Annotated in this window: 46 protein-coding genes and 1 pseudogene (1 of these 47 running past the window's edge); 25 read left to right on the plus strand and 22 right to left on the minus strand. The window is 64.7% G+C overall.

The annotated features are described in order from the left end of the window. Positions 1–22: the beginning of a DUF47 domain-containing protein gene (locus tag FJ423_RS19015; RefSeq protein WP_140843888.1), read on the minus strand. Its footprint begins 620 nt before the window's first position; only the first 22 of its 642 coding nucleotides appear in the window; the start codon lies at positions 20–22; the stop codon falls past the left edge of the window. Between the two features lie 157 nt (positions 23–179). On the opposite strand from FJ423_RS19015, the gene FJ423_RS19020 reads away from it, so the two are divergent. From FJ423_RS19020 to FJ423_RS19065, 10 genes are all read left to right on the plus strand, one after another. Then, positions 180–1,079: a LysR family transcriptional regulator gene (locus tag FJ423_RS19020; RefSeq protein WP_140843890.1), complete on the plus strand. Its 900-nt coding sequence runs from the start codon at positions 180–182 to the stop codon at positions 1,077–1,079. A gap of 193 nt (positions 1,080–1,272) precedes the next feature. Continuing rightward, on the plus strand, positions 1,273–1,752 hold the full coding sequence (locus FJ423_RS19025; RefSeq protein ID WP_095766057.1) for a formate dehydrogenase subunit gamma: 480 nt from the start codon (positions 1,273–1,275) through the stop codon (positions 1,750–1,752). Next, positions 1,749–3,305 carry an NADH-quinone oxidoreductase subunit NuoF gene (locus tag FJ423_RS19030; RefSeq protein WP_140843892.1) on the plus strand — a complete coding sequence of 519 codons (1,557 nt, stop codon included), beginning with the start codon at positions 1,749–1,751 and terminating at the stop codon, positions 3,303–3,305. Before FJ423_RS19025 ends, FJ423_RS19030 begins: the two co-directional genes overlap by 4 nt. A 10-nt stretch (positions 3,306–3,315) precedes the next feature. After that, complete coding sequence (gene fdhF, locus FJ423_RS19035) at positions 3,316–6,228, plus strand: formate dehydrogenase subunit alpha (protein WP_140843894.1); 2,913 nt, start codon at positions 3,316–3,318, stop codon at positions 6,226–6,228. Positions 6,229–6,372: 144 nt separating this feature from the next. Next, a complete protein-coding gene (gene fdhD / locus FJ423_RS19040) occupies positions 6,373–7,203 on the plus strand; it encodes a formate dehydrogenase accessory sulfurtransferase FdhD (RefSeq protein WP_140843896.1) in 831 nt (276 codons plus the stop codon). Beyond that, a complete protein-coding gene (locus tag FJ423_RS19045; RefSeq protein WP_140843898.1) occupies positions 7,193–7,504 on the plus strand; it encodes a formate dehydrogenase subunit delta in 312 nt (103 codons plus the stop codon). The genes fdhD and FJ423_RS19045 overlap by 11 nt, the downstream gene beginning before the upstream one ends. 113 nt (positions 7,505–7,617) lie before the next feature. Further along, complete coding sequence (locus tag FJ423_RS19050; protein ID WP_140843900.1) at positions 7,618–9,171, plus strand: alpha/beta fold hydrolase; 1,554 nt, start codon at positions 7,618–7,620, stop codon at positions 9,169–9,171. 109 nt (positions 9,172–9,280) lie between these two features. Then, positions 9,281–9,754: a carboxymuconolactone decarboxylase family protein gene (locus tag FJ423_RS19055; protein WP_095766213.1), complete on the plus strand. Its 474-nt coding sequence runs from the start codon at positions 9,281–9,283 to the stop codon at positions 9,752–9,754. 85 nt (positions 9,755–9,839) lie between these two features. Continuing rightward, complete coding sequence (locus FJ423_RS19060) at positions 9,840–10,202, plus strand: nuclear transport factor 2 family protein (protein WP_027166011.1); 363 nt, start codon at positions 9,840–9,842, stop codon at positions 10,200–10,202. A gap of 42 nt (positions 10,203–10,244) precedes the next feature. Continuing rightward, complete coding sequence (locus FJ423_RS19065) at positions 10,245–10,559, plus strand: hypothetical protein (protein WP_095766062.1); 315 nt, start codon at positions 10,245–10,247, stop codon at positions 10,557–10,559. Positions 10,560–10,744: 185 nt separating this feature from the next. Here FJ423_RS19065 and FJ423_RS19070 read toward each other — a convergent pair whose 3' ends face one another. The 6 genes from FJ423_RS19070 to FJ423_RS19100 form a co-directional block, all read right to left on the minus strand. Then, positions 10,745–12,172 carry a gamma-aminobutyraldehyde dehydrogenase gene (locus FJ423_RS19070; protein ID WP_140843902.1) on the minus strand — a complete coding sequence of 476 codons (1,428 nt, stop codon included), beginning with the start codon at positions 12,170–12,172 and terminating at the stop codon, positions 10,745–10,747. A gap of 111 nt (positions 12,173–12,283) precedes the next feature. Next, entirely contained in the window at positions 12,284–13,099 is an 816-nt protein-coding gene (locus FJ423_RS19075) for an ABC transporter permease (RefSeq protein WP_140629170.1), read from the minus strand. Next, entirely contained in the window at positions 13,089–14,054 is a 966-nt protein-coding gene (locus FJ423_RS19080) for an ABC transporter permease (RefSeq protein ID WP_140843904.1), read from the minus strand. Before FJ423_RS19080 ends, FJ423_RS19075 begins: the two co-directional genes overlap by 11 nt. A gap of 223 nt (positions 14,055–14,277) precedes the next feature. Further along, on the minus strand, positions 14,278–15,276 hold the full coding sequence (locus tag FJ423_RS19090) for an ABC transporter ATP-binding protein (RefSeq protein WP_140843906.1): 999 nt from the start codon (positions 15,274–15,276) through the stop codon (positions 14,278–14,280). Between the two features lie 178 nt (positions 15,277–15,454). Beyond that, the gene (locus FJ423_RS19095) at positions 15,455–16,609 is read right to left on the minus strand and encodes an ABC transporter substrate-binding protein (RefSeq protein WP_140843908.1); all 1,155 of its coding nucleotides are present in this window, start codon (positions 16,607–16,609) and stop codon (positions 15,455–15,457) included. Between the two features lie 267 nt (positions 16,610–16,876). Continuing rightward, a complete protein-coding gene (locus FJ423_RS19100) occupies positions 16,877–17,788 on the minus strand; it encodes a LysR substrate-binding domain-containing protein (RefSeq protein ID WP_140629159.1) in 912 nt (303 codons plus the stop codon). Between the two features lie 90 nt (positions 17,789–17,878). On the opposite strand from FJ423_RS19100, the gene FJ423_RS19105 reads away from it, so the two are divergent. Together FJ423_RS19105 and FJ423_RS19110 are read left to right on the plus strand one after the other, a co-directional pair. Continuing rightward, complete coding sequence (locus tag FJ423_RS19105) at positions 17,879–18,328, plus strand: Rrf2 family transcriptional regulator (protein ID WP_140843910.1); 450 nt, start codon at positions 17,879–17,881, stop codon at positions 18,326–18,328. Further along, positions 18,318–19,214 (plus strand): NAD(P)/FAD-dependent oxidoreductase, encoded by an 897-nt coding sequence (locus FJ423_RS19110; protein WP_140843912.1) that lies wholly within the window; start codon positions 18,318–18,320, stop codon positions 19,212–19,214. The genes FJ423_RS19105 and FJ423_RS19110 overlap by 11 nt, the downstream gene beginning before the upstream one ends. 20 nt (positions 19,215–19,234) lie before the next feature. Here the strand turns inward: FJ423_RS19110 and FJ423_RS19115 are convergent, their stop codons facing one another. After that, positions 19,235–19,999: a DeoR/GlpR family DNA-binding transcription regulator gene (locus FJ423_RS19115; RefSeq protein WP_140843914.1), complete on the minus strand. Its 765-nt coding sequence runs from the start codon at positions 19,997–19,999 to the stop codon at positions 19,235–19,237. Between the two features lie 387 nt (positions 20,000–20,386). Between FJ423_RS19115 and FJ423_RS19120 the strand changes: the two genes are divergently transcribed. Both FJ423_RS19120 and FJ423_RS19125 read left to right on the plus strand, forming a co-directional pair. After that, entirely contained in the window at positions 20,387–21,271 is an 885-nt protein-coding gene (locus tag FJ423_RS19120; protein WP_140843916.1) for a phosphotransferase family protein, read from the plus strand. Next, the gene (locus tag FJ423_RS19125; RefSeq protein ID WP_140843918.1) at positions 21,268–23,721 is read left to right on the plus strand and encodes an FAD-dependent oxidoreductase; all 2,454 of its coding nucleotides are present in this window, start codon (positions 21,268–21,270) and stop codon (positions 23,719–23,721) included. The genes FJ423_RS19120 and FJ423_RS19125 overlap by 4 nt, the downstream gene beginning before the upstream one ends. A gap of 12 nt (positions 23,722–23,733) precedes the next feature. On the opposite strand, the gene FJ423_RS19130 is transcribed toward FJ423_RS19125, so the two are convergent. Further along, positions 23,734–24,366: a class I SAM-dependent methyltransferase gene (locus FJ423_RS19130; protein ID WP_140843920.1), complete on the minus strand. Its 633-nt coding sequence runs from the start codon at positions 24,364–24,366 to the stop codon at positions 23,734–23,736. Positions 24,367–24,462: 96 nt separating this feature from the next. On the opposite strand from FJ423_RS19130, the gene FJ423_RS19135 reads away from it, so the two are divergent. Further along, complete coding sequence (locus FJ423_RS19135) at positions 24,463–25,365, plus strand: phosphotransferase family protein (protein ID WP_140843922.1); 903 nt, start codon at positions 24,463–24,465, stop codon at positions 25,363–25,365. Positions 25,366–25,448: 83 nt separating this feature from the next. On the opposite strand, the gene FJ423_RS19140 is transcribed toward FJ423_RS19135, so the two are convergent. Together FJ423_RS19140 and FJ423_RS19145 are read right to left on the minus strand one after the other, a co-directional pair. After that, a complete protein-coding gene (locus tag FJ423_RS19140; protein ID WP_140843924.1) occupies positions 25,449–26,369 on the minus strand; it encodes a DMT family transporter in 921 nt (306 codons plus the stop codon). 395 nt (positions 26,370–26,764) lie between these two features. After that, entirely contained in the window at positions 26,765–28,045 is a 1,281-nt protein-coding gene (locus FJ423_RS19145; protein ID WP_140843926.1) for an amidohydrolase family protein, read from the minus strand. A 176-nt stretch (positions 28,046–28,221) separates the two neighbouring features. On the opposite strand from FJ423_RS19145, the gene FJ423_RS19150 reads away from it, so the two are divergent. After that, positions 28,222–29,976, plus strand: coding sequence for an ABC transporter ATP-binding protein (locus FJ423_RS19150; protein WP_140843928.1), 1,755 nt, complete (start codon positions 28,222–28,224; stop codon positions 29,974–29,976). Positions 29,977–30,169: 193 nt separating this feature from the next. Here FJ423_RS19150 and ilvD read toward each other — a convergent pair whose 3' ends face one another. Then, entirely contained in the window at positions 30,170–32,014 is a 1,845-nt protein-coding gene (ilvD, locus tag FJ423_RS19155) for a dihydroxy-acid dehydratase (protein WP_140843930.1), read from the minus strand. Positions 32,015–32,285: 271 nt separating this feature from the next. Here ilvD and FJ423_RS19160 point away from each other — a divergent pair, with 271 nt between their 5' ends. Next, positions 32,286–32,753, plus strand: a complete 468-nt coding sequence (locus FJ423_RS19160) for a VOC family protein (protein WP_140843932.1) — start codon at positions 32,286–32,288, stop codon at positions 32,751–32,753. Between the two features lie 163 nt (positions 32,754–32,916). Here FJ423_RS19160 and FJ423_RS19165 read toward each other — a convergent pair whose 3' ends face one another. The 4 genes from FJ423_RS19165 to FJ423_RS19180 all read right to left on the minus strand — a co-directional run bounded on the left by FJ423_RS19165 (position 32,917) and on the right by FJ423_RS19180 (position 35,768). Then, entirely contained in the window at positions 32,917–34,509 is a 1,593-nt protein-coding gene (locus FJ423_RS19165) for a peptide chain release factor 3 (RefSeq protein WP_140843934.1), read from the minus strand. Between the two features lie 123 nt (positions 34,510–34,632). Then, entirely contained in the window at positions 34,633–34,884 is a 252-nt protein-coding gene (locus FJ423_RS19170) for a DUF1127 domain-containing protein (protein WP_181174834.1), read from the minus strand. A 71-nt stretch (positions 34,885–34,955) separates the two neighbouring features. Continuing rightward, positions 34,956–35,471: a hypothetical protein gene (locus FJ423_RS19175; RefSeq protein ID WP_140843938.1), complete on the minus strand. Its 516-nt coding sequence runs from the start codon at positions 35,469–35,471 to the stop codon at positions 34,956–34,958. A gap of 15 nt (positions 35,472–35,486) precedes the next feature. Continuing rightward, the gene (locus tag FJ423_RS19180) at positions 35,487–35,768 is read right to left on the minus strand and encodes a DUF4242 domain-containing protein (protein WP_140843940.1); all 282 of its coding nucleotides are present in this window, start codon (positions 35,766–35,768) and stop codon (positions 35,487–35,489) included. 203 nt (positions 35,769–35,971) lie between these two features. On the opposite strand from FJ423_RS19180, the gene FJ423_RS19185 reads away from it, so the two are divergent. Beyond that, a complete protein-coding gene (locus FJ423_RS19185; protein WP_140843942.1) occupies positions 35,972–37,786 on the plus strand; it encodes a winged helix-turn-helix domain-containing protein in 1,815 nt (604 codons plus the stop codon). A gap of 62 nt (positions 37,787–37,848) precedes the next feature. Then, the gene (locus tag FJ423_RS19190; RefSeq protein ID WP_140843944.1) at positions 37,849–38,922 is read left to right on the plus strand and encodes an FAD-binding oxidoreductase; all 1,074 of its coding nucleotides are present in this window, start codon (positions 37,849–37,851) and stop codon (positions 38,920–38,922) included. Here FJ423_RS19190 and FJ423_RS19195 read toward each other — a convergent pair. From FJ423_RS19195 to FJ423_RS19210, 4 genes are all read right to left on the minus strand, one after another. Then, on the minus strand, positions 38,916–40,289 hold the full coding sequence (locus FJ423_RS19195) for an amidase (RefSeq protein WP_140843946.1): 1,374 nt from the start codon (positions 40,287–40,289) through the stop codon (positions 38,916–38,918). The two genes, FJ423_RS19190 and FJ423_RS19195, sit on opposite strands and share 7 nt — an antisense overlap. 126 nt (positions 40,290–40,415) lie before the next feature. Further along, positions 40,416–41,216 carry a class II glutamine amidotransferase gene (locus tag FJ423_RS19200; RefSeq protein WP_140843948.1) on the minus strand — a complete coding sequence of 267 codons (801 nt, stop codon included), beginning with the start codon at positions 41,214–41,216 and terminating at the stop codon, positions 40,416–40,418. Between the two features lie 148 nt (positions 41,217–41,364). Beyond that, positions 41,365–42,165, minus strand: a complete 801-nt coding sequence (locus tag FJ423_RS19205; RefSeq protein ID WP_095766089.1) for a class II glutamine amidotransferase — start codon at positions 42,163–42,165, stop codon at positions 41,365–41,367. 16 nt (positions 42,166–42,181) lie between these two features. Beyond that, positions 42,182–42,436 carry a DUF6356 family protein gene (locus FJ423_RS19210; RefSeq protein WP_040994452.1) on the minus strand — a complete coding sequence of 85 codons (255 nt, stop codon included), beginning with the start codon at positions 42,434–42,436 and terminating at the stop codon, positions 42,182–42,184. A gap of 115 nt (positions 42,437–42,551) precedes the next feature. Between FJ423_RS19210 and FJ423_RS19215 the strand changes: the two genes are divergently transcribed. The 5 genes from FJ423_RS19215 (at position 42,552) to FJ423_RS19235 (ending at position 46,302) form a co-directional block, all read left to right on the plus strand. Next, the gene (locus FJ423_RS19215) at positions 42,552–43,022 is read left to right on the plus strand and encodes an Lrp/AsnC family transcriptional regulator (RefSeq protein ID WP_095766090.1); all 471 of its coding nucleotides are present in this window, start codon (positions 42,552–42,554) and stop codon (positions 43,020–43,022) included. Positions 43,023–43,351: 329 nt separating this feature from the next. Next, positions 43,352–43,837, plus strand: coding sequence for a dUTP diphosphatase (gene dut / locus FJ423_RS19220; protein ID WP_140843950.1), 486 nt, complete (start codon positions 43,352–43,354; stop codon positions 43,835–43,837). After that, positions 43,838–44,497 (plus strand): HAD family phosphatase, encoded by a 660-nt coding sequence (locus FJ423_RS19225; RefSeq protein ID WP_140843952.1) that lies wholly within the window; start codon positions 43,838–43,840, stop codon positions 44,495–44,497. Positions 44,498–44,627: 130 nt separating this feature from the next. Further along, complete coding sequence (locus tag FJ423_RS19230) at positions 44,628–45,416, plus strand: hypothetical protein (RefSeq protein ID WP_246680198.1); 789 nt, start codon at positions 44,628–44,630, stop codon at positions 45,414–45,416. 79 nt (positions 45,417–45,495) lie between these two features. Next, positions 45,496–46,302 carry an oxaloacetate decarboxylase gene (locus FJ423_RS19235; RefSeq protein ID WP_140843954.1) on the plus strand — a complete coding sequence of 269 codons (807 nt, stop codon included), beginning with the start codon at positions 45,496–45,498 and terminating at the stop codon, positions 46,300–46,302. Here FJ423_RS19235 and FJ423_RS19240 read toward each other — a convergent pair. Both FJ423_RS19240 and FJ423_RS19245 read right to left on the minus strand, forming a co-directional pair. Then, positions 46,299–46,994 carry a sulfate transporter family protein gene (locus FJ423_RS19240; RefSeq protein WP_140843956.1) on the minus strand — a complete coding sequence of 232 codons (696 nt, stop codon included), beginning with the start codon at positions 46,992–46,994 and terminating at the stop codon, positions 46,299–46,301. The genes FJ423_RS19235 and FJ423_RS19240 overlap by 4 nt on opposite strands. Positions 46,995–47,058: 64 nt before the next feature. Beyond that, complete coding sequence (locus FJ423_RS19245; RefSeq protein ID WP_181174835.1) at positions 47,059–47,961, minus strand: EamA family transporter; 903 nt, start codon at positions 47,959–47,961, stop codon at positions 47,059–47,061. 299 nt (positions 47,962–48,260) lie between these two features. Here FJ423_RS19245 and FJ423_RS19250 point away from each other — a divergent pair. Continuing rightward, positions 48,261–48,527: pseudogene (locus FJ423_RS19250) on the plus strand (adenosine kinase); the annotation flags it as partial.

The following is a 48,527-nucleotide window of genomic DNA, read 5'->3' on the forward strand; positions in this document are numbered from 1 at the left end:
GCTTGCGAAACCAACCCAGCATGTCGTCCTCCCTGCTTCCACCTATCTCACAAAACGCCACGCGCGGCGCGGGAAAACAGATAGCCGGCTCAAAATGTGGACGAGGCCGATTGCGCATGCGTCTTGCGAAGCAGGGCGATTTCCCCGACCCTTGGGCAAACCGCGGCGGATCGGACGGCATGATCGACAAACTGGAATTCTTCATCGCTCTCGCCAAGGAGGAGCATTTCGGCCGGGCCGCGGAGGTGTGCGGCGTCACCCAACCGACCTTGTCGGCCGGCATCAAGCAGCTCGAGGAACAGCTCGGCGTCATGCTGGTGCTGCGCGGCTCGCGCTTCCAGGGGCTGACGCCGGAGGGCACGCAGGTGCTGGGCTGGGCGCGCCGCATCGTCGGCGACTCCCGCACGATGCGCGAGGAGATGCGGGCGGCGCGCCACGGCCTGTCCGGGCGCATCCGCATCGCCGCGATCCCGACGGCCCTCGCCATGGTGGCGCGGCTGACGACGCCATTCCGCGAAAAGCATCCGGGCGTCACCTTCTCGGTGCTGTCGCGTACATCCATCGAAGTGCTGTCGCTGCTCGGTAATTTCGACGTCGATGCCGGCATCACCTATCTCGACAACGAGCCGCTCGGCCGCGTGACCAGCGTGCCGCTCTATGACGAGCGCTACCAGTTGATCACCGCGGTCGGAAACCCCTATTCCGACCGCGACAAAGTGACATGGGCGGAGATCAGCCAGTTGCCGCTCTGCCTGCTGACGCCGGATATGCAGAACCGCCGCATCATTGACCAGCATCTGGCGGAAGCCGGCGTGCAGGTGCGGCCGACGCTGGAATCGAATTCGATGATCGTGCTGTTCTCGCATATCCGCACCGGCAAATGGTCGTCGATCATGCCGCTCAACCTTGCGGAAACGTTCGGCTTTTCCGAGCCCATCCGGGCCATCCCGATCGTCGAGCCGGACGCCAGCCACACGGTCGGGCTGGTGGCGGCGCCGCGCGAGCCGCACACGCCGCTGGTGCAGGCGCTTCTGGGAGAGGCGATGGCGCTGGCGGACGATTTCCGCGCCCACCGCTAGGTTAGACAATGCGAGCCGATGGAGCTTGATAGAAAATTTCTATCAAGCGACGAAAGCGCTTTATTGATTTCGGAGGTTTCCTCTGATTTCGTAAGGACTTAGCGATATTGCGCCCTATGCATGTCGTTGCCCCGAAACCGCTCTATATGCTGGGGTGACATACATTGGCCGCCACGACCAGGGAGGGCGCTGCGTGAGCATGCAGGCCGCAAGTACCGAGATCGCGTCGCGCACGGCGGCGATCATTGACGAGATGAAGGGCCTCGAAGGCCCGTTGCTGCCGATCCTGCACAGCATACAGGAAGAGTTCGGGCATGTTCCGAAAGACGCGCTGCCGGTGATCGCCGACGGGCTGAACCTGTCGCGGGCCGAGGTGCACGGCGTGGTCAGCTTCTATCACGATTTCCGCGCCAAGCCCGCCGGGCGGCACGTGCTGAAGCTCTGCCAGGCGGAAGCCTGCCAATCGATGGGCTCGGACGCCGTCGCGGCCAAGATCAAGCAGTTGCTGGGCATCGATTTCCACGAGACCACGCGCGACGGATCGGTTACACTGGAGCCGGTCTATTGCCTCGGGCTTTGCGCCTGCTCGCCGTCGGCGATGCTCGACGGCGAAGTCATCGGTCGGCTCGATGACGAGAAGATCGAAGAGATCGTCGCGGAGGTACGTTCATGATCCCGCGCATCTATGTCCCGGCAGATTCCGGCGCGCTGGCGCTTGGTGCCGAAAAGGTCGCCAAGGCGATCGAGAAGGAGCTCAAGGAGCGCGGCGTCGAAGCCAAGATCGTGCGCAACGGCTCGCGCGGCGCCTATTTCCTGGAGCCGATGGTCGAGGTGGCGACGGCTGAGGGCCGCGTCGCCTACGGGCCGGTCAAGCCGTCCGACGTCAAGAGCCTGTTCGACAGCGGCTTCCTCAAGGGCGGCCATCACAAGCGCTGGTTGGGCTCCCCCGACAAGATCCCCTTCTTCGCCAAGCAGACGCGGCTGACCTTCGCGCGCTGCGGCATCATCGATCCGCTGTCACTCGACAGCTACAAATCGCATGGCGGCCTGAACGGCCTGCAGAATGCAGTGGCGATGGCGCCCGCGGACATCGTGAAACAGGTGACCGAATCCGGCCTGCGCGGCCGCGGCGGCGCCGGCTTCCCGACCGGCATCAAGTGGAAGACGGTGCTGGATACGGCGGGCGAGCAGAAATACATCGTCTGCAACGCCGACGAAGGCGACAGCGCCACTTTCGCCGACCGCATGATCATGGAAGGCGATCCCTTCGTGCTGATCGAAGGCATGGCGATCGCCGGCATCGCCACAGGCGCGACCAAGGGTTTCGTCTATATCCGCTCGGAATATCCGCATGCGGTGGCGACGATGAACAAGGCAGTCGCGATCGCCCGCAAGGCAGGCGTGCTCGGCCTCAATGTGCTGGGCTCGCCCAACGCCTTCGACATGGAAATCCGCGTCGGCGCCGGCGCCTATGTCTGCGGCGAGGAAACGTCGTTGCTCAACAGCCTCGAGGGCAAGCGTGGCGTGGTGCGCGCCAAGCCGCCGCTGCCCGCGATCCAAGGCTTGTTCGGCAAGCCGACGGTGATCAACAACGTCATCTCGCTGGCTTCCGTGCCGATCATCATGGACAGGGGCGCTGCCTACTACAAGGATTTCGGCATGGGCCGCTCGCGCGGCACGATCCCGATCCAGATCGCCGGCAACGTCAAACATGGCGGCCTGTTCGAGACGGCTTTCGGTCTGACGCTGGGCGAGATCGTCGACGACATCGGCGGCGGCACGTCCACTGGGCGTCCGGTGAAGGCGGTGCAGGTCGGCGGCCCGCTCGGCGCCTATTTCCCGCGGGCGCTGTTCGACACGCCGTTCGACTACGAGGAATTCGCCAAGCGCGACGGGCTGATCGGCCATGCCGGCATCACCGTGTTCGACGACACCGCCGACATGCTGAAGCAGGCGCGCTTCGCCATGGAGTTCTGCGCCATCGAAAGCTGCGGCAAGTGCACGCCCTGCCGCATCGGCTCGACGCGCGGCGTGGAGGTTCTGGACAAGGTCGCCGCCGGAATCGAGGCGGAAAAGAACCTCGCTCTGGTCACTGACCTCTGCAACACGATGAAGTTCGGATCGCTCTGCGCGCTGGGCGGCTTCACGCCCTACCCGGTGATGAGCTCGATCACGCATTTCCCCGAGGATTTCAAGCCCGCGCCGGCGCGCGTGGCGGCTGAATAGGAGCTGGCAGATGAACATCAAGGCCGACTTCCCGACACTCATCGAAGAGATCGACTACGGCACGCCGGAGTCGAAAGCGACGAAGCAGGTGACCCTGACAGTCGACGGGCAAAGCATCACCGTGCCGGAAGGTACCTCGATCATGCGCGCGGCCATGGAAGGCGGCGTCGAGATCCCGAAGCTCTGCGCCACCGACATGCTGGACTCTTTCGGTTCCTGCCGCGTCTGCCTGGTCGAGATCGAAGGGCGCGGCGGCACGCCGGCCTCCTGCACGACGCCAGTCGGCGAAGGCATGGTGGTGCGCACGCAGTCCGACCGGCTCGACGCCATCCGCCGCGGCGTCATGGAACTCTATGTCTCCGACCACCCGATGGGCTGGAACGAAAAGGCCGGAACCGGCGCCAGCGAGTTCGACGCGGTGGCGAAGTCGGTCGGCCTCACCGAGAACCGCTATGGTGTCGAGGGCCGCAACCACGTCAAGCAAGAAGGCGGCGTCGCGCCCGGCCATGGCTCGTTGGCGGTCGATTACATCGCCCGCGACGAATCCAATCCTTATTTCACCTATGATCCGGCACAGTGCATCGTCTGCTCGCGCTGCGTGCGCGCCTGCGAGGAGGTGCAGGGCACCTTCGCGCTGACCATCGAGGGTCGCGGCTTCGAATCGCGCATGGTCGCCGGCATGCATGAGGACTTCATCGCTTCCGAATGCGTGTCCTGCGGCGCCTGCGTGCAGGCCTGTCCAACCGACGCGCTGCGCGAGAAGACCGTGCTCGAGAAGGGCATGCCGGAGCGCTCGGCCGTCACCACCTGCGCCTATTGCGGCGTCGGCTGCTCGTTCAAGGCCGAGGTCAAGGGTGACGAGGTCATCCGCATGATGCCCTACAAGGACGGCAAGGCCAACCACGGCCATAGCTGCGTCAAGGGCCGTTTCGCCTATGGCTATGCCACGCATAAGGATCGCATCCTGTCGCCAATGGTCCGCGAGAAGATCACCGATCCATGGCGCGAAGTGACCTGGGAAGAGGCGATCGCCCATACGGCGAAGGAATTCCGCCGCATCCAGTATCAGTATGGACGCACGGCGATCGGCGGCATCACCTCCTCGCGCTGCACGAATGAGGAGACCTATCTCGTCCAGAAGCTGGTGCGGCAGGGCTTCCGCAACAACAATGTCGACACCTGCGCGCGCGTCTGCCACTCGCCGACCGGCTACGGGCTCGGCCAGACCTACGGCACCTCGGCCGGCACGCAGGATTTCGATTCGGTCGACTTCACCGATGTCGCCGTCATCATCGGCGCCAATCCGGCTTCCGCCCACCCCGTCTTCGCCTCGCGGCTGAAGAAGCGGCTACGCCAGGGCGCCAAGCTGATCGTGCTCGATCCGCGCCGCACCGAAATGGTCAAGTCGGCGCATATCGAAGCCGACTACCACCTGCCCTTGAAGCCCGGTACCAACGTGGCGGTGTTGACGGCGCTGGCGCATGTCATCGTCACCGAAGGCCTGTTCGATGAGGCGTTCATCCGCGAGCGCTGCGACTGGGCCGAGTTCCAGGACTGGGCGTCCTTCGTCGCACTGCCGGAAAACAGTCCCGAAACCGTCGGCAAGCTCTCGGGCGTTGATCCGGAGCTGATCCGGGGTGCCGCGCGCATGTATGCCAAGGGCGGCAATGGCGCGATCTATTACGGCCTCGGCGTGACGGAGCACAGCCAGGGCTCGACCACGGTGATCGCCATCGCCAACCTCGCCATGGCCACGGGCAATATCGGCCGTCCGGGCGTCGGCGTTAACCCGCTGCGCGGCCAGAACAACGTGCAGGGCTCCTGCGACATGGGCTCGTTCCCGCATGAGTTGCCGGGCTACCGCCACATCTCGGGCGAAGCGGTGCGCGACATCTATGAAAGCCTGTGGGGCGTGAAGCTGGACGATGAGCCGGGCCTGCGCATCCCCAACATGCTGGACGCCGCCGTCGACGGTTCGTTCAAGGGCATCTACATCCAGGGCGAGGACATCCTGCAGTCCGATCCGGACACCAAGCATGTCGCCGGCGGCCTCGCCGCGATGGAATGCGTGGTCGTGCACGACCTCTTCCTCAACGAGACGGCGAACTACGCGCATGTCTTCCTGCCGGGCTCGACCTTCCTCGAGAAGGACGGAACCTTCACCAATGCCGAGCGCCGCATCAACATGGTGCGCAAGGTCATTGAACCGAAGGCGCGCTATGCCGACTGGGAAGCGACGCAGGAGCTTGCCCGCGCCATCGGGCTCGACTGGAACTATACCCATCCCTCGCAGATCATGGACGAGATTGCCAAGACGACGCCGAGCTTCGCCGGCGTCTCGTTCGAGCTGCTCGACCGCGTCGGCTCGGTGCAGTGGCCATGCAACGAGAAGGCGCCGCTCGGCACGCCGATCATGCATGTCGACGGCTTCGTGCGCGGTAAGGGCAAGTTCATCCGCACCGAATATGTGGCGACGGACGAGCGGACCGGTCCGCGCTATCCGCTGCTGCTCACCACCGGACGGATCCTGTCGCAATACAATGTCGGCGCGCAGACCAGGCGCACCGAAAACGTCACGTGGCATGCCGAGGACCGGCTGGAGATCCATCCGCACGACGCCGAGGTCCGCGGCCTCCGCGACGGCGACTGGGTACGGCTGGCGAGCCGTTCCGGCGAAACCACGCTGCGCGCGCTGATCACCGACCGCGTCTCGCCCGGTGTCGTCTACACAACCTTCCACCACCCGGACACGCAGGCCAACGTCATCACGACCGACTTCTCGGACTGGGCGACCAACTGTCCGGAATACAAGGTCACCGCCGTGCAGGTGGCGCCGTCCAACGGTCCGACCGATTGGCAGAAGGACTATAACGAGCAGGCCAAGCAGAGCCGGCGCATCGCCCCGCTGCAGGCGGCGGAGTAGGTGTGTCGAGGCAAGAGCTTCAATCTTGACGGCTGATCGACCCTCACTCCATCGAGCTTCGCTCGACACCTCTCCCCCGATCGACGGGGGAGAGGAAAGGCGCGAGTTGCTGCGAAGGGTGGGCAGTGCAGGGAGGCGCGCCTCGTGACGAAAGAACGTCCCGCCATTTCCCAGATCTCTCGCCTCGCGCATCGCGCCGGCGGCACCGCGGCCGCGAATCGCATGGTGCCGGAAGAGACGCCGGTGGCGTTCTCCTATGCCGGCACGACGCATGCGGTGATGATGGCGAGCCCCGCCGATTTCGAGGATTTCGCGCTCGGCTTCTCGCTGACCGAAGGCATCATTGCCGGCCCGGCAGAGATCGAGGCGATCGAGGTCGAGGATCTCGGCGCCGGCATCGACATCCAGATACGGCTCAAGGACAAGGCCAACACGCGCTTCCAGGCGCGGCGGCGCAGGCTCGCCGGACCGGTCGGCTGCGGGCTGTGCGGCATCGAATCCATTGAGGAGGCGATGCGCTCGGTCGACGCCGTTGGTGCGTCGCGACTTACACTTCAATCTGAGGATATAACAAGCGCCGTCCGCCTGCTGTCGAAGCAGCAGCCGCTGCACAAAGAGACCGGCGCAGTGCATGCCGCCGGCTTCTACGTTCCAGGCAAGGGCATCGTCATGGCGCGCGAGGATGTCGGCCGTCACAACGCGCTGGACAAGCTGGCCGGCGCGCTGGCCAGGGCCGGCATCGACGGCGCGAGCGGCGCCGTCGTGGTGACCTCGCGCGTCTCGGTGGAGATGGTGCAGAAGACGGCCGCCATCGGCGCCGCGATCATCATGGCGGTCTCGGCGCCGACCGCGCTCGCCATCCGCACGGCCGACGCCGCCGGCATGACGCTGGTGGCGCTGGTTCGCGGCGACGATTTCGATATTTTCACCCACCCTGAACGAGTGGCTTCCGGAGTTGCCAAGCATGTCGCATGACGAAGACCACATCACCAGCACCAGGGAGAAGCTGGTGCGCATGGCCAACCAGATCGCCGCCTTCTTTCATTCGAAACCGCGCGAGGAAGGCATTGCCGGCGTTGCCGAGCACATCAACAAGTTCTGGGAGCCGCGGATGCGGCGCCAGTTCTTCGAGATGCTCGACGCCGGCACCGAGAATTTCGACGAGCTCGTGGTCGCCGCCTCGGCCAAGATCAAGCGGCCGATCAGCCCCGCGGAGGCCGACATGAAGCTTGGTCTTACGGCCTTCCCGGCAGATGTCGCCGCTTCGCAAAAATAGCGTAGCGACCGGGCGGTCTTATATTTCTTTCTGCTAAAATTTAAGCTGCCGCTATCCGCGCGGCTCTGCTATGTTTGACGATCGGAAAATCGTCGGGCCGGGCGGAAGAACTCGTGAGGCCGATCGAGACGCGATATGCCCGCAGCGGGGACGTGCGGATCGCCTATCAGGTGGTCGGCCAAGGCGCGTTCGATCTTGTGTTCGTGCCGGGCTTCATCTCCAATCTCGACCTGCACTGGGAAGACGAAGGCTACAGCCGCCTGTTGAAACGGCTTTCGGCTTTCTCGCGGCTCATCCTGTTCGACAAGCGCGGCACCGGGCTCTCCGACCGTGTCGATGCCCGTCATCTGCCGAGCTTAGAGGCCCGCATGGACGACGTGCGCGCGGTGATGGACGCGGCCGGCAGCGGTCGGGCGGCGATCCTCGGCGCCTCGGAAGGCGCGCCTATGGCGATGCTGTTCGCCGCCACCTATCCCGAGCGGACGCGCGCGCTGGTGCTTTATGGCGGCTATGCGCATTTCCACAAATGGGTGATGCCGCCGGAGCGGCTGGAGGCCTTCATCGAGACGGCGGAGACGTCGTGGGGCACCGGGGCCACCTTGCCCAATTTCGCGCCTGGCCGGGTCGACGATGCGCATTTTGCCCCGTGGTGGGCCCGGTTCGAGCGGCTTTCTGCCAGCCCGACCGCCGCGGCGGCGCTTGCCCGCATGAACGCCGATATCGATGTGCGTGGCATCTTGGCGATGATCAGCGCGCCGACGCTGATCATCCATCGCCGCAACGACGTCCGTGTCGATCCTGACGCCAGCCGCTTCCTGGCGAAGAAGATCCCGCATGCCCGGCTGGTCGAGATAGCCGGGCGCGATCATCCGATCTGGACCGGCGATGTCGATCGCGTGGCCGACCTGATCGAGGAATGCCTCACCGGCGAGCCCGCGGTGGCCGACACCGAGCGCGTGTTGGCAGCGCTGCTGGTGACGCGCATCTACGACACGGCCAGGCTCGGCGATCGCATGTGGAGCGAGCGCAGCCAGCGCTTCCAGGAAACCTGGCGGCTTCTTGTCGGCCGCCATGGCGGCCGCACGGCCGGCACGCATGGCGAATTGATGATGTCGCGCTTCGATGGGCCGGCGCGCGCCGTGCGCTGCGCCGCGGCATTGCGCGAGGCGGCGCAGCAGATCGGCGTGGCAAGCGCGCAAGGCGTGCATGTCGGCGAGATCGAAATACGCGGCCAGCCGGTCGGGCTGACGGCGCGGGTGACGATGCAGCTCGCCACGCATGCCGGACGCGGCGACATCCTCGCCTCGCGGCTGGTCGCCGATCTCGCAACAGGGTCCGGCCTGCATTTCGTCGATGCCGGCCGCGTCAGCCTCGACGAGCTGGACGAGCCCATGCCGGCGGTTCTGGCGACGTCGGAGCAGCATCTGGAGCCCGCCTGCCGGCCCAGGGCCAGGCCGGCCGAGCCGCCCGCGCTGACGGCGCGCGAGAGCGAGGTGGTGAACCTGATCGCCAATGGCAAGAGCAATGCGGCGATCGCCGCCGAGCTCAGCCTCAGCGAGCACACGGTCAAGCGGCACGTCGCCAACATTCTATTGAAGCTCGATCTGCCGTCGCGGGCGGCGGCGGCGGCATTTTCGGCGAGGCACACTGGCCCGGACGGGCCATGAGAGCCATGGCGCTTTCGGGGGAAGCGCCGGGGCCGCCACAAGCGATATCAATTCTCCCCATGCAGGCCGGGCGATGTCGCCGAAAGGGCGCTGCGAAATGGAGGATGAAATGCTGAAACTCAGTCGCAAGATCGGATTGCTGGCATTCGCCGCGGGCGCATTGCTGGCCATCACCCCGGCGCATGCCGAAGACGCTTCGGCCAGCGCCGCCTACAAGGACATCCAGGCCACCCTCGGCTCGGTGCCCGACATGTTCAAGACCTTGCCGGACGTCGCGGTCGCCGGCGCCTGGGCCGAGATCAAGGGCGTGCAGCTCAACCCCAAGACCGCGCTCGACGGCAAGACCAAAGAGCTGATGGGCCTTGCGGTCGCCGCGCAGATTCCCTGCCAGTACTGCATCTATTTCCACACCGAGGCCGCCAAGCTCAACGGCGCGAGCGACGAGGAAATCAAGGAGGCGGTGGCCATGGCGGCGATCGTGCGCCACTGGTCGACGATGCTCAACGGCAGCCAGGTCGACCTGGCGACCTTCAAGAAACAGACAGACGACGTGTTCGCGGCCGTCAAGGCCAAGTCGCAGTGAACGAAATCCCTGCCCGACGATGATCGCCGGGCAGTCCTTCCCTCGTCAACAGCCCGATCGAGAAGACGGGCACATGGAGGATGACATGCTGACCAAGACACAGACAGTGGACGGCGCGGCGATCAAGAAGGCGATCGAAGGCCGTGACGGCAAGCTCCTGTCGAGCTTTTACAATGACGACGCGCTGGTGCGGGTGATCGACCGCAACAATCCGCCGAGCAAGCCGCGCGAGATCCGCGGCCGGGCGGCGATCAGCACCTTCTGGGACGACATCTGCAGCCGGGCGATGACCCACAAGGTCGACACCACGATCGCCGAGGGCGACAGCCTCGCCTTCACCCAGGCCTGCGCCTATCCGGACGGCACGAAGGTGTTCTGCGCGGCGATGCTGGAATTGAAGAACGGCCGTATCGCACGCCAGACCGTCGTGCAGGCTTGGGACGAATAGATCAACCGCGGGCTCAACCGCAAATCAGGGAGGAGAACCAAAATGTTCAGCGCAAGATGGCAGATCGACGCCAAGTTCGGTCACAAGCAGACCGCGCTCGAGCTGATGCGCAAATGGGAGCGTGAGATCGGCTCGCAGGTCGGGCTCGCCGACATGAAGTTCCAGCTCATGACCGGTTCCGTGGGCGCGCGCGAAGCGACGATCGAGGCGCACCACCAGGTCGAAAGCCTGGCCCAGTTGGAGGAGTTCTTCGCCAAGATCGCCAAGATCGACGCGCATGCCAAATGGGGCAAGGAGCTGGAACCCTATGTGGTGTCGGGCACCAGCAAATGGACGATCTTCCGGATCGTGGAGTAGTGGCCTGAGCGCCGCCCCGGCCTTCTCCCCTTGTGGGAGAAGGTGGCTCGGCGCGCCGCGCCGAGACGGATGAGGGGTGCTCCAGCTTGGCGCCAAGCTACCCCTCACCCGGATTGCCATCCGATTTGCGAAGAGCAAATCGGGGCAATCCGACCTCTCCCACAAGGGGAGAGGTAAAAAGGAGCCTACCCATGCGCCACCATCACATGCCGCACGGCGGTGTAATCCTCCAGTGCGTAGAGCGACATGTCCTTGCCGTAGCCGGATTGCTTCAGGCCGCCATGCGGCATCTCGTTGGTCAGCATGAAGTGGGTGTTGATCCAGGTGCAGCCATATTGCAGGCGGGCGGCGGTCGCCATGGCGCGCGAGACGTCCTTGGTCCACACCGACGAGGCCAGGCCGTAGTCGCTGTCGTTCGCCCAGCTCACCGCCTCGTCGACATCCGCGAAGCGAGTGACCGAAACGACCGGGCCAAATACTTCGCGGCGCACGATCTCATCTTCCTGCAGCGCGCCGGCAACGACGGTCGGCTGGTAATAAAAACCGGAGCCCTCGCCCGGCTTGCCGCCGGTGGTGATCTCGATGTGCTTCAGTTCCGAAGCACGCTCGACGAAGCTCGACACACGGTCGCGCTGGCGACGCGAGATCAGCGGTCCGATCTCATTGTCCGTATCGTCCGGCTGATTGTATTTGATGGTCGAGACAGCGGAGGAGAGGTCGGCGACGAGCTTGTCGTAGATCTTCTTGCCGGCATAGATGCGACAGGCGGCGGTGCAATCCTGGCCGGCATTGTAGTAGCCGAAGGCGCGCAGGCCGTTGACCACGGCGCCGAGGTCGGCGTCGTCGAAGACGATGACCGGCGCCTTGCCGCCGAGCTCCAGATGCGTGCGCTTGACCGACTTGGCGGCCGCCTGCAGCACCTTCTTGCCGGTAGCGACATCGCCGGTGATCGAGATCATGTTGACCCTGGCATGGTTGATCAGCGTGTTGCCGACACTGTCGCCGCGGCCGAGCACGACATTGACGACGCCTTCGGGCAGGATCTCGGAAAGGATCCTCGCCAGTTTCAGCGTCGTCAGCGGCGTCTGCTCCGACGGCTTGAAAACCACCGTGTTGCCGCCGCCGATGGCCGGCGCCAGCTTCCAGGCCATCATCATCAGCGGATAATTCCAGGGCGCGATGGAGGCGACGATGCCGATCGGATCGCGCCGCACCATCGAGGTGTGGCCAGGCAGGTATTCGCCCGCGACCTGGCCGGGCATCGAGCGTATCGCGCCGGCAAAGAAGCGGTAGCAGTCGACGATCGCCGGAATCTCGTCATTGAGCACGGCATTGATCGGCTTGCCGCAGTTCAGCGCCTCGAGCGCGGCGAACTCCTTCGCTTCGGCCTCGATGCGGTCGGCAATCTTGAGCAGGTAGCCGGAGCGCTGCGCCGGCGTGGTGCGCGACCAACTGACGAACGCTCGTTCGGCGGCACTAACGGCAGCCTCGATCTGCGCGGGGCTCGCCTCCGGCAGGTTGAGGATCGTCGCCCCGGTTTTCGGATTGAGGATCGGCTCCTCGGCCTCGGTGCCCTTCTCGAATTTCGAGCCGATCAGCATTTGGGTGTCCATTGGATTTCTCCCTTAACAGGAGCGAATAGGGAGTAGCGAATAGCGAGTAGGGTTTGGCCATCGATTTCCCTATTCGCTATTTGCTATTCGCTACTCCCTATTCGCTGTTTTTCATTTTCCACTGCCCGCAATCTGATCGCCGTCGCGGGTCAGGTAATAGGCAAAGAGGATCGGCAGCAGCGTCACCAGCACGACGACCATGGCCACGACATTGGTGACCGGGCGCTGGCGCGGGCGGATCAGTTCCTCCAGCATCCAGATCGGCACGGTCTGCTGTTGGCCGGCGGTGAAGGTGGTGACGATGACCTCGTCGAAGGACAGCGCGAAAGCGAGCATGCCGCCGGCAAGCAGCGCGGTTGCGATGTTCGGCAACACGACATGCCGGAAGGTCTGAAAACCGTCGGCGCCGAGATCCATCGAAGCCTCGATCATAGAGCCCGACGTGCGGCGGAAGCGGGCGACGGCGTTGTTGTAGACGACGACCACGCAGAAGGTTGCGTGGCCGAGCACGATCGTCCAGAACGAGAACGGGATGTCGGCGAGCGCGAAGGCCGAGCGCAGCGCAATGCCGGTGATGATGCCGGGCAGCGCGATTGGCAGGATGACCAGCAAAGAGATGGCCTCGCGGCCGAAGAAGCGCGTCTGCGAGACGGCCGCGGCGCAGAGCGTGCCGAGCACCAGCGCGATCGCCGTGGAGATGGCGGCGACACGGACCGACAGCGACAGCGCCTCCCAGACATCCGGCCGGTTCCAGGTGACGGCGAACCATTGCGTGGTGAGCCCCGGCGGGGGCCAGACGAAACTCTTCTCTTCCGTCGTGAAGGCGTAGACGAAGATCAGCAAGATCGGCAAATGCAGGAAGAGCAGGCCGCAGGCGGCGGCGATCTTCAGGCCGAGCGGAGCAGATTGACCACGGTCAGAGCGCATCGAAAGCCCCCATGCGCTTGGCGCCCCAGAGATAGAAGCCCATGATGACGATGGGCACCACGGTGAAGGCGGCGGCCAAAGGAATGTTGCCGGCGGTGCCCTGCTGCGAATAGACGGCCTGGCCGATGAAGAGGCGCGAGGTGCCGATGATCTGCGGGATGATGTAGTCGCCGAGCGTCAGCGAGAAGGTGAAGATCGACCCGGCGACGATGCCGGGCAGCGCCAGCGGGAACAGCACGTTGCGGAAGGTCTGTCCCGGCGAGGCGCCCAGATCGGACGAAGCCTCGACCAGATTGCCGGGCACGCGCTCGAGCGCGGCCTGAACGGGGAGGATCATGAAGGGCAGCCAGACATAGACGAAGACGATGAACGTGCCGGTGAAGGAGACCGACAGCGAGTTGCCGCCGACAACGGGGAGCGACAGCCAGCCGTCGAGCAGCCAAAGCAGGTTGAGCTTGGCGAGCAGCCAGGTGAGGATGCCTTCCTTGGCGAGGATCAGCTTCCAGGCATAGATCTTGACCAGGTAGCTCGACCACAGCGGCAGCATGACGCCGAGATAGAACAGCGCCTTCCAGCGGCCGCGCGCATAGCGCGCCGCATAATAGGCGATGGGGAAAGCAATGATTGCCGAAGCAAGCGTGACCAGCGCCGCCATCGTCACCGTGCGCAGGATGATGTCGAGATTGGCGGCCTGGAACAGGTCGCCATAGGTCTTCAGCGTGAACTCGCGGTTGATGAGGCCGGAAAACTCGTCGATCGAGAAGAAGCTCTGCAGGAGCAGCGCGAACAGCGAACCGATATAGACAATGCCCAACCAGAGAAGCGGCGGCAGCAACATAAGCAGCAGCAGGAGTTTTGGGCGGCGCCAGAAGAGGTCGGAGAACGCGCCGCGCATGCCGCCGCTGCCGGGCAAGATGGCGGGTGTGGGGTTGGATTGAACAGCGGCGATGGTCATAGCGTCGCCGCGTGTTGAACGAGATCAGGGGAGAGGCCGCGATCCTTCGCCCCCCTCTCTGTCCTGCCGGACATCTCCCCCTCAATTGGGGAGATTGGATGTCGCGGCCGCTTTCGCCAATCGCCAACGTGGCAGAATTGGCGAGGCCGAGAAACTGCTGATCTCCCCCCTAGAGGGGGAGATGGCCGGCAGGCCAGAGGGGGGCGCCTCGCGCAAACCTTGCTCATGCCGGCTCGTCCATCAGATGCAGGCTGTCGCGGTTGAACGTCAGCATCACCGCCTCGCCCTCGGCCGGCAGCGCCATTCCCGCCGGCACCACCGCATGCAGCCTCAACCCGTCGGCATCGAGCGCGAGCCTGGTCGTGGCGCCGAGATAATTCGTGCCGACAAGGCGGGCGGCGACACCGTCGCCGCTTGCCGCGCCTGAAACGCGGATCGACTCCGGGCGCAAGCTCCCCCAACGGTGCTGGCCGGAATAGCGCTGGACGAAATCCGGCGGCAGCACATTGGACGAGCCGACGAAATCGGCGACGAAGCGCGTGTTCGGCCGCTGGTAGATATCCTCCGGCGTGCCGACCTGCATGATCTTGCCGTCGTTGAAGACGGCGATACGATCGGCCATGGACAGCGCCTCGCCCTGGTCGTGGGTGACGAAGACGAAGGTGATGCCGAGCACTTTCTGCAGCGACTTCAACTCCTCCTGCATGTTCTCGCGCAGCTTGAGGTCGAGCGCGCCGAGCGGCTCGTCGAGCAAAAGCACCTTGGGCTGGTTGACCAGCGCTCGGGCGAGCGCCACGCGCTGGCGCTGGCCGCCGGAGAGCTGGCCGGGACGGCGCGCGCCGTAGCCCGGCAGGCGCACCAGCGAAAGCGCTTCCTCAGCCGCCTTCAGCCGCTCGGCCTTGCCGACACCCTTGACCATCAGGCCGTAGGCGACGTTGTCGAGCACATTCAAATGCGGAAACAGCGCATAATCCTGGAAGACGGTGTTGACGTTGCGGCGATAGGGCGGAACGCCTTCGGCGCGCTCGCCGAAGATGGAGATCGAGCCCGTCGTCGGCTGCTCGAAGCCGGCGATCAGCCTGAGGCACGTCGTCTTACCGGAACCGGACGGACCCAACATGGCGAAGAACTCGCCGGGCACGATGTCGAGATCGACAGCGTCGACGGCGCGCACGCTGCCGAAATGGCGCGAGACTTGTTTGAAGGAAACGGCAGAGGTCATGGGTCCAGTCAGTTCAGTTGCCGGTTAAACGAAGGCGAGTTCGCACGGCGCCCTGCCTCCCCTCGATGGGGGAGGTCGCGGCGAAGCCGCGGGTGGGGGTGGTTGGCGCCAACGTCCATGCTGACCCCACCCTGACGCTACGCGTCGACCCTCCCCACAAGGAGGAGGGTAAGGGAACTCACCGGCCGCCGATGACGCCGATATAGTCAGACACCCAGCGGTAATAGGGCACGCACTGGTCGTTCTGGCTGGCGCATTTCGACACCGGCGTCTTCCAGAACTTGATCTTGTCGAAATTATCGTAGCCGTTGGTCTTGCAGCCCTCGTCGCCGAGCAGCTCGTTGCCCTTGCAGGCGGCGGGCACGACCGGGAGCGAGCCGAACCAGGCCGAAACGTCGCCCTGGACCTTCGGCGACAGCGAATGCTCGAGCCACATATAGGCGCAGTTCGGATGGGCGGCGTCGGCTTCCATCATGGTGGTGTCGGCCCAGCCGGTGACGCCCTCTTCCGGCACCGTCGAGGCGACCGGCTTCTTGGCGGCGACCAGCGTATTGACCTGATAGGGCCAGGAGCCGGAAGCGACCACGCCCTCGTTCTGGAAGTCGTCGACCTGGATCGCGGCATCATGCCAGTAGCGGCCGACCAGCGTGCGCTGCGTGCGCAAGAGTTCGAGCGCCGCCTTGTACTGGTCTTCGTTGAGCTCGTAAGGGTCCTTGATGCCGAGTTCCGGCTTGTGGAACATCAAATAGTTGGCGGCGTCGGCGATATGGATCGGCCCGTCATAGGCCTGGACGCGGCCCTTGTTCGACTTGCCGTCGGGCAGCTTCATTTCCTCGAAGACGACGTTCCAGCTCTTGGGCGCTTCCTTGAAGACTTCGGTGTTGTACATCAGGATGTTCGGACCCCACTGGTAGGGAACGCCGTAATGGACCTTGTCGACGGTGAACCAGGGCGCGTCCTTCAGCCGGTCGTCGACGGTCTTCCAGCTCGGGATGAGATCGGTGTTGATCGGCTGCACGCGCTTGCCGGCAACGAGGCGCAGTGAAGCATCGCCCGAAGCGGTGACCAGGTCGAAGCCGCCCTCGTTCATCAGGGAGACCATCTCGTCCGAGGTGTTGGCGGTCTTGACGTTGACCTTGCACCCGCTTTCCTTCTCGAAAGCCGTCACCCAATCGTAATTCTTGTCGGTCTCGCCGCGCTCGATATAGCCCGGCCAGGCAACGATGTTGACCTCGCCCTCGCCCTTGCCGAGTTCCTTGACCTGGGCCATGGCCTGACCGGAAAAAGTCAGCGCGACAGTCAGCGCCGTGCACGACTTCAGGAATGCATTCATCGTCGATCTCCCATTTTGGCGCATGACCCCGAAAACCGGCTCGGTTTTCGGAAAGGATCATGCGCAAACTACAAAGGGTCGGAGCTTCATGCTCCGACGGCAGCGCTCTCGGGGCGCAGCTTTGTTCCCTGAGCGAAGGTGCGGTGAAAAAGCCGGTTTCGCAAATTCATTTATCAGAAAGCCGATATCGGTTTTACCGATACTTTGTTGACGCAATTCCGGGCGGAAGGCTACGGCGAAGTCGCCGAACCCAACCGCTCCACATGATCATGGCCGCTGGCGCACCATGCGCTGCGACTGCGCGAGGCCAATGAAATCGCGAGCCGCCTGCGGCAGGGCGGAGCCGCGACGCCACACCGTGCCGACCTGGACCACCGGCAGCGAGCCGGAAACGTCGCGCGATTCGATGCGGTCGCCTTCCAGCGACCAGGGCCTGTAGACGAGGTCGGGCAGCAGCGCCACGCCGGCGCCGGTGGCGACCAGGCTGCGCACCGCCTCGACCGAGCGGGTGCGGAAGGCGACATGCGGCCTGGCGCCGATCGCCGACAGCAGCTTGCCGGTGTTCTCCTCGATCTCGTCGACGGTGAGCATGATCAGCGGCTCGGAGACGATGTCATTGACCCCGATAATGTCGGCACTGGCGAGCCTGTGGCTGAGCGGAATCCACAGCCTGTAGGCCGAGACTTCCAGGATTTCCGACTGCAGCGCCGTGCGGTCGCGCAGGTTGGACGTCACCATGACGGCGATGTCGAGCTTGCCGCCGACCAGAAGGTGCTCGAGATAATCGCCATTGTCCTCGATTGCCGAGACCTCGACGCCGGGATAGGCGCGCCGGTAGCGGGCGAGCAGGTCGGACAGCACATAGCCGGCAACCAGCGAGGTGACGCCGAGCTGCAGACGGCCGCCAGCGGCGGCCTGCTCGCTGGAGAAAGAGCGGCGCGCGTCGGAAACGTCGGCCAGGATCTTGGTCGCGTGGCGCAGGAACTGGTGGCCCTTGTGGGTGATGTTGAGGCCACGTGGATGGCGCTCGAAGAGCTCGACGCCGAGATCGCTCTCCAGTTCCTTGATCGCCTCGGTGACCGAGGACTGGGAAATCGACAGGTTCTGCGCGGCGCCCGAGACGGTGCCCTGCTCGGCGACGGCGACGAAGAACTGCAATTGGCGGATGGTGAAAGCCATGGCCGGACTAAACACCGGCCAACGTGGCGTTGGGAAGTGGGGCAAGGTCCGAAACTTGACGACCTTCCGATTCGTAACTAACTAAGTTACATGAAACGCAACAGCCGCCTGTCCTCAACCCTGCATATCCTCGTCCATATGGCCGACGCCCCCGAGCGGGCACTGACCTCCGAACAGCTTGCCGGCTTCATCCACACCAACCCGGTGGTGGTGCGCCGCACCATTGCCGGGCTGCGGGAGGCCGGCATCGTCACCTCGTCGCGCGGCCATGGCGGCGGCTGGCAGCTCGGCCGCGCGCCGGACAAGATCTCGCTGGCCGAGATCAGCGGCGCGCTCGGCGAGACGCTGTTGCCGTTCAGCACCGAACCGGAAAGTCCCGGATGCCTAGTCGAGCAGGCGGTGATCGCCGTGCTCGACGATTTTCGCCTGGAGGCGGAAAGGCTGCTCACTGAGCGGCTCGGCCATATCACGCTGGCCGACCTGACGGCCGATTTCCGCCGCCGTTATGACCTCATTGGAGTATCCAGCCATGCAGTATGATGTGATCGTCGTCGGCGGCAGCTTTGCCGGCCTGTCCGCCGCCATGTATGCGGCGCGCGGGCGGCGCAAGGTGCTGGTGATCGATGCCGGCGAGCCGCGGAATCGATTTGCCGAGCATTCGCACGGCTTCTTCGGCCAGGACGGACGGGCGCCGGCGGACATTCTCGGCGAGGCCAAGGCACAGCTGCTCGCCTATCCCGTCGTCACGGTGATCGAGGGCCGCGCCGAGCGGGCCGCCATTGCCGGCACTGGATTCGAGGTTCGGATGGACGATGGCGAGCGTTTCGGTGCGACGCGGCTGGTGCTGGCCACCGGCGTCCGGGACATCCTGCCGGACGTTCCAGGACTTGCCGCGCATTGGGGCAAGACGGTGCTGCATTGCCCTTATTGCCACGGCTACGAGGTGGCCGGCGGGCCGCTCGGCGTGCTGGCGACCGGACCGATGTCGCTGCACCAGGCCGAGCTGATCTCCGACTGGGGCGACGTCACGCTGTTCGCCGACGGTTTGTTCGAACCGGACGCTGACCAGGCGCGGATATTGGAGAAGCGCAACATCCGGTTCGAGCCGGGCAAGGTGAGCGAAGTGCAGAACGACGGGTCCGGCGGTCTGGTCGTCAGGCTCGACGGCAATCGCACCGCGAGCCTGCGGGCGCTGTTCACCGCGCCGCGCAACGTGATGGCAAGCCCGCTCGCCGAGCAGCTGGGCTGCGCCTTCAACGAAGGCCCGTTCGGCAAGGCGATCGTCGTGGACGACAAGCAGCAGACATCGGTGCCTGGCGTCTTCGCGGCAGGAGACGCCGCGCGCCTGATGCACAACATCGCCTTCGCGGTGTCGGGCGGCGCGATGGCCGGGGTTGCGGCGCACCAGTCGCTGGTGTTCGGCTAGCTCTTATTCCTTGGGCGACGTCAGGCCGCGGCGATACTGACCCGGGCCCCGGCCTGGCTCAGCGCTGCGGCTATATCGCGCGGCGGCGGCTGGTCGGTGGCAAGCTCGGAAAAGCCGTCGAAGCCGCAGACCCGGACCAGGCCTTGCCGGCCGAACTTGGAATGGTCGGTGACGACCAGCGAGCGATGGCCGCGCGACAGCACCATGCGGGCGAACTCCGCCTCGTCCAGATCATAGTCGGTCAGGCCGGCGGCCGCATCGACGGCTCCGATCGAGATCACGGCATGATCGACCGAAAAGCGGCTGACGAACTCGATCGCCGAAATGCCGAAAGCCGCGCCCGAATCGCTGCGCAGCTCGCCGCCCGCCATATAGACCTTGTTGCCGTTCACCGTCGCCAGCGTACGGGCAATGTCGGAGGAATTGGTGACCACCGTCAGCCGGCGATGGCCGAGCAGCTCGCGCGCAAGGAAGGATGTGGTCGTGCCGGTATCGAGCATGATCGCCTCGCCATCGCGGATCGTAGCCGCGACCATCCTGGCGATCAGGCGCTTGGCTTCGGCATTTTCGCGCATGCGCCGCTCGAACGGCGCCTCGCCCAGCATCGAGGAAAGGCCAACGGCACCATGCATCTTCAGCACCGAGCCGTCATCGGCGAGCGGCTTGACGTCGCGCCGCACGGTTTCCAGCGAGACGCCGAGCCGCTCGGCAAGGCTGGCTATGGTGATCGTGCCCTCCTCGCTGAGGAGCCGCAGGATTTCGCCATGCCGTTTCGAATGGATCATCGGGGCGTCCGGGAATTTTGACCGAATTTAAGGCTTTGCCCACGCTTTGAAAGGAGTCCCTTATATTTTCGGGCAAAACACCCAAAAAAGGTCACAGCTTTTGGATTGACAGCGCTGCCACGCTGGCGTGACATTGACCTTGTGACAGGCTCGGAACTGCCGCGGGAGGGTGATGGCAGAGCCGCAACCTAGTGACCAGATCGCCTGGAACCAGCCAGGCGCGAGCTTTTATCGAATCCGCGGGGGCGGATGCCGGGATATCATACCTGGCCAAGGGGCTCGTCGGTGCGGTGCGGGATACCGATCCTGGCGTCTCGCACCGACGAGGCTTTTTCATGTTCTCCCAGCCTTGTTTTCCGCGGGACCGGTTGGGGCCGGAGCGAAGCCGTGAGTGCCGAAGACCGCATCCGCGCCTTGCCGTGCTGGAACGGCGGCATTGAGATCGAGCCGCTGCCGGGCGGCCTCAGCAACGCCAATTTTGTCGTCACCGACGCGGCCGGGCGGCATGTCGTGCGCTTCGGCCAGGACTTCCCTTTCCACCATGTCTTTCGCGAGCGCGAGGTGATGACGGCACGGGCGGCGCATGCGGCAGGCTTCGCGCCGGCCGTGCATTATGCCGAGCCCGGCATCCTGGTGACGGAATTTCTCGGCGCCAAGACCTTCCTGGGAGAGGATGTGCGGGCCAATCTCGGCCGCGTGGCCGCGCTGCTGCGCGGCTTTCACCGTGAGATGCCGAAGCATGTCTCCGGCGCCGGCTTCATGTTCTGGGTGTTCCACGTCATTCGCGACTATGCGCGCACGCTGGACGAGGGCGGCAGCCGCAAGAGGGCTGAGCTGCCACGTTATCTGGCCCTGGCGGACGAGCTCGAGCGGGCGCAAAAACTGCTGCCCATCGTCTTCGGCCATAACGATCTTTTGCCGGCAAACATCCTCGACGACGGCAAGCGACTGTGGCTGATCGACTTCGAGTATGCCGGCTTCAACACGGCAATGTTCGACCTCGCCGGCGCCGCCTCGAACGCCGGCCTGAGCGATGACGAATCCTTCGCCTTCATGACCGCCTACTTCATGAAGGAGCCGGACGGCGAAATCCGCCGCTCGCATGCCGCCATGCAATGCGCCTCGCTGCTGCGCGAAGCGATGTGGAGCATGGTGTCCGAGCTTTATCTCGATGCGCCCGGCATCGACTATGTCGCCTATAGCGAGGAAAACCTCGTCCGGCTCGACGCGGCGCTGGACAACTACCGGACGAAATACGGAACCAGATCATGACCTTGCCCGGCCATGCCGAAATCGTCGTCGTCGGCGGCGGCATCATCGGCTGTTCCACTGCCTACCACCTGGCGCGCGACCATAGGACGGACGTGGTGCTGCTCGAACAGGGCAAGCTGACCTCGGGCTCGACCTGGCACGCCGCCGGCCTGGTCGGGCAGCTGCGCTCCTCGGCCTCGATCACGCGCGTGCTCAAATATTCGGTCGAGCTTTACAAGGGGCTGGAGGCCGAGACGGGCCTGGCGACCGGCTGGAAGATGACCGGCTGCCTGCGGCTGGCGACGAACGCCGACCGCTGGACCGAGTTCAAGCGGCTGGCGACCACGGCCAAAAGCTTCGGCATGGATATGCAGCTGCTGTCGCCGGCGGAAGTGAAGCGCATGTGGCCGCTGATGGAGACAAGCGACCTTGTCGGCGCTTCCTGGCTGCCGACCGACGGACAGGCAAGCCCCTCAGACATCGCCCAGTCGCTCGCCAAGGGCGCGCGCATGCATGGCGCGAAACTGTTCGAGGGCGTGCGCGTCACCGGCTTTATGATGAAGGACGGCCGCGTCACAGCGGTGAAAACTTCACAAGGCGACATCGCCTGCGACAAGGTGGTGAACTGCGCTGGACAATGGGCAAGGCAGGTCGGCGCGATGGCCGGCATCAACGTGCCGCTGCAGCCGGTCAAGCACCAGTACATCATCACCGAGAAGATCGCGGGCCTTGCGACCGACGCGCCGACAATCCGCGACCCCGACCGCCGCACCTATTTCAAGGAAGAGGTCGGCGGGCTGGTGATGGGCGGCTATGAGCCCAACCCGCAGGCCTGGGCAACCGGACTTCCCGGCGGCGATGTCCCGAACGACTGGGAGTTCCGCCTGTTCGACGACGACTACGATCATTTCGAGCAGCACATGGCCCAGGCGATCGTGCGCGTTCCGGCGCTGCAAACCGCCGGCGTCAAGCAGATGATCAACGGTTCGGAGAGTTTCACGCCGGACGGCAACTTCATCCTCGGCGCAGCGCCCGAATGCGCCAACATGTTCGTCGGCGCCGGCTTCAACGCCTTCGGCATAGCGTCCGGCGGCGGCGCCGGCTGGGTGCTGGCGCAATGGGTGGCCGACGGCGAGGCGCCGCTCGACCTGTGGGTGGTCGACATCCGCCGCTTCTCCGGCCTGCACCGCGACCGCGACTGGGTCCGCGACCGCACGCTGGAAGCCTATGGCAAGCACTACACGATCGGCTTCCCGCACGAGGAATATCTGTCCGGGCGGCCGCGCATCGTCTCGCCGCTCTACGAGCGGCTGAAGACGTATCGCGCCGTGTTCGGCTCCAAGCTTGGCTGGGAGCGGCCGAACTGGTTCGCGCCGGATGGCGCGGGCGCCGAGGACGTCTATTCGATGGGCCGGCAGAACTGGTTCGGCGCGATCGGCGACGAGCACCGTCATGTGCGCGAGAAGGTCGGCATCTTCGACCAGTCCTCCTTCGCCAAATATGAGCTGACCGGCACTGACGCGCTGAAGGCGCTCGACTGGATCTGCGCCAACGACGTCGACAAGCCGGTCGGACGGCTGACCTACACGCAGCTGCTCAACACGCGCGGCGGCATCGAGGCAGACCTTACCGTGTCGCGGCTCGACGAGGACCGGTTCTACATCGTCACCGGCACCGGCTTCCGCACGCATGACCTCTCCTGGATCGGCGACCATATCGGCCCCGGCCTGGATGCCAGACTGACCGACGTCACGGAGGATTTCGGCACGCTGTCGCTGATGGGGCCGCGCGCCCGCGACGTGCTGTCGGTGGTGACGGACGCCGATGTCTCAAACGCCGCCTTCCCCTTCGGCCATGCGCGCGAGATCGCAATAGCCGGCCACAGCGTGAAGGCGCTGCGCGTCACCTATGTCGGGGAACTGGGCTGGGAGCTGCATGTGCCGATCGCCGCCACCGGCGAGGTTTTCGATGCGCTGATGGCGGCGGGCAATGCGCATGGCATTCGCCCGGTCGGCTACCGGGCGCTGGAATCGCTGCGACTGGAGAAGGGCTATCGCGCCTGGGGTTCCGACATCACGCCGAACGATATGCCGCAGGAGGCGGGGCTCGGCTGGGCCGTGAAGCTTCGCAAGAATACCGACTTCGTCGGACGCCGGGCGCTGGAGAAGGCAGCCGGCAAGCCACCGATGAAACGCTTTGCCGGCTTCACGGTGGACGACCCGGAGATCGTGCTGGTCGGACGCGAGACGATCCTGCGCAATGGCGACCCGGTCGGTTACCTGACCAGCGGCGGCTACGGCTACACGGTGGAGAAGAACATCGGCTACGGCTATGTGCGCAATGCCGACGGCGTCAGCGACGATTTTCTGGCCTCGGGCGACTATGAGCTTGTCGTGGCGATGGAGCGCACGCCGGCAAAGATCCATCTCGAGGCGATGTACGATCCGGCCGGGGCAAGGATTAAGGCCTGATCGACGAAACGGTCAGTTGACGCGCAGCACAAGCCCCCTGCTCGGCACGGTATCGGACTCGCCCGGCATCGAGGCGTAAGGCGCCGTTTCCTCGACGCGCTTCAACCTGCCCTGAGCCTCAAGTCCGGCAATGCGCTCGGCGAAGCCTGATTGCCACAGCGTGTTCTTGACGGTCAGCACGATGATCCCGCCTGGACGGCAGATGCGGATCAACTCGTCCAGCCCCTCGATCCCGACATGGCCCGAAGTGAAGACGCCCGCCGAAACAATGCCGGCATAGGCGTCGTTGGCAAAGGGCAGAGCATCGCCCATCGCCAGGCGATGCAGCGCCGTGTAGACGCCCTTGGCGCCGGCCTTGTCCAGCATGCCTTGCGAGATGTCGAGTGCCTCGACCGTCGGATAGCCGGTGATGGCCAGCCATTCGCCGATCAGGCCGGTGCCGGCGCCGGCATCGAGCAAGGGTTCGGCGCCGCGCGGCAGGTGGCGGGTAAGCAGCGCCAAGCAGATCGTCGGGTGGCGATAGCCGGCGGACGACATGTCGGCGTCATAGGTCTCGGCCCAACTGTCATAGACCGCGGCCACTTCCTCCGGCCGCTTGGCGGCGTAGGCCGCGCTTAGCGCGTTGCTGTGCTTGCCGTCCGCCATTTCTGCTCCCGCCGCCGATTCGTACCCGCAATGGTAGCCAAGCGGCAAAAACTGTGGAACCGTTCCGCTGTAAAACATCGTGTGATGGTAAAGGGGATGACGATGGACGAGGCGCGCGCCGCGTTGGCCGCCATTCCGGCGCTGGCAGGCTATGACGGGCCGCTGGAGCGTTTGGCCGGCCTGACCAACAAGGTCTACCGGGCCGGCGAAGCGTGTCTGCGCATTCCCGGCAAGGGCACGGAAGAATATATCAACCGCGCCAACGAGGCGGTGGCGGCGCGCGAGGCGGCCAAGGCCGGAGTCAGCCCCGAGGTGCTTTATGCCGATCCGGCGTCCGGCCTGATGGCGACGCGCTTTATCGCCGGCGCCGAGACGATGTCGCCGGAGAAATTCAAGGCGCGGTCGGGCAGCCCCGCGCGAGCGGGCTACGCCTTCCGCAAGCTGCATGCTTCGGGCGCGGTGTTCCCCTTCCGCTTCGAATTGTTCGCGATGATCGACGACTATCTCAAGGTCTTATCGACGAAGGACGTGGCGCTGCCCGCCGGCTATCACGACGTGGTGCGCGAGGCAGGCGCGGTGCGCGCCGCGCTCGCCGCGCACCCTATCCCGCTCGCCGCCTGCCATTGCGATCCGCTGTGCGAAAATTTCCTTGATACGGGCGAGCGGATGTGGATCGTCGACTGGGAATATTCCGGCATGAACGATCCGCTGTGGGACCTCGGCGACCTTTCGGTCGAGGGCAGGTTCGATGCGGCCCAGGACGAGGAACTGATGCGCGCCTATTTCGGCGGCGAGGCGAGGCCGGCGGCGCGCGGACGTATCGTCATCTACAAGGCGATGTGCGACCTTTTATGGACGCTCTGGGGATTGATCCAGCTCGCCAACGACAATCCGGCCGACGATTTCCGCGCCTATGCCGACGGTCGCTTTGTCCGCTGCAAGGCGCTGATGGAGACCGCGGAATTTTCGCGGCATCTCGCCGCCGTGCGCGCGGGTTAGGCACCGGAAAGCCAAGCCTTCAAGCTTTTGTTTTCATACATGTCGTTATCGCAAAACCGCTGCACACTTTTGCGCGACATGCATTAATTCACGCCCTTCGGCACGTTCTCCGGCGGCACCTCGGTCTCCACCACCTTCTGGCGATGGAAGATGAACATGCCGGCAAGCACGACGATGGCGGCGCCGACGAGGATGCGCGGGCTGGGCATGTCGCCGAAGAAGGCCAGTCCGAAGACCACCGCCCACAGAAGCAGGCTGTAGTGCAGCGGCGCCAGCGTCGAGGCCGGCGCCAGCTTCAGCGCCCTCGTGATCATCAGATGCGCGGCGCAGGAGACGACGCCGAGCAGTAGCATGGCGCCGAAATCGAGCGCCGACGGCGTGCGCCAGGCGCCGATGGTGAGCAGGCCGCCGACGATCAGCGTGCCGATCGTCTGCCAGGTGACCAAGGTCGTGTCGCTGGTGCCGCGCAGGAGGCGGCCGAGGATGATGGCGAAGCCGAAGGCGATGCTGCCCACCAGCGCAAAGGCCGACGACAGCGAGAAGGCCGCCGAGGACGGCTTGAGAATGATCAGCACGCCGCAGAAGCCGACCAGGATTGCCAGCCAGCGCCGCCAGCCGACCTTTTCGCCGAGCAAGAGGTGCGACAGCGCCGCGACGTAGATCGGCCCGGCCATGTAGAAGCTCATCACGTCGGCCAGCGGCAGGTAGACGACTGCGGCGTAGAAAAGCCCGGTATCAGTCGTGGTGGCCACGACGCGCAGGACCTGCAACAGCGGCCGGTCCATATGGAACAGCTTGCCGGTGCCCTGGTTGGCGATCATCGGGCCGAGCACGATGAAGGCGCCGATCGAGCGGATCAGCACCACTTGTCCGACCGAGAACGAGGCGACCAGCCATTTGCCCATCGCGTCGTTCAGCGCGAACATGAAGTCGCCGGCCAGCATCAACAGGATGCCGGCGAGCAACATGTTCCTGATCGTGAAATTTCGGGCGAGCAAGGCCATGCCGCTCCCTAGCCGCAAGAGGCCGGCTTGACGAGGGAAATCCGTAAGACCAGCGGAAATCGAGGCTGGCCGAAGCGCTGGAACTTCGTCATCCACGGGCGGAGCGGGAGCGAAGCGGACGCGCAGACCCGAGGATCCATTCCGTGACCTCGCGCGAAGAGCGAAACGCGGCGCAGGACGGAGGCCATTCTGGACCGCCGCAAAGCTCGTAGATCACGGAACGGGATTCTATGGTCTGCGCTGCGTCGCTTCGCTCCTTGCTTCGCCATAGAATGACGAGGTCACGAGCGTTCCGGCCAAGTGCAAACCGTGATGTTCTGCCCCAACAAAGCAGATCGCTGACCTGGATTGGCGAAAGCGCCACCAACGCGAGTGGTCGAACCGGGAGCGGAGACCTACGCTGTCTTATGCCGCCGGTTGACCTGCGCCGGCCGTCCCGCGATCGACAGCCGCGTTTCCTGCCTGGTCCGCTCAGCCACCACCTTGCCCCTGGCGATGACGCAGAGACGCTCGGGGCGCAGGCGAACGGCCTCGATCGCATTGCCGGCATCGAGCACAACGAGGCTCGCCCGCTTGCCGACGGCAAGGCCCAGATGATCGAGCCCCATGATGGCGGCGTTGACGTTGGTCACCATGTCGAAGCAGCGCGCCATGTCGGCCGGGCTCGACATCTGCGCGACATGCAGGCCCATGAAGGCGACGTCGAGCATGTCGGCGGTGCCCAGCGAATACCAGGGATCGAGCACGCAATCCTGGCCCCAGCCGACGCGGATGCCGAGCGCCTGCATCTCCTTGACACGGGTCAGGCCGCGCCGCTTCGGGAAGGTGTCGTGGCGCCCCTGCAGCATGATGTTGATCAGCGGATTGGGGATTGCCGATACACCGGCCTCGGCGATGAGCGGCAAAAGCTTCGAGACGTAATAATTGTCCATCGAATGCATCGATGTGAGGTGCGAGCCGGCCACCCTGCCCTGCAACCCAAGGCGCTGCGTTTCGTAGGCCAGCTGCTCGATATGGCGCGACAGCGGATCGTCGGTCTCGTCGCAATGCATGTCGACCATCAGGCCGCGTTTGGCCGCGATCTCGCAAAGCTCCGTCACCGAGCGGGCGCCCTCGGCCATGGTGCGCTCGAAATGCGGGATGCCGCCTACGATGTCGACGCCCATGTCGAGCGCGCGGGTGGTGTTTTCATGAGCATTCGGCGAGCGGTAGAGGCCGTCCTGCGGAAACGCGACCAGTTGCAGGTCGATATAAGGCGCGACGGTTTTCTTGACGTCGAGCAGGGCTTCCACCGCGAGCAGCCGGTCGTCGCAGACATCGACATGGCTGCGGATGGCGAGCAGGCCCATCGACACGGCCCAGTCGCAATAGGCGAGCGCGCGCTCGCGCACGGCCTCATGCGTCAAAAGCGGCTTCAGCTCGCCCCAGAGCGCGATGCCCTCGAGCAGCGTGCCCGACGCATTGATGCGCGGAATGCCGTAGGAGAGCGTGGCGTCCATATGGAAATGTGGATCAACGAAAGGCGGCGAGACGAGATTGCCGCTCGCGTCGATTTCGGCCGCCGCCGAACCCGGGAGCTTTGGTTCGATCGCGACGATGGCCTCGCCCGCAATCCCTATGTCGGCAATCCTGCCATCCGGCAGCGTGCCGCCGCGCACGATCAAGTCGAAATCCATCTGCCGTCGTCCCCAATACCAGAATCGGCTGCTATCGTGACCGAAAAGACAGCCTGCCGCAGCCTTTTCTTTCCCTCGACGGCGAAAGGTTCCATCCGGCCTCAACTCGCTCTATAAGCCGCCACGCGCCCTTGTGGCGAATCCGAATTTCTCACAGCCAGCCATAGGATCGGCCGTTGTTTCGCTTCTTCCGCTCGACGGAAAACCAACGCCTCATCGCGAGGCTGGTAAGAGAATCCTTCCATGACCATAAGTTCGGCTATGGCGCGGCCATATTGTCGATGCTGGTGGTCGCCCTCATGACGGGGGCAAGCGCCTGGATCCTGCGCGAAATCACCAACGAGTTCGTGGTCTATAAGCGGATAGACCGCGTCAACCTGATTGCCGGGGGTGTGGCGGCGATCTTTGTTCTCAAGGGCATCGCGACCTTCGTCCAGACCTATTTCATGAGCCGCGTCGGCAATGCCATCATTGCCGACCGGCAGCGCAAGATCTACGACCGTATCCTGGCGCAAGGTATCGAATTCTACCATTCGACCTCGTCTTCCGACCTGATCACCCGCATGACCAACAACGCGCAGGCGGCGCGCAGCGTGCTCGACCTCGTCGTCACGTCCTATGTGCGCGACCTGGTGACTTTGGTTGTGCTGGTGATGGTCATGGTCTGGCAACAGCCGGCGCTGTCGCTGATCTGCTTCGTCGTCGGACCGGTGGCGATCTATGGCGTCAACCGCATCCTGAGACGCGTCCGCAAGATCGCGGCGATGGAATTCATCTCGCTCGGCCAGATCGTGCATGTGATGCAGGAAACGGCCATCGGCGTGCGGGTCGTCAAATCCTTCAATCTCGAAGCCGCGATGCGCAAGCGTATGCACAAGGCGGTGTCGGACGTCGAAACCCGGGCCAACAACATCGCCACGCTGGAAGCCGCCACCAGCCCGGTGATGGAAACGCTGGCCGGGCTGGCGATTGCCGGCGCCGTGCTGGTCAGCGGCCTGCTGGTGCTGCAGGGCGGCCAGATGCCGGGCAACATCATGGCCTTCATCGCCGCGCTGCTGCTGGCTTATGAGCCGGCAAAGCGCCTGGCCCGCGTCCGCATCTCGCTGGAGACGGGCATTGTCGGCGTGCGCATGATGTTCCAGCTCGCCGACCGGCCGCTGACGCTGGCCGAGAAACCCGGCGCCACGCCGCTCCAACCCGGTCCGGGCGAAATCCGCTTCGACAATGTCAGCTTCGCCTATCCGGAAAGCCCTCCGGTGTTCGAAGGATTCAACCTGACGCTTGACGCCGGCAAGATGACGGCGCTGGTCGGACCGTCGGGCAGCGGCAAGTCGACGATCCTGAACCTGATCATGCGCATGTATGATCCGCAGACCGGCAAGGTGATGTTCGACGGCCAGGACATCTCGTTCGCGACGCTCGATTCGCTCAGAAGCAAGATCGCCTATGTCAGCCAGGACACGTTCCTGTTTGCCGGCACCGTCATGCACAACATCCGCCTCGGCCGCGAGGACGCGACCGACGAAGAGGTGGTCGCCGCCGCCAAGGCCGCCAACGCGCATGACTTCATCAGCGCCATGACCAAGGGTTACGATACGGAGGTCGGCGAGAACGGCTCGCTGTTGTCCGGAGGCCAGCGCCAGCGCATTTCGATCGCGCGCGCCATGCTGCGGAACGCCGAGATCCTGCTGCTCGACGAGGCGACCAGCGCGCTCGATGCCGAATCGGAAGCGCTGTTCCGCGACGCGCTGCAGCAGCTTACCGTCGGGCGCACGACGATCGTGATCGCGCACCGGCTGTCGACCGTGCACCAGGCCGACACGATCGTGGTGCTGGAAAAGGGCAAGGTGGTGGAAAGCGGCCCGCACAAGACGCTGCTCAAGCAGGGCGGGCTCTACCAGAAGCTTTATGAATATCAGCTGATGCCGTGACGCAGCGCCTCTCCTTCTCCCCCTGCGGGAGAAGGAGTCGCCGAAGGCGACGGATGAGAGGTGTTCCAGCTTGGTGGCGCCGTTCATCCAGTCGGAATTTGCGAGCGTCTCGCTCCGCTGGAGCACCCCTCATCCGTCTCGGCGCTGCGCGCCGATCCACCTTCTCCCACAAGGGGAGAAGGGGAAACCTGCCCTACTCCGGCACTTTGCGCACCGCGCCCTTGTCGGCGCTGGTGGCGAAAGCCGCATAGGCACGCAATGCCGTCGTCACCTTGCGCTTGCGCTTCTCGGCCGGCTTCCAGGCATCGGTGCCCTTGGCCGCCATCGCCTTGCGGCGCGTATCGAGCTCGGCCTCGCTGACGGCGAGATTGATCTTGCGGTTGGGAATGTCGATCTCGATCGTGTCGCCTTCCTGGACCAGGCCGATCGTGCCGCCTTCGGCGGCTTCCGGCGAGACGTGGCCAATGGAAAGGCCCGACGTGCCGCCGGAGAAGCGGCCGTCGGTGATCAGCGCGCAGGCTTTGCCGAGGCCCTTCGACTTCAGGTAGCTGGTCGGGTAGAGCATCTCCTGCATGCCGGGGCCGCCGCGCGGTCCCTCGTAGCGGATGACGACGATGTCGCCGGCCTTGATCTCGTTGCCGAGGATCGCCTTGACCGAGGCGTCCTGGCTTTCGAAGACGCGGGCCGGGCCGGTGAATTTCAGGATGGACTCATCCACGCCGGCAGTCTTCACGATGCAGCCGTCGAGCGCCAGATTGCCCTTCAAGACGGCAAGACCGCCATCCTTCGAGAACGGCGTCCTGGCCGAGCGGATGACGCCCTTCTCACGGTCGAGATCGAGTTCGTCCCAGCGGCGGTCCTGGCTGAAGGCGACCTGCGTCGGCACGCCGCCGGGAGCGGCGAGGAAGAAGTCGCGGACGTTTTCGGCAGAGGTGCGTGAAATATCCCAGTGGTCGAGGGCCTCGCCGAGGGTCGCCGTATGCACTGTCGGCAGGTCGCGATTGATCAGACCGGCCTCGTCGAGCTGGCCGAGGATGGCCATGATGCCGCCGGCGCGGTGGACGTCCTCCATGTGGACATCGGACTTGGCCGGCGCCACCTTGCAAAGCACCGGCACCTTGCGCGACAGCCGGTCGATGTCCCCCATGGTGAAGTCGACCTCTCCTTCATGCGCGGCGGCAAGGATATGCAGCACCGTGTTGGTCGAACCGCCCATGGCGATGTCGAGCGCCATGGCGTTCTCGAAGGCACCCTTGGAGGCGATGCTGCGCGGCAGTGCCGTTTCGTCGTCCTGCTCGTAATAGCGCTGGGCGAGATCGACGACGAGATGGCCGGCCTCCACGAACAGGCGCTTGCGGTCGGCATGGGTGGCCAAGGTCGACCCGTTGCCCGGAAGCGACAGACCCAGCGCCTCGGTCAGGCAGTTCATCGAATTGGCGGTGAACATTCCGGAGCAGGAGCCGCAGGTCGGGCAGGCCGAGCGCTCGATGACCTTGACGTCCTCATCGGAGATCTTGTCGTCGGCGGCCGCGACCATGGCGTCGACCAGATCGAGCGCCTGCGCCTTGCCGGCCAGCACCACCTTGCCGGCCTCCATCGGACCGCCGGAAACGAAGACGGTCGGGATATTGAGGCGCAGCGAGGCCATCAGCATGCCGGGGGTGATCTTGTCGCAGTTGGAGATGCAGACCATGGCATCGGCGCAATGCGCGTTGACCATATATTCGACGGAATCGGCGATCAGCTCGCGCGACGGCAGCGAATAGAGCATGCCGTCGTGACCCATCGCGATGCCGTCGTCGACGGCGATGGTATTGAACTCCTTGGCGACGCCGCCGGCCTTCTCGATCTCGCGTGCGACGAGCTGGCCGAGATCCTTCAGATGGACATGGCCCGGCACGAACTGGGTGAAGGAATTGACCACCGCGATGATCGGCTTGCCGAAATCCGAATCCTTCATGCCGGTGGCGCGCCAGAGGCCGCGAGCGCCGGCCATGTTGCGGCCATGGGTGGTGGTGCGGGAACGATAGGCGGGCATTCGATTGTCCTTGCTGGCTGGCCACACCGATGCGCGGCGGGCGGCGCTCGAATTTAGTCGGCAGCGGTTATAGCGGCCATGTTCCGGCATGACCACCATTTTGCGCTGCGCCAGCATGCTTCGGCAAGTTTGCGCTTTTCAGGAAATTTTTGCTGCCGCTGTCGGATGACGCCTCGCTGAAGCGTCCTTGAGGCAGACGGCATCGAAATGGCACGAAATCGCCACCGAACCGTTTGACAACGAAGCCAACATGAAGCCCGAGGAGCAAGGCATGCAGAAGATCACCACCTTCCTGTGGTTCGACGACCAGGCCGAGGAGGCCATGAACCACTACATCTCCATCTTCAAGAATTCGAAGGTGCTGAGCGTGACGCGCTGGCCCAAGGGCCATCCCCAGGAAGGCCAGGTGCTGGTCGCCTCGTTCGAGCTCGACGGCGTGCAGTTCCAGGCCCTCAACGGCGGGCCGCAATACAAGTTCACCGAAGCGATCTCGCTGTCGATCGACTGCAAGACGCAGGAAGAGGTGGATCATTTCTGGACCAGGCTCACCGAAGGCGGCGAACCGGGACGCTGCAGCTGGCTGAAGGACAAATTCGGCGTTTCCTGGCAGGTCGTGCCGGAGCAACTACCGCGGCTGCTTCAGGATCCGGACCGCGAGAAAGCCGGCCGCGTGATGTCCGCGATGATGCAGATGGGCAAGATCGACATCGCCAAGATCGAGGAAGCGGCGAAGGGGTGAGCACTTTTTCCTTCTCCCCTTGTTTGTGGGAGAAGGTGGATCGGCGCGCAGCGCCGAGACGGATGGGGTGTTCCAGCGGAGCGAGACGTCGGTGTTCCCTGGAACACCCCTCATCCGGCCGCTCCGCGGCCACCTTCCCCCACAAGGGGGAAGGGAGAAACACTCACGCCGCCTTATCACGCACCTGGTAATCCTTGACCGCGGTGAAGCGGATCGCTTTCCAACGCTCGGCTTCGTAGTTCAGCGAGAAGGCGTGCTGGGCGAGAAAGACCGGATCGTTGTCGAGGTCGCGGGCAATGTCGCCGCGATGCGCCTCGATGAAACGCTGGACTTCCGCCTTGTCGTCGGCCGAGATCCAGCGGCAGATCGAGAAACGCGACATCTCGAAATCAACCGGCAGCGTGTATTCGATGTTCAGCCGTTCCTTCAGAACGTCGAGCTGCAGCGCGCCGACGACGCCGACGATCGCCGGCGAGCCGTCCTCGGGCGAGAACAGCTGCACGACGCCTTCCTCGGCCATCTGGTGCAGGGCTTCCTTCAGCTTCTTGGCCTTCATGGCGTCGCCGAGGCGCACGCGGCGCAGGATTTCCGGGGCGAAGTTCGGCACGCCGCGGAACAGGATCTCCTCGCCTTCGGTCAGCGTGTCGCCGATGCGCAGCGTGCCGTGGTTGGGGATGCCGACGACGTCGCCGGCGAAAGCCTCGTCGGCGGTGACGCGGGTGCGGGCGAAGAAGAACTGCGGCGCCGACAGGCTCATCGGCTTACCGGTGCGCACCAGCTTGGCCTTCATGCCGCGCTCAAGCTTACCCGAGCAGACGCGGACGAAGGCGATGCGGTCGCGGTGGTTCGGATCCATGTTGGCCTGGATCTTGAAGACGAAGGAGGTCATCTTCTCCTCTGTCGCCTCCACAGTTCGCTCGTCGGCTTCCTGGGCGCGCGGCGGCGGGCCGTAGGCGCCGAGCGCCTCGATCAGGTCGCGCACGCCGTAATTGCGCAACGCCGAGCCGAAATAGACCGGCGTCAGGTGGCCTTCGCGAAAGGCTTCCACGTCGAGCGGACGACAAGCCTCCCGCGCGAGTTCCAGTTCCTCGATGAAGGCCTCGCGCTCGTTTTCGGGCAAAAGGCCGGCGACGCGGTTGGAATCGGGCCCGTTGACCGGCGTGCGCTCCTTTTCCGCGTCGCCCTTGCGCACCGCGTTCAGCGCCAGATGGTAGGTGCCGGAAAAGGTCCTGCCGCGGCCGATCGGCCAGGTGACCGGCGCGGTGTCCAGCGCCAGCTTCTGCTCGATCTCGTCGAGGATTTCGAACGGATCGCGGCTCTCGCGGTCCATCTTGTTGACGAAGGTTATGATCGGAATGTCGCGCAGCCGACAGACCTCGAACAATTTCAGCGTGCGCGGCTCGATGCCCTTGGCGGCGTCGATGACCATGACCGCCGAATCCACCGCCGACAGCGTGCGATAAGTGTCGTCGGCGAAATCCTCGTGGCCGGGCGTGTCGAGCAGGTTGAAGACGTTGTCGTCATATTCGAAGGTCATCACCGAGGTAACGACCGAGATGCCGCGCTCGCGCTCGATCTTCATCCAGTCGGACCGGGTCTGGATGCGGTCCTTCTTGGCCTTAACCTCGCCGGCGAGCTGGATGGCGCCGCCGAACAGCAGCAGCTTTTCGGTGAGCGTGGTCTTGCCGGCGTCAGGGTGCGCGATGATCGCGAAGGTGCGGCGGCGCGATACCGCCTGTTCGATGTCTTCTGCCAATTTCTGGAATCCTGTCTGTGGCGCGGGCTTCTAGCAGCGCTTGTCCGGCGTGTCGACGGTTTTGGAGAGACCGGTTCGACCGGCGCAGCAGAGAGACGTGCCGTCGGCAAAAGACCTTGGTCCTCAATTCCACATTCCGTCGCGATCGGTCTTGCCGCCGTATCTGGTGACCGACGATATTTCCAAGCGTTTGATACCGATGTCGCGCAACAGGTAGTCCGGCAACTCGTCCAGCCAGGCGCGATCCCTGCGAATGCGGACCATCCGCGCGAGGACGCGCAGGCCGGAACGGCATATTTCGACGGCTGTCGCGAAGAAACGCCCGTTAACGGATGAGCGGGCGACGGGCTTCATTCCCATGCGAAGGGATGGCATGATCATCTTCCTTTTGTTTGAACGAAGGGATCGGGAGGGCCGTGCAGGCCCTCCCGAAGACGCTGCGCGTGTCAGGACCGGTCGTGCTCGCAGCTCACATACGGGTTCCAGTCGGCGAACATGCCGGCCGGGTTGTGCCGCCAGTGCCAGACATGGAGCTCGTAATACGGGTCCACCGGATGGACTCCCACCGTCGTCTTGCGCTGCAGGGTGCGGCCGAGGAATTCGGGTACACCTTTGCCCTTCCAGTCCTTTTCGAAGACGATGTATTCCATGCCGACGAGCTGCATCGAGCCATCGGCCTCCGGCTCGTAGGTCAGCACATCCGGCTCGCCGAGCACGAGCCTGCCGTCGCCGGCCCGCTCGGGATGGATGAAGTGGACGCCCATCGTTCCGTGCTGGTCATGCGTCGTGCATTCGAACAGTTGCCGATAGCCGTCCGCCTTGGCGACCTCGATGTCGAAATACTTGGCCGCCATCTCCCGAGACCGGTTGAGCACCGGATCGGGCATGTCGTGGGCGACCGCGGTGCCGCAAAACAGCGCGGAGGCGCCGACGGCAAGGACAATTTCGGCAAAGCGCTTCACGATCGATCCTCCCCGTCAGGCTGCGGCGTAAGCCGTCGTCGGATCGAACAGGCGCTTGACCTGCGTGATCTTCGTTGCCGGGAAGCCGCTCATCTTGGCATGACGCTGGATGATCGCCTCGTCCTTGGCGAGATAGACGCAAAAGGTCTTGTCGTCGGCCACGAAGGATTCGACCCACTGGATGTCGGGGCCAAGCTCGGCCAGAACGGCATTTGAGGCCTTGGACGCATCGCGAAGCTGCTCGCGCTCGAAGGTGCCGACCTTGGGAATCTCGCGTTCGATGATGTATTTGTGCATATCATAATCTCCTTGATCTGGGTTCAAATGCCACCGGGCGCCCGACCGGGTCGGTGCCCGTGACATCCCGGGGGCCGCTGAGCTAAACTGCAGCTTGGCCCGCCAGGCAGACGGAGAATTACGAAAGAGGCGGCCAACAGTCCTTACGCCGCCCTTATCTTATTCTGATCCTTTGCCTATTGTCGTTACAGGGATTGCTGCCGATGGGAATTTATTGCTTCGGCGACTTCGAACTCAATGAGGAGTCCCGCGCCCTTCGCCTCGCCGGAAGCGAGATCGAGGTGCAGCCCCTGGTCTTCGATTTCTTCGCCGTCCTGCTGCGCCATCAGGAGCGCGCCTTGAGCAAGGACGAATTGCTTGAGACGCTGTGGCCCGACGTGACGGTGACCGAGGCTTCGCTGCAGCGCGTGGCGAGCCTTGCCCGCGGCATCCTTCGCCAGGGCGGCATGGAGACGGCGCTGCGCAACCTGCCCCGCTTCGGCTACCGGATTTGCCTCGATCAGCCGGCCGCCTTGCAAACCAGGCCGGCGCCGGCCGATGGGGGCAGCAGGCCCTCGATCCCCGGCCTGCCAATTCTGTCGGCGCGGGCTGCCGTTGCAGCGAGGAAATGGCATGACGCCGCGGCCTCTTTCACGCAGGCGGATGCCGCCGACGAGCTGCTGACGGCCGATCTCGAGGAATGGGCGCTGGCGCTGGAATGCATGGGCCGGCCGGCCGAAGCCATTCCGCTTCTGGCGCGCGCGGTGACGGCTTACGGCGTGGCCGGCGAGCGACTGCGCGCGGCTTCCCCCGCAATCACCCTCGCCAGGATCCATCTCGAGAGAGGCGAGCTTGCCGTCGCCAAGGGCTGGCACAAGCGCGCCGCGCAGTTGATCGATACCGCTTCCGACAGCAGGGAGCACGGTCTCTGGTGCTGGATGGGGGCGCGCATCATGGGCGCGGAAGCCGAGCCGGAACAGGCGCTTGCGCTGGCTGAGCAAGCCTTCGCGGTCGGCAGGCACCTCGACGATCCGGTGGTGGAGTCGCTCGGCCTTATCTATCGCGGCTTCTTCAAGCTGTGTCTCGGTGAAACCAAAGCCGGGCAGGAGGATCAGGACCTTGCCGCCGCGCTCGGCCTGTCCAGCGATGTCGACCCGGTCGTCGGCGGGATCCTCTATTGCAACATTCTGTGGGCTTGCCGGAATTTCGGCGACTGGTCGCGCGCCAACCAATGGACGCTCGGCTACGAAGATTGGTGCAGGGGACACGGGTTGGAAGACCTTTCGGGCTCGTGCCGGCTGCATCGCGCCGAAGTGCTCGGCGTTCATGGCACGCTGAAGGAGGCGGAAGCGCTTGTGCGCGCGGCACTCGACCAGCTCGCACTCGACGCGCCCTGGGCGACCGGCGACGCCTTGCGCGTGCTGGGCGACATTCACCTGGCGGCCGGAGAATTCACGGAAGCCGAAACGGCCTACCGCGCATCGCACGCAGCAGGCTGGGATCCGCAGCCCGGACTTGCGCTGCTGCAACTCGAGCAAGGGCAGGCGGAGGCCGCTTTCAGCGCTCTCGAGCGTTCCCTGGTGGGCAATGGCTGGCCGACCTTGCTGCGGCGAGGCATGGTCCTCGCCACACTCGCCAAGGTGGCGGCGCGGACCAATCGGCGCGAGCGGGCGAAGGAGGTGATCGCCGAATTGGAGACCCAGCCGCAGCGCTGGCCGATGGCCTCCATCCAGGCGCTGACCGCGGAAGCCAAAGCGGAGCTTTTCATGCAGGAAGAGCGCCCCGCCGAGGCTGCCCGGGAGCTGCAGATCGCATGCTCGCACTGGAACGAGATCGGCTCGCCGATCAATGTCGCTGACGCCCGGCTGTCGCTCGCGGCGCTGCTCATCAGTATGGGCGATCGTTCCGGCGCTGAGCTGGAGCTCGGCACCGCGCTCGCGATTGCGAAGAAAGTCGACTCTTCACGGCTCATGCGGCGCTGCGACGAGCTGAAGGGCCTGATTGCCGGGGCGCAGGCGGTAGCGGCGGGCAGCGTCTAGCTCTCACTTGAGGTCTGCTCGGCGCGGTGGCATGAGAGGGAAATCTCTCTCAAAGGTCCGGCATGAGCAGTGCAAAGCAAGTCATCGTCATCGGCACCGGCATCATCGGCGCCTCGATCGCCTGGCATCTTGTGAAAGCCGGCGCGCGGGTGACGGTGGTTTCGGAAAGCGGCGCCGGCGGTGTCGCCACGCCGAATTCCTTTGCCTGGATCAATGCAAGCTGGGGCAATCCGGAAACCTATTTCCGGCTGCGCATCCGCGCCATGGCCGAATGGAAACGGCTGGCGAAGGACGTGCCGGGCCTGCCGGTCGCGTGGTGCGGCGGCCTGTGCTTCGACCTGCCCGCGGACAGGCTCGAGGCCTATGCGGCCGAGCATTCGTCCTGGGGCTATGGCATCGAACGGGTCGGGCGGGAACAGGCGGCGCGCATCGAGCCCAATTTGGCGGAGCTTCCCGAGTTTGCGCTTTATGTCGCGCAGGAAGGCGTGGCCGAGCCTGTGGCGACCACGAAGGCGCTGCTGGCCGACGCCGAACGGCGCGGCACGCGGGTCGTCACGGGAACCGTCGACAGGCTGGCGCTGGTCAACGGCAAGGTCACGGGCGTCGTCGCTTCGGGCGAGATCATCGCCGCCGACGAGGTGGTGATCGCAGCGGGCGCCGGCGCTCCGGCGATCGCCGCGACGGCAGGCATCAAGCTGCCGATCGAGACTCCGCCCGGTCTGATCGTGCATTCGCGACCGCACCCAAAGCTGCTCAACGGGCTGGTGCTGGCCGACAGACTGCATATGCGCCAAACCGCCGACGGCCGTATCATCGCCGGCTCGGATTTCGGCGGCGGCGATCCGGGCGAGAATCCGGAGGCCGCCGCGCAGGCGCTGTTCGCAGCGACGAAAGCGATGCTGCGCGACGCCAACGGGCTGGAATTCGATTTCCACACGATCGGCTACCGTCCGACGCCGGTCGACGGTTTCCCGATCGTCAGCCGCGCGGAAGGCATCGGCGCGCTCTACGTCGCCGTCACCCATTCCGGCATCACGCTGGCGCCGGCTATAGGCCTGTTTGCGGCCAGCGAAATCCTCGGCGACAAGCGCGATGCGTTGCTTGAACCCTACGCGCTGTCGCGTTTCGCTCAGTAGCCAGGAGGCCGGCGAAACCCTCCAGTGAGCGACGCAATCGCGGCTGCAATGCCGAGCAGCCGCGCTTCCGACCATTTCCTGCCGACCAATTGAAGGCCGACCGGCAAGCCGTCGCGGTCCTGCCCACAAGGGAACGCGAGCGCCGGATGGCTGGAATAGTTGAACACCGCGCCATAGGCCGGCAGCATCCAGTAGCTCTCTTCCTTGCCGTCGATCTTGAGCGGACTGCCCGGCTTGCAGTGCGGGAAGGCCGTGGTCATGGCCACCGGGCAGAGCAAGGCATCGCAGCTGTCAAAGAACCGCTCCCAGGCAAAGATCGACCGGTCGCGGCGGGCAAGCGCGGCGAACCAGCGCGACACCGGCGTCGGCTGCTCCGGCGGTTCCGGCTGCGCGGCTTCCAACATCATGCCGATCAATGCACCGCCTTCGGACAAATCGTCGTGCAGGTCGAGCTTCGGCAATTTCGCGCTCTCCACAGCCGCGCCAGCCGAGGCGAGCTTCGCGGCCAGGCCTTCTACGGCGGCGCGGATTTCGGCGGCAACCGGGAAGCCCGGGAAAGATTCGGCCACGGCGATGCGCAACGACTTGAGTTCGAGTTTCGGCACCGGCTCAACCGGCACGGGCGCCAGGTCGGTGTCCGCGCGGTCCGGTCCCGCAATGATCCGATAGATCAGCGCCAGATCCTCGATGTTGCGAGCAAGCGGGCCAACACATGACATCAGCCGCACGCTGCGCGGCATGCCGCCGGGATCGGGAAAGGCGCCGGCCAGCGACACGCGATGTTCAGTTGGCTTCAGGCCATAGACGCCGCAGAAAGCAGCGGGCAAGCGTATGGAATCCTGCATGTCGGTGCCGACTTCGAACGAAGTCATGCCTGTCGCGACTGCCGCGGCCGCGCCACCGCTTGAGCCGCCGGCCGTGCGCGACGGATCCCACGGATTGCGAGTGCGCCCGAACAGCGGGTTGTCGGACTGCCAGTCGCCCAGCATAGTGGGGACATTGGACTTGCCGACCAGTATGGCGCCGGCTGCTTTAAGCCTTTCAACCACAGGGCTGTCCTGATTGGCCGCGTAGTCGGCGAAGGGTGGAAAGCCGACGGTGGTCCTGATGCCCGCCGTCTCGTGCGCATCCTTCAGCGTGAACGGCACCCCATGCAGCGGACCGAGCGTGTCGCCGCGCGCCGTTGCCGCATCGGCCAGCAGGGCACGTGCCCGCGCCTGTTCGCGATCGAAGATGACGACAGCGTTGACCGCCCCGTTGTGCCGGTCGATCTGGGCAAGCTGCGCATCGAGCGCCTCGATCGCCGAAATTTTTCGCTGGGCAATGGCTGCCGCGAGCTCGGCAGTCGACGAAAACCCGATATCCATGTGCACACTCCGGCTGCTTGCCGCGCTTCGCCTTGAACATGGCGGATGAGGGCGCGGCTTCAAGCCGAATTCAGCATCCGAAGCTCGCGAGCGCTTGATCGAAATTGCGCCAAGTGCCGATTTCCCTCACCCTGCGAGAGCCAACTGGATGGCCGCCGGCGCGAAAGACTTGATGCTGGTGCTGTCGCGGGTCATGGTGACGAAACTCGACTGTGGAATCTCGTGCCAGGTCCGGCCGTCGCGATCGAACGGCTCGGAAACGATGCAGCGACCTACTCCCTTGGCGAAGGCGCCGGTATAAAGCGTCGGAGCATGCTCGTCGGTGGCGTAGCGAACGGCGTGAAGCGCCCGACCGTCGCTGAACGCAGCCGTCAGCTTCAGCGACGGTTCGATGCCGGCACCGCGCGCAGCCTCAAGGACGCGACTGGTGGCGCGCGACACCGCACCGTAGGGATCGTCCGAAAGCCCTTCGCCCATCATAAGCTGAAAGAACAGTTCGGAATCCGTGCTGCCTTCGATCTGGTCGAACAACGTATCGGAGAGGGAATTCTCGAGCGCGCGACGGATCTTCTCGAAGCCGCCGATCTGGCCGTTATGCATGAACGACCAGCGGCCCGAAACGAAGGGATGGCAGTTCGTGCGGCTGGTGGCGCCGCCTGTCGAGGCGCGCACATGGGCCAGGAACAGGCCGGATTTTATCTGGCGTCCAAGGCTCCTGAGATTGGTATCGGACCAGGCCGGCAGGACGTCGCGGTAAAGGCCGGGTTCCGGCCGGTCACCGTACCAGGCTACGCCGAAGCCGTCGGCATTGGTCGGCGATTTCGCCTCCTTCGCGCCATGGCTCTGAACGATCAGGGAATGGGAGGGTGCGGCGATGACGTCCTCGAGGAAGATCGCATCGCCGAGATAGGCTGCCCACCTGCACATTGTTTGATCCTCTGTCGATGCGTTCTGGGCGCGCGAATGGATTCGCGATCCGTCGAGCGCCACGGATGACAGGAGGAAGCCTGGGTGTCCTTACGCCGCGCTTACGTTTTGCTGATCTCTGCCTGAATCCGGCAGCCTGGATCTTGCTTCAGCCGACCAGCGCCAGCGGGGCCGCCGCCGGCGCGAACGGACGGATGCCGGTGCCGCCCCTCGTCATGGTGACGAAGCTCGATGGCGGGATCGCCTGCCACTCGCCGCCGTTGCGGTCGAAGGGCTCGGAGACGATGCAATGGCCCTCGCGCTTCGCGAAGGCGCCGGTATAAAGCGTCGGCGCATGGCCGTCGGTGGCATAGCGGACGGCGTACAGCGCCTCGCCATCCGAAAAGGCCGCCGTCAGTTTCAAAGAGGGCTCGATGCCGGCCCGGCGGGAGGCTTCGATGACGCGACCGGTTGCCCGCGACACCGCGCCCTGCGGGTCGGTCGCCAGTCCCTGGTCGATCATCAAGAGGAAGAAGAGCTCGGAATCGGTGGTGCCCTCGCGCTGATCGAAGACCGCGTCGGAGAGCGTGTTCTCCAGCGCGCGACGGATCCTTTCGAAGCCGCCGATCTGGCCGTTATGCATGAACGACCAGCGGCCGGAGACGAAGGGGTGGCAGTTCATGCGGCTGGTGGCGCCGCCGGTCGAAGCGCGCACATGGGCGAGGAATAGGCCCGACTTGATCTGCCGGCAGAGACTCTTCAGATTGGGATCGGACCATGCCGGCAGGATGTCGCGGTAGAGTCCAGGCTCGGGCCGGTCGCCATACCAGGCCAGACCAAAGCCGTCGCCATTGGTCGGCGACTTGGCTTCCTGGGCGCAGTGGCTCTGGGCGATCAGCGAATGGCAGGGCGCGGTGATGATGTCTTCGAGGAAGACCGCTTCACCAAGATAGGCCGCCCACCGGCACATCGCATTCCACCATCTATCAGGCGCGGTCCAGGAGAGCCTTTGGCTCCTTCACCGCATGCGAGCCCCTGTTGTGCGTGCGCTCATAGAGCTCGCGAACGATTCGGCTCGCCGTAGTCTCGAATAGAAATGGCAAGAAAGCGTGAACGAGCGCGGCGCCAGCCGCCATCGACAGGCGCGAGCAGAACCAGGCGGCGAAAGCCATATGGCCGAAATAGGTCTCGCCGACCTTCTCCGGGTGAGCCGTGAACAGCGCCGTAAACCGTGTCGTCATGGTGATCCCTCCTGCCGGGATGAGTCCCGATAATGAGTATCGTGCCATACGGCTTTGGTTCATTGGTCCCAATTGGTCCTTGCTTTTCGATATTTTGTGGGACATTCATCCCAACATGGCGACGGAAATCGATGAGATTGATCGAAGATTGCTGGCTGAGCTGCAACGCGACGGCACGCTGTCGGTCGACCAGCTGTCTGAGCGGGTGGCGCTTTCGCGCAATGCCTGCTGGCGGCGTGTCAAGCGGCTGGAGGAAGATGGCGTCATCACCGGCCGCGTCGCGCTGGTCGATGCCGACAAACTTGGGCTTGGGCTGTCCGTCTTCATCCTGGTCCGCACCTCCAACCATGACCCGGACTGGTTGCAGAAATTCCGCGCGGCGGTGACCGGCTTTGCCGAGATCACCGGCGTCTACCGCATGTCGGGCGACCTCGACTATGTGCTGAGGGCCCGCGTCGCCGACGTGAAGGCCTATGACCGCCTTTACCAGCGGCTGATCGCCAAAGTGGCGCTGTCGGACGTCTCGGCCTCCTTCGTCATGGAGGAGATCAAGGAGACGACCGTGGTGCCGGTGGAACTGCGCTAGGTAGGCCGAGGCCTCCGCGACTTCGTCATCCACGGGCGGAGCGGGAGCGAAGCGGACGCGGAGACCCGAGGATCCATTCCGTTACCTCGATCAGAGACTGCGGCGGAGCAGAATTCTGCACCGTTGCGACGCTTGAGGTCACGGAATGAATCCTCGGGTCTGCGCCGCGTCGCTTCGCTCCTTGCTCCGCCCGTGGATGACGAAGTGACGAGTGTTTTCGCCAATCGCCAAAATAGACCGCGAGGCCATAGTCACGCCAGAAAGAAAGCCGTTGATAGTATGGCGGGCGAGTTGACCGAATCGCCGCACGCGCCGATAGGATCGATTTCATGCGCACGGCTGTCCATTCTTCCTCCGTCATCGGCCCCACCGTCGGTTTCGTCAGGCTTCCGCATGGCGAAGGCCTGCCTCTACCTGCCTATGAGAGCTCAGGCGCCGCCGGCATGGATTTGCGCGCCGCGGTGCCGGAGGACCGGCCGCTGCTCATCCTGCCAGGAAAACGCGCGCTGGTGCCGACCGGGCTCGTCCTGGAAATCCCGGAAGGCATGGAGGGCCAGGTGCGGCCACGCTCGGGCCTTGCCTTTAAGCATGGGCTCACCGTCCTCAATACGCCCGGCACCGTCGACAGCGACTATCGCGGCGAGGTGAAGGTGCTGCTGGTCAATCTCGGCGACGAGGATTTCTCGGTGACGCGCGGCATGCGCATTGCCCAGATCGTTTTTGCGGCCGTGACCCAGGTTGCGGTCGAGGAAAGAGCATTGGCCGGCGGCACGGCGCGCGGCGCAGGCGGCTTCGGGTCGACCGGCATCGCGTGAATGGCAGTCCCCAAGCTCGTTATCTTCGACTGCGACGGTGTCCTGGTCGACACTGAGAACCTCGCCAACAGGCGCCTCGCCGAATGGCTGACCGTCGCCGGGTTTACGACCACATTCGAATATTGTCGCAAGAACTTCTCCGGCCGCAGCATGGCCTCGGTGCAGAAGGAGATCGAAGAGACGACCGAGGTGCGGCTCGGCGCCGACTTCGTCGAGCGCTGGAATGCCGGCCTGCCGGACCTTTTTTCGCACGGGGTCGAAGCAATCCCCTATGTGCGCGACTTCATCGATAAGGTGCGGGCCGTGGGCATCGCCTATTGCGTCGCCTCCTCGGCGCGGGTCGCGAAGATGCACATCACGCTGGGCCAGACCGGGCTGTTGCCGCTGTTCGAGCATGCGATGTTCTCGTCCACTATGGTCAGCCGAGGCAAGCCGTTCCCGGATCTCTTTCTGCATGCGGCAACGACGATGGGCTTCCCGCCGGCCGACTGCATCGTCATCGAGGATAGCGTCGCCGGTACCCAAGCCGGCATTGCCGCCGGCATGCGGGTGTTCTCCTATTACGCCGATCCGCTCTCCGATCGCGATGGCCTGGCGGCGGCCGGCGGCATATTGTTCGACGATATGCGCGACCTTGCCGGGCTCGTGCCGATCCGCTGATCGCACCCGGCTGCGCATCGCAACGCGCCGTGCTAGCGTGAGCGCATCCGAGGGGGCGCGGCCGGTGATTTCCACCTTATGCCGTTTCATATTTGCATGCCTGCTGCTGCCATGCGTGTGCGCGGCCGCGATGGCGCAGGCCGTCAGCTTTCCGGAACTGAACAGCGCCGTTCCCGGGCACCAGGACGTCACCTATTTCGACCTCGCCAAAATGATCGTGCCTGATCTCAAGCCCGGCGACGACGGCTTCTACACAGGCGGCGCGCCGATCGAGATGCGCGACATCCTCGGCGGCGACGACGGCGGATCGCCGCCCGAGGCCGTCAACCTGCCGAATGCGGCGATGCTGGCCATCAAGGCCGGCGGCAAGGACCGGCTGGCGATGCTTCTCGACCTCGGCCAAGCGCAGGACAGCGCCGAAGGGTTTGCCGCGCTGGCGCTCTACGATCTCACCGGCAAGCCGAAGCTGCTCGACGCCGTCAATGTCGGAACCGACCGGAGCACCTATTTTCGCGATCCAGGAAAACTCCCGATCAGTGCGGGCGACGACGCGCTCATCACCATGAGCACACATTTCAATTCGAACCAGGGCTATGTCGGCACGATCCTGATCCTCGTCCGCGACGACCGCTTCGAGCCTATCGACCAGATCAACACGTTCGACGAGAATGTCTGCGCCTACAAGCGCACGCAGGACCTGTCCTTCCGGACGCTCGGCGGCGACAAACCCTACGCCGCGATCAAAGTGACGGTGACCGATGCCACCAAGCCGAGCGGCGAGAGTTGCGAGGAGCCGGCGCCCAAGGCGGTCTCGCACGACATTTCCGTCACCTATCGCTGGCATAAAGCCAGATCGCGTTACGCAAGCAATTCCGACGCTTTCGGGAAATTGTCAGCAGAAAACGCCAAACGTTTCTGAGCCGGAAGCATTCGTTTGCCCGGTTCAAGCGGCCGCTATAAATTCGCCGCACGACCCAACTCATGATTGAGGACCTGCCATGGACGACAAGGGCAAGATTTTTCGCGATCTGCACGCCTCCACCTTCGTCATGCCCAATCCCTGGGACATAGGCACGACAAAGCTTCTTTCTTCGTTCGGCTTCAAGGCGCTGGCGACGACCAGCGCCGGCTTCGCCTTCTCGCGCGGCCTGCCGGACGGCGCCGTGACCTTCGAAGCCATGATCCATCATTGCCGCGAGGTGGCGGCCGCGACGGAGCTGCCGGTTTCGGCCGATCTGGAGCGCGGCAAGGGGGACAGCCCAGAACAGGCGGCCGAAACCATCTTCGCGGCCGAAGCCGCCGGTCTCGCCGGCTGCTCGATCGAGGACCACACCGGCGACCCTGGCAATCCGATCTACGATTTCTCGCTGGCGACGGAGCGCGTCGCTGCCGCTGTCGAGGCGGCCCGGGCGCTCAAGCATGATTTCGTCTTCACCGCGCGGGCCGAGAATTTCCTGTGGGGCAAGACAGACCTCGACGACACCATCAAGCGGCTTCAGGCTTTCGAGAAAGCCGGCGCGGACGTGCTCTATGCGCCGGGCATCGGCGACGTCGAAATGGTGCGCACGATCTGCTCGTCGGTGAGCCGGCCGGTCAATGTGATGGCCCGACCCGGCTTCACCATCGCCGACCTTGCCACGGCCGGAGCCAAGCGCATCTCGCTCGGACCGTGGCTGACCAATTTCGCCTATGGCATGCTGGAGACGGCGGCGCGCGAAATCCAGCAGGACGGCACCTTCGGCTTCGCCCGGGCGGCGATGCCGTTCGGCAAGCTGCAGGCGCTGTTCCGCGGCGGCACCGATTAAAGCAGTTCCCGCGCCGAAACCGCCTTGTGCAGGTGCACCATCATGGCGGCGGCGAAAAGCGGCGTCAGAAGGTTGAGCAGCGGCACGGCAAGGAACACGGCGATGACCAGCCCGGCCAGGAACACCGTGCCGGCATGTTTGCGGCGCAACGCCTTGGCCTCGGGCTCGGGACGAAACCGCATGGCGGCGAACTCGAAGAATTCGCGGCCCAGCAGATAGCCGTTGACGATGAAGAACGCGGCAATGTTGATGCCCGGCACCAGCAACAGCAGCAGCGCGACGATGTTGCCGAGGACGACCACGCCGAAGAATTTGACGGCCAGCGCAAGCGAATGCAGCGCCGGCACGGCTCGGCCGGGCAGATCGTTGGGGTAGTCGGTACGTTCGACCACTTCGGCGACATCATCGAGGAACAGGCCGGCGACGATCGCGGTCACCGGCGCGATGAGCAAGGCCAACCCCACAGCCAGAACGATGCCGGCGATGATGCCGCCCAGCCACCCGGCCCAGGACGGCAGGCCTGGAAGCAGCGTTTGCAGCCATGGCCAGGCCAGCCATTCGAGCAGGCTCTCCAAACCGACCCAGAGCGCCAGCAGAGCGAGCAGCGTCAGCCCCAGCGTCTTTAGAAAGACGGAGCGGAATTCGGGAGAGAACAACCGGCTGGCGGCAGCGCGGGCGGCGTCGAGGATCACAGCGTCTTCAATCCCTCATCGAAAAAGACGCTTCGCAGATAAGCAGGCTGGATGCCAGGCGCAATTATTGCGCAAGCCTGGCCCGCCTGGCCGGAATGGTCATCGCCGCGACGCCGGCGACGACGAAGGCCATGCCGAGCCAGGCCGCCGGCCCGAGGCTTTCGCCGAGGAAGACGGCGCCGATGCCGACGCCGATCGGCACGCGCAGATAGGCCTGCGAGGTGGTGCCGACCGAGCCCAGCGTGTGGATGAGGCGGAAATAGATGACGAAGGCCAGCGCCGTCGAGAAGACCGACAGGCCGAGCAGGGCCAGGATCGATGCGCCCGACGGCGCAAGCGTCCATGGCCGGTCGACAACCAGGCTCAGCGGCACAAGGATGGCGGCGCCGCAAAGCATCGAACCCGCGGCGGGTATCATCGGATCAAGGCCCTTGAAGCCGCGGCCGAAGATCGCCGCGCCGGCATAGGAGACCGTCGCGATGACGATCGCAAGCTGCGCCCACAATTGATGGCCTAGCCCGCCAAGCGCCTGCGTGCCGATGATGAGACAGATGCCGACGATGCCGGCGCCGACGCCGAGCAGCTTGCGCGCCGTTACGGGCTCATGGCGCGTGATCAATGCCGTCAGCAGGAAGGTGAAGATCGGCGACGTCGAATTGAGGATGGTGGCGAGGCCGGCATCGACCGAGCGCTCGGCGGCGGCGATCAGCGTGAACGGCACGACGCTGTTGAGACAGGCCTGGAAGGCGAACCGGCGCCATACTGCCGCGTCGGCCGGCATGGCAAGGCCGCGCCAGCGGATGATGGTGAAGAGAATGCCCCCGGCGATCAAGGTCCGGGCGGCGATGAAGGTCACAGGCGGGATCGTCTCGACGCCGATCTTGATGAATGTGTAGGAAGCGCCCCACAGCACCGCCAAAACGCCAAGCAGCGCCAGCTCGGTGGACATTTCGCTCTTCTGGGACATTTCTGCGCCTTCCATTGCGGGAACGATCCGCTTTGTTGTTACGCACTTCCGGACGGCAAACCGCCACCCACTTTTCCTGGAATTGCTTCTAGCCCATGGCGGCGCGGAAATGTTTCGATCGCCGCGAAACCATAGCGGCGAAGGCCGCGGTCGATATGGGCCAGTTCGACACGAACGCTGCCGCAGCCGGCGCTTCGCAAACAATGGCGATTTTCGGGGTAGGCAAAGCAATGCCAAGTCGCTAGACCCGCGCCCGGCCGGCATGCCAGATAGCCGGGCAGCCCTTGGCGGAGATTTTGATGCCGGAATATGACGTGCTTTGCATCGGCAATGCCATTGTCGACATCATCGCGCAGTGCGACGAAGCTTTTCTCGAGACCAACGGCATCATCAAGGGCGCGATGAACCTCATCGACGCGAAGCGCGCCGAACTGCTCTATAGCCGCATGGGTCCGGCGATCGAGGCTTCCGGCGGCAGCGCCGGCAACACCGCGGCCGGCGTCGCCAGCCTCGGCGGACGGGCCGCCTTCTTCGGCAAGGTGTCGAACGACGCGCTGGGCGAGATC

The organism is Mesorhizobium sp. B2-8-9 (genome assembly GCF_006439475.1).
GTDB lineage: Bacteria > Pseudomonadota > Alphaproteobacteria > Rhizobiales > Rhizobiaceae > Mesorhizobium.

Excerpts from the sequence above, each read along its gene's own strand:
- FJ423_RS19090 (WP_140843906.1), bottom strand. The coding sequence starts at position 15,276 with ATGACCTCTGCCGTTTCCTTCAAACAAGTCTCGCGCCATTTCGGCAGC.
- FJ423_RS19160 (WP_140843932.1), top strand. The coding sequence starts at position 32,286 with ATGCAGAAGATCACCACCTTCCTGTGGTTCGACGACCAGGCCGAGGAG.
- FJ423_RS19180 (WP_140843940.1), bottom strand. The coding sequence starts at position 35,768 with ATGCACAAATACATCATCGAACGCGAGATTCCCAAGGTCGGCACCTTC.
- FJ423_RS19125 (WP_140843918.1), top strand. The coding sequence starts at position 21,268 with ATGACCTTGCCCGGCCATGCCGAAATCGTCGTCGTCGGCGGCGGCATC.
- FJ423_RS19080 (WP_140843904.1), bottom strand. The coding sequence starts at position 14,054 with ATGACCATCGCCGCTGTTCAATCCAACCCCACACCCGCCATCTTGCCC.
- FJ423_RS19235 (WP_140843954.1), top strand. The coding sequence starts at position 45,496 with ATGGACGACAAGGGCAAGATTTTTCGCGATCTGCACGCCTCCACCTTC.
- FJ423_RS19095 (WP_140843908.1), bottom strand. The coding sequence starts at position 16,609 with ATGAATGCATTCCTGAAGTCGTGCACGGCGCTGACTGTCGCGCTGACT.
- FJ423_RS19130 (WP_140843920.1), bottom strand. The coding sequence starts at position 24,366 with ATGGCGGACGGCAAGCACAGCAACGCGCTAAGCGCGGCCTACGCCGCC.
- FJ423_RS19140 (WP_140843924.1), bottom strand. The coding sequence starts at position 26,369 with ATGGCCTTGCTCGCCCGAAATTTCACGATCAGGAACATGTTGCTCGCC.
- FJ423_RS19230 (WP_246680198.1), top strand. The coding sequence starts at position 44,628 with ATGGCGCAGGCCGTCAGCTTTCCGGAACTGAACAGCGCCGTTCCCGGG.
- FJ423_RS19075 (WP_140629170.1), bottom strand. The coding sequence starts at position 13,099 with ATGCGCTCTGACCGTGGTCAATCTGCTCCGCTCGGCCTGAAGATCGCC.
- FJ423_RS19190 (WP_140843944.1), top strand. The coding sequence starts at position 37,849 with ATGAGCAGTGCAAAGCAAGTCATCGTCATCGGCACCGGCATCATCGGC.
- fdhF (WP_140843894.1), top strand. The coding sequence starts at position 3,316 with ATGAACATCAAGGCCGACTTCCCGACACTCATCGAAGAGATCGACTAC.
- FJ423_RS19060 (WP_027166011.1), top strand. The coding sequence starts at position 9,840 with ATGCTGACCAAGACACAGACAGTGGACGGCGCGGCGATCAAGAAGGCG.
- FJ423_RS19225 (WP_140843952.1), top strand. The coding sequence starts at position 43,838 with ATGGCAGTCCCCAAGCTCGTTATCTTCGACTGCGACGGTGTCCTGGTC.
- FJ423_RS19185 (WP_140843942.1), top strand. The coding sequence starts at position 35,972 with ATGGGAATTTATTGCTTCGGCGACTTCGAACTCAATGAGGAGTCCCGC.
- FJ423_RS19100 (WP_140629159.1), bottom strand. The coding sequence starts at position 17,788 with ATGGCTTTCACCATCCGCCAATTGCAGTTCTTCGTCGCCGTCGCCGAG.
- FJ423_RS19245 (WP_181174835.1), bottom strand. The coding sequence starts at position 47,961 with ATGTCCCAGAAGAGCGAAATGTCCACCGAGCTGGCGCTGCTTGGCGTT.
- FJ423_RS19110 (WP_140843912.1), top strand. The coding sequence starts at position 18,318 with ATGCAGTATGATGTGATCGTCGTCGGCGGCAGCTTTGCCGGCCTGTCC.
- ilvD (WP_140843930.1), bottom strand. The coding sequence starts at position 32,014 with ATGCCCGCCTATCGTTCCCGCACCACCACCCATGGCCGCAACATGGCC.
- FJ423_RS19205 (WP_095766089.1), bottom strand. The coding sequence starts at position 42,165 with ATGTGCCGGTGGGCGGCCTATCTTGGTGAAGCGGTCTTCCTCGAAGAC.
- FJ423_RS19070 (WP_140843902.1), bottom strand. The coding sequence starts at position 12,172 with ATGGACACCCAAATGCTGATCGGCTCGAAATTCGAGAAGGGCACCGAG.
- FJ423_RS19045 (WP_140843898.1), top strand. The coding sequence starts at position 7,193 with ATGTCGCATGACGAAGACCACATCACCAGCACCAGGGAGAAGCTGGTG.
- dut (WP_140843950.1), top strand. The coding sequence starts at position 43,352 with ATGCGCACGGCTGTCCATTCTTCCTCCGTCATCGGCCCCACCGTCGGT.
- FJ423_RS19195 (WP_140843946.1), bottom strand. The coding sequence starts at position 40,289 with ATGGATATCGGGTTTTCGTCGACTGCCGAGCTCGCGGCAGCCATTGCC.
- FJ423_RS19030 (WP_140843892.1), top strand. The coding sequence starts at position 1,749 with ATGATCCCGCGCATCTATGTCCCGGCAGATTCCGGCGCGCTGGCGCTT.
- FJ423_RS19115 (WP_140843914.1), bottom strand. The coding sequence starts at position 19,999 with ATGATCCATTCGAAACGGCATGGCGAAATCCTGCGGCTCCTCAGCGAG.
- FJ423_RS19210 (WP_040994452.1), bottom strand. The coding sequence starts at position 42,436 with ATGACGACACGGTTTACGGCGCTGTTCACGGCTCACCCGGAGAAGGTC.
- FJ423_RS19065 (WP_095766062.1), top strand. The coding sequence starts at position 10,245 with ATGTTCAGCGCAAGATGGCAGATCGACGCCAAGTTCGGTCACAAGCAG.
- FJ423_RS19135 (WP_140843922.1), top strand. The coding sequence starts at position 24,463 with ATGACGATGGACGAGGCGCGCGCCGCGTTGGCCGCCATTCCGGCGCTG.
- FJ423_RS19145 (WP_140843926.1), bottom strand. The coding sequence starts at position 28,045 with ATGGATTTCGACTTGATCGTGCGCGGCGGCACGCTGCCGGATGGCAGG.
- FJ423_RS19200 (WP_140843948.1), bottom strand. The coding sequence starts at position 41,216 with ATGTGCAGGTGGGCAGCCTATCTCGGCGATGCGATCTTCCTCGAGGAC.
- FJ423_RS19170 (WP_181174834.1), bottom strand. The coding sequence starts at position 34,884 with ATGCCATCCCTTCGCATGGGAATGAAGCCCGTCGCCCGCTCATCCGTT.
- FJ423_RS19215 (WP_095766090.1), top strand. The coding sequence starts at position 42,552 with ATGGCGACGGAAATCGATGAGATTGATCGAAGATTGCTGGCTGAGCTG.
- FJ423_RS19055 (WP_095766213.1), top strand. The coding sequence starts at position 9,281 with ATGCTGAAACTCAGTCGCAAGATCGGATTGCTGGCATTCGCCGCGGGC.
- FJ423_RS19020 (WP_140843890.1), top strand. The coding sequence starts at position 180 with ATGATCGACAAACTGGAATTCTTCATCGCTCTCGCCAAGGAGGAGCAT.
- FJ423_RS19105 (WP_140843910.1), top strand. The coding sequence starts at position 17,879 with ATGAAACGCAACAGCCGCCTGTCCTCAACCCTGCATATCCTCGTCCAT.